This is a genomic window from Jiella pacifica, from assembly GCF_010500815.1.
In the GTDB taxonomy this organism is placed as follows: Bacteria; Pseudomonadota; Alphaproteobacteria; order Rhizobiales; family Rhizobiaceae; genus Jiella; species Jiella pacifica.
This window is the reverse complement of record NZ_JAAAMG010000020.1, coordinates 55,182-106,410: the sequence shown is the minus strand read 5'-3', so window position 1 is coordinate 106,410 and position 51,229 is coordinate 55,182. Positions and strand designations below refer to the sequence as shown.

52 protein-coding genes and 5 pseudogenes (1 of these 57 running past the window's edge) are annotated in these 51,229 nt (G+C 62.3%); 18 read left to right on the top strand and 39 right to left on the bottom strand.

Annotation, left to right across the window (positions count from 1 at the left end):
- From GTK09_RS20650 to GTK09_RS20640, 3 genes and pseudogenes are all read right to left on the bottom strand, one after another.
- Positions 1-243 (bottom strand): annotated as a pseudogene (locus GTK09_RS20650) (hypothetical protein); the annotation flags it as partial.
- Between the two features lie 79 nt (positions 244-322).
- Positions 323-1,345 (bottom strand): TRAP transporter substrate-binding protein, encoded by a 1,023-nt coding sequence (locus GTK09_RS20645; RefSeq protein ID WP_246218028.1) that lies wholly within the window; start codon positions 1,343-1,345, stop codon positions 323-325.
- A gap of 71 nt (positions 1,346-1,416) precedes the next feature.
- On the bottom strand, positions 1,417-2,229 hold the full coding sequence (locus tag GTK09_RS20640) for a GntR family transcriptional regulator (RefSeq protein ID WP_163465282.1): 813 nt from the start codon (positions 2,227-2,229) through the stop codon (positions 1,417-1,419).
- A gap of 146 nt (positions 2,230-2,375) precedes the next feature.
- On the opposite strand from GTK09_RS20640, the gene GTK09_RS20635 reads away from it, so the two are divergent.
- The 4 genes from GTK09_RS20635 (at position 2,376) to GTK09_RS20620 (ending at position 6,450) form a co-directional block, all read left to right on the top strand.
- Positions 2,376-3,581: a mandelate racemase/muconate lactonizing enzyme family protein gene (locus GTK09_RS20635; protein ID WP_163465281.1), complete on the top strand. Its 1,206-nt coding sequence runs from the start codon at positions 2,376-2,378 to the stop codon at positions 3,579-3,581.
- The gene (locus GTK09_RS20630) at positions 3,581-4,360 is read left to right on the top strand and encodes an SDR family oxidoreductase (RefSeq protein ID WP_163465280.1); all 780 of its coding nucleotides are present in this window, start codon (positions 3,581-3,583) and stop codon (positions 4,358-4,360) included. Before GTK09_RS20635 ends, GTK09_RS20630 begins: the two co-directional genes overlap by 1 nt.
- Positions 4,361-4,421: 61 nt before the next feature.
- A complete protein-coding gene (locus GTK09_RS20625) occupies positions 4,422-5,471 on the top strand; it encodes an L-idonate 5-dehydrogenase (RefSeq protein WP_163465279.1) in 1,050 nt (349 codons plus the stop codon).
- A 4-nt stretch (positions 5,472-5,475) separates the two neighbouring features.
- A complete protein-coding gene (locus tag GTK09_RS20620) occupies positions 5,476-6,450 on the top strand; it encodes a 2-hydroxyacid dehydrogenase (RefSeq protein ID WP_163465278.1) in 975 nt (324 codons plus the stop codon).
- 248 nt (positions 6,451-6,698) lie between these two features.
- On the opposite strand, the gene GTK09_RS20615 is transcribed toward GTK09_RS20620, so the two are convergent.
- The 3 genes from GTK09_RS20615 to GTK09_RS20605 form a co-directional block, all read right to left on the bottom strand.
- Positions 6,699-7,928, bottom strand: coding sequence for a type II toxin-antitoxin system HipA family toxin (locus GTK09_RS20615; RefSeq protein WP_163465277.1), 1,230 nt, complete (start codon positions 7,926-7,928; stop codon positions 6,699-6,701).
- Positions 7,921-8,505 carry a helix-turn-helix domain-containing protein gene (locus GTK09_RS20610; RefSeq protein ID WP_163465276.1) on the bottom strand — a complete coding sequence of 195 codons (585 nt, stop codon included), beginning with the start codon at positions 8,503-8,505 and terminating at the stop codon, positions 7,921-7,923. The genes GTK09_RS20615 and GTK09_RS20610 overlap by 8 nt, the downstream gene beginning before the upstream one ends.
- Before the next feature lie 575 nt (positions 8,506-9,080).
- On the bottom strand, positions 9,081-9,986 hold the full coding sequence (locus GTK09_RS20605) for an ArdC family protein (protein WP_163465275.1): 906 nt from the start codon (positions 9,984-9,986) through the stop codon (positions 9,081-9,083).
- Between the two features lie 787 nt (positions 9,987-10,773).
- On the opposite strand from GTK09_RS20605, the gene GTK09_RS20600 reads away from it, so the two are divergent.
- Positions 10,774-11,109: a hypothetical protein gene (locus GTK09_RS20600; RefSeq protein WP_163465274.1), complete on the top strand. Its 336-nt coding sequence runs from the start codon at positions 10,774-10,776 to the stop codon at positions 11,107-11,109.
- Positions 11,110-11,215: 106 nt separating this feature from the next.
- Here GTK09_RS20600 and GTK09_RS20595 read toward each other — a convergent pair whose 3' ends face one another.
- The 4 genes and pseudogenes from GTK09_RS20595 to GTK09_RS20580 all read right to left on the bottom strand — a co-directional run bounded on the left by GTK09_RS20595 (position 11,216) and on the right by GTK09_RS20580 (position 12,920).
- Positions 11,216-11,551 (bottom strand): addiction module antidote protein, encoded by a 336-nt coding sequence (locus GTK09_RS20595; RefSeq protein WP_163465273.1) that lies wholly within the window; start codon positions 11,549-11,551, stop codon positions 11,216-11,218.
- Positions 11,548-11,850: pseudogene (locus GTK09_RS20590) on the bottom strand (type II toxin-antitoxin system RelE/ParE family toxin). The gene GTK09_RS20595 and the pseudogene GTK09_RS20590 overlap by 4 nt, the downstream one beginning before the upstream one ends.
- Before the next feature lie 195 nt (positions 11,851-12,045).
- Entirely contained in the window at positions 12,046-12,351 is a 306-nt protein-coding gene (locus tag GTK09_RS20585; RefSeq protein ID WP_083591620.1) for a hypothetical protein, read from the bottom strand.
- Positions 12,351-12,920, bottom strand: a complete 570-nt coding sequence (locus tag GTK09_RS20580; protein ID WP_083591621.1) for a hypothetical protein — start codon at positions 12,918-12,920, stop codon at positions 12,351-12,353. Before GTK09_RS20580 ends, GTK09_RS20585 begins: the two co-directional genes overlap by 1 nt.
- 763 nt (positions 12,921-13,683) lie before the next feature.
- Here GTK09_RS20580 and GTK09_RS20575 point away from each other — a divergent pair.
- Complete coding sequence (locus tag GTK09_RS20575; RefSeq protein WP_163465272.1) at positions 13,684-14,238, top strand: hypothetical protein; 555 nt, start codon at positions 13,684-13,686, stop codon at positions 14,236-14,238.
- 156 nt (positions 14,239-14,394) lie between these two features.
- Here GTK09_RS20575 and GTK09_RS20570 read toward each other — a convergent pair whose 3' ends face one another.
- Positions 14,395-15,324, bottom strand: a complete 930-nt coding sequence (locus GTK09_RS20570) for a helix-turn-helix domain-containing protein (protein ID WP_246218027.1) — start codon at positions 15,322-15,324, stop codon at positions 14,395-14,397.
- A 181-nt stretch (positions 15,325-15,505) separates the two neighbouring features.
- Positions 15,506-16,033 carry a ribbon-helix-helix domain-containing protein gene (locus tag GTK09_RS27240; protein WP_203561138.1) on the bottom strand — a complete coding sequence of 176 codons (528 nt, stop codon included), beginning with the start codon at positions 16,031-16,033 and terminating at the stop codon, positions 15,506-15,508.
- A gap of 490 nt (positions 16,034-16,523) precedes the next feature.
- On the opposite strand from GTK09_RS27240, the gene repA reads away from it, so the two are divergent.
- From repA to GTK09_RS20550, 3 genes and pseudogenes are all read left to right on the top strand, one after another.
- Positions 16,524-17,735 carry a plasmid partitioning protein RepA gene (gene repA, locus GTK09_RS20560; protein ID WP_083591624.1) on the top strand — a complete coding sequence of 404 codons (1,212 nt, stop codon included), beginning with the start codon at positions 16,524-16,526 and terminating at the stop codon, positions 17,733-17,735.
- Complete coding sequence (gene repB, locus GTK09_RS20555) at positions 17,732-18,739, top strand: plasmid partitioning protein RepB (RefSeq protein ID WP_163465271.1); 1,008 nt, start codon at positions 17,732-17,734, stop codon at positions 18,737-18,739. Before repA ends, repB begins: the two co-directional genes overlap by 4 nt.
- A 123-nt stretch (positions 18,740-18,862) precedes the next feature.
- Positions 18,863-19,690, top strand: a pseudogene (locus GTK09_RS20550) (IS630 family transposase); the annotation flags it as partial.
- 230 nt (positions 19,691-19,920) lie between these two features.
- Here GTK09_RS20550 and GTK09_RS20545 read toward each other — a convergent pair.
- The 7 genes and pseudogenes from GTK09_RS20545 to GTK09_RS27595 form a co-directional block, all read right to left on the bottom strand.
- Entirely contained in the window at positions 19,921-23,097 is a 3,177-nt protein-coding gene (locus GTK09_RS20545) for an efflux RND transporter permease subunit (protein ID WP_163465270.1), read from the bottom strand.
- Positions 23,094-24,584, bottom strand: a complete 1,491-nt coding sequence (locus GTK09_RS20540) for an efflux RND transporter periplasmic adaptor subunit (RefSeq protein WP_176222952.1) — start codon at positions 24,582-24,584, stop codon at positions 23,094-23,096. The genes GTK09_RS20545 and GTK09_RS20540 overlap by 4 nt, the downstream gene beginning before the upstream one ends.
- A complete protein-coding gene (locus GTK09_RS20535; RefSeq protein ID WP_083591628.1) occupies positions 24,584-24,988 on the bottom strand; it encodes a FixH family protein in 405 nt (134 codons plus the stop codon). The genes GTK09_RS20540 and GTK09_RS20535 overlap by 1 nt, the downstream gene beginning before the upstream one ends.
- Before the next feature lie 125 nt (positions 24,989-25,113).
- Positions 25,114-25,464 (bottom strand): hypothetical protein, encoded by a 351-nt coding sequence (locus tag GTK09_RS20530; protein WP_083591629.1) that lies wholly within the window; start codon positions 25,462-25,464, stop codon positions 25,114-25,116.
- A gap of 134 nt (positions 25,465-25,598) precedes the next feature.
- Entirely contained in the window at positions 25,599-26,912 is a 1,314-nt protein-coding gene (locus GTK09_RS20525; protein WP_083591630.1) for a type II toxin-antitoxin system HipA family toxin, read from the bottom strand.
- On the bottom strand, positions 26,912-27,298 hold the full coding sequence (locus tag GTK09_RS20520) for a helix-turn-helix domain-containing protein (RefSeq protein ID WP_083591631.1): 387 nt from the start codon (positions 27,296-27,298) through the stop codon (positions 26,912-26,914). The genes GTK09_RS20525 and GTK09_RS20520 overlap by 1 nt, the downstream gene beginning before the upstream one ends.
- Positions 27,299-27,470: 172 nt before the next feature.
- Positions 27,471-27,777 (bottom strand): annotated as a pseudogene (locus GTK09_RS27595) (IS21 family transposase); the annotation flags it as partial.
- A 254-nt stretch (positions 27,778-28,031) separates the two neighbouring features.
- On the opposite strand from GTK09_RS27595, the gene GTK09_RS20515 reads away from it, so the two are divergent.
- The 3 genes from GTK09_RS20515 to GTK09_RS20505 all read left to right on the top strand — a co-directional run bounded on the left by GTK09_RS20515 (position 28,032) and on the right by GTK09_RS20505 (position 30,938).
- A complete protein-coding gene (locus tag GTK09_RS20515) occupies positions 28,032-29,468 on the top strand; it encodes a DUF7125 family protein (RefSeq protein WP_083591651.1) in 1,437 nt (478 codons plus the stop codon).
- Between the two features lie 71 nt (positions 29,469-29,539).
- Positions 29,540-30,514, top strand: a complete 975-nt coding sequence (locus tag GTK09_RS20510) for a sensor histidine kinase (RefSeq protein ID WP_163465291.1) — start codon at positions 29,540-29,542, stop codon at positions 30,512-30,514.
- Between the two features lie 22 nt (positions 30,515-30,536).
- Positions 30,537-30,938 carry a response regulator gene (locus GTK09_RS20505; protein ID WP_163465269.1) on the top strand — a complete coding sequence of 134 codons (402 nt, stop codon included), beginning with the start codon at positions 30,537-30,539 and terminating at the stop codon, positions 30,936-30,938.
- A 43-nt stretch (positions 30,939-30,981) separates the two neighbouring features.
- Here the strand turns inward: GTK09_RS20505 and GTK09_RS20500 are convergent, their stop codons facing one another.
- From GTK09_RS20500 to GTK09_RS20455, 10 genes and pseudogenes are all read right to left on the bottom strand, one after another.
- Positions 30,982-31,251 (bottom strand): WGR domain-containing protein, encoded by a 270-nt coding sequence (locus GTK09_RS20500; protein WP_163465268.1) that lies wholly within the window; start codon positions 31,249-31,251, stop codon positions 30,982-30,984.
- Entirely contained in the window at positions 31,248-31,817 is a 570-nt protein-coding gene (locus GTK09_RS20495; protein WP_163465267.1) for a recombinase family protein, read from the bottom strand. Before GTK09_RS20495 ends, GTK09_RS20500 begins: the two co-directional genes overlap by 4 nt.
- A 71-nt stretch (positions 31,818-31,888) precedes the next feature.
- Positions 31,889-32,199 (bottom strand): annotated as a pseudogene (locus tag GTK09_RS27590) (YnfA family protein); the annotation flags it as partial.
- Between the two features lie 71 nt (positions 32,200-32,270).
- A complete protein-coding gene (locus GTK09_RS20485; protein WP_163465266.1) occupies positions 32,271-32,924 on the bottom strand; it encodes a DsbA family protein in 654 nt (217 codons plus the stop codon).
- Positions 32,921-33,409: a disulfide bond formation protein B gene (locus tag GTK09_RS20480; RefSeq protein ID WP_163465265.1), complete on the bottom strand. Its 489-nt coding sequence runs from the start codon at positions 33,407-33,409 to the stop codon at positions 32,921-32,923. Before GTK09_RS20480 ends, GTK09_RS20485 begins: the two co-directional genes overlap by 4 nt.
- 108 nt (positions 33,410-33,517) lie before the next feature.
- The gene (locus GTK09_RS20475) at positions 33,518-34,237 is read right to left on the bottom strand and encodes a ZIP family metal transporter (protein WP_083591516.1); all 720 of its coding nucleotides are present in this window, start codon (positions 34,235-34,237) and stop codon (positions 33,518-33,520) included.
- Between the two features lie 78 nt (positions 34,238-34,315).
- A complete protein-coding gene (locus GTK09_RS20470; RefSeq protein WP_163465264.1) occupies positions 34,316-35,341 on the bottom strand; it encodes a cation diffusion facilitator family transporter in 1,026 nt (341 codons plus the stop codon).
- Positions 35,268-36,248 carry a cytochrome c oxidase assembly protein gene (locus tag GTK09_RS20465; RefSeq protein WP_163465263.1) on the bottom strand — a complete coding sequence of 327 codons (981 nt, stop codon included), beginning with the start codon at positions 36,246-36,248 and terminating at the stop codon, positions 35,268-35,270. Before GTK09_RS20465 ends, GTK09_RS20470 begins: the two co-directional genes overlap by 74 nt.
- A gap of 113 nt (positions 36,249-36,361) precedes the next feature.
- On the bottom strand, positions 36,362-36,907 hold the full coding sequence (locus GTK09_RS20460; RefSeq protein WP_312869932.1) for a DsbA family protein: 546 nt from the start codon (positions 36,905-36,907) through the stop codon (positions 36,362-36,364).
- Between the two features lie 264 nt (positions 36,908-37,171).
- A complete protein-coding gene (locus tag GTK09_RS20455; protein WP_163465262.1) occupies positions 37,172-37,966 on the bottom strand; it encodes a heparan-alpha-glucosaminide N-acetyltransferase in 795 nt (264 codons plus the stop codon).
- A gap of 190 nt (positions 37,967-38,156) precedes the next feature.
- On the opposite strand from GTK09_RS20455, the gene GTK09_RS20450 reads away from it, so the two are divergent.
- Positions 38,157-38,591 carry a MerR family transcriptional regulator gene (locus tag GTK09_RS20450; protein ID WP_083591520.1) on the top strand — a complete coding sequence of 145 codons (435 nt, stop codon included), beginning with the start codon at positions 38,157-38,159 and terminating at the stop codon, positions 38,589-38,591.
- A 90-nt stretch (positions 38,592-38,681) separates the two neighbouring features.
- Positions 38,682-38,933, top strand: a complete 252-nt coding sequence (locus tag GTK09_RS20445) for a hypothetical protein (protein WP_163465261.1) — start codon at positions 38,682-38,684, stop codon at positions 38,931-38,933.
- Positions 38,934-39,012: 79 nt separating this feature from the next.
- On the opposite strand, the gene GTK09_RS20440 is transcribed toward GTK09_RS20445, so the two are convergent.
- The 8 genes from GTK09_RS20440 to GTK09_RS20405 form a co-directional block, all read right to left on the bottom strand.
- Entirely contained in the window at positions 39,013-39,789 is a 777-nt protein-coding gene (locus tag GTK09_RS20440; protein ID WP_245308685.1) for a L,D-transpeptidase, read from the bottom strand.
- A gap of 668 nt (positions 39,790-40,457) precedes the next feature.
- The gene (locus GTK09_RS20435) at positions 40,458-40,973 is read right to left on the bottom strand and encodes a copper chaperone PCu(A)C domain-containing protein (RefSeq protein ID WP_083591522.1); all 516 of its coding nucleotides are present in this window, start codon (positions 40,971-40,973) and stop codon (positions 40,458-40,460) included.
- Positions 40,974-41,040: 67 nt separating this feature from the next.
- Positions 41,041-41,652, bottom strand: coding sequence for a hypothetical protein (locus GTK09_RS20430; protein WP_245308686.1), 612 nt, complete (start codon positions 41,650-41,652; stop codon positions 41,041-41,043).
- 143 nt (positions 41,653-41,795) lie between these two features.
- Positions 41,796-42,416 (bottom strand): SCO family protein, encoded by a 621-nt coding sequence (locus GTK09_RS20425; RefSeq protein WP_083591524.1) that lies wholly within the window; start codon positions 42,414-42,416, stop codon positions 41,796-41,798.
- On the bottom strand, positions 42,413-42,898 hold the full coding sequence (locus GTK09_RS20420) for a copper chaperone PCu(A)C (RefSeq protein WP_083591525.1): 486 nt from the start codon (positions 42,896-42,898) through the stop codon (positions 42,413-42,415). Before GTK09_RS20420 ends, GTK09_RS20425 begins: the two co-directional genes overlap by 4 nt.
- Positions 42,895-43,365: a DUF411 domain-containing protein gene (locus GTK09_RS20415; protein WP_163465260.1), complete on the bottom strand. Its 471-nt coding sequence runs from the start codon at positions 43,363-43,365 to the stop codon at positions 42,895-42,897. The genes GTK09_RS20420 and GTK09_RS20415 overlap by 4 nt, the downstream gene beginning before the upstream one ends.
- Before the next feature lie 32 nt (positions 43,366-43,397).
- Positions 43,398-43,988 carry a methyltransferase family protein gene (locus tag GTK09_RS20410; RefSeq protein ID WP_163465259.1) on the bottom strand — a complete coding sequence of 197 codons (591 nt, stop codon included), beginning with the start codon at positions 43,986-43,988 and terminating at the stop codon, positions 43,398-43,400.
- The gene (locus GTK09_RS20405; RefSeq protein ID WP_163465290.1) at positions 43,985-46,207 is read right to left on the bottom strand and encodes a heavy metal translocating P-type ATPase; all 2,223 of its coding nucleotides are present in this window, start codon (positions 46,205-46,207) and stop codon (positions 43,985-43,987) included. The genes GTK09_RS20410 and GTK09_RS20405 overlap by 4 nt, the downstream gene beginning before the upstream one ends.
- Positions 46,208-46,426: 219 nt before the next feature.
- On the opposite strand from GTK09_RS20405, the gene GTK09_RS20400 reads away from it, so the two are divergent.
- Positions 46,427-47,239, top strand: coding sequence for an EipB family protein (locus tag GTK09_RS20400; protein WP_163465258.1), 813 nt, complete (start codon positions 46,427-46,429; stop codon positions 47,237-47,239).
- Positions 47,240-47,401: 162 nt separating this feature from the next.
- On the opposite strand, the gene GTK09_RS20395 is transcribed toward GTK09_RS20400, so the two are convergent.
- Positions 47,402-48,412 (bottom strand): L,D-transpeptidase family protein, encoded by a 1,011-nt coding sequence (locus GTK09_RS20395; RefSeq protein ID WP_245308687.1) that lies wholly within the window; start codon positions 48,410-48,412, stop codon positions 47,402-47,404.
- 353 nt (positions 48,413-48,765) lie between these two features.
- Between GTK09_RS20395 and GTK09_RS20390 the strand changes: the two genes are divergently transcribed.
- The 3 genes from GTK09_RS20390 (at position 48,766) to GTK09_RS20380 (ending at position 50,980) form a co-directional block, all read left to right on the top strand.
- Entirely contained in the window at positions 48,766-49,923 is a 1,158-nt protein-coding gene (locus tag GTK09_RS20390) for a cell wall hydrolase (protein WP_246218025.1), read from the top strand.
- A gap of 109 nt (positions 49,924-50,032) precedes the next feature.
- Positions 50,033-50,380 carry a SurA N-terminal domain-containing protein gene (locus GTK09_RS20385; protein ID WP_163465257.1) on the top strand — a complete coding sequence of 116 codons (348 nt, stop codon included), beginning with the start codon at positions 50,033-50,035 and terminating at the stop codon, positions 50,378-50,380.
- A gap of 51 nt (positions 50,381-50,431) precedes the next feature.
- Positions 50,432-50,980, top strand: a complete 549-nt coding sequence (locus GTK09_RS20380; RefSeq protein WP_163465256.1) for a peptidylprolyl isomerase — start codon at positions 50,432-50,434, stop codon at positions 50,978-50,980.
- Between the two features lie 146 nt (positions 50,981-51,126).
- On the opposite strand, the gene GTK09_RS20375 is transcribed toward GTK09_RS20380, so the two are convergent.
- On the bottom strand, positions 51,127-51,229 hold the final stretch of the coding sequence (locus GTK09_RS20375; RefSeq protein WP_083591532.1) for a L,D-transpeptidase. The gene runs 452 nt beyond the window's last position; the window shows 103 of its 555 coding nt (coding positions 453-555); the start codon falls outside the window, past its right edge; it ends in the stop codon at positions 51,127-51,129.

Below are 51,229 nucleotides of genomic sequence, written 5' to 3'. Positions count from 1 at the left end.
GAAGGCGAGGCCGCACAGGAAGACGCTCGTCTCATGCACCCAAATCGTCGGGCTGTTGAAGAAATAGCGCATGAAGACTTCGTAGAGCAGGATGGCGGCCGCGAGCACGATACCTGCGGCAAAGAGATAGCCACTGCGATCCACGAGCTGGCCCATCAGCCCGGCTTCCGGCGCGGTGCGGCCGCTGCCTTCGCTGGACGCGGCCAGATCGATCTCGTCTTCGGTGCGGGATGGATCGCTCATGGTGATCGTGCCCAAATGGGTGAGAATAACGACGAACAAAAACGGCCGCGCTTCTCATAGGCGCGGCCGTTGAACCTCTTTACTGGAGGAGGTTCTTTTCCTTCAGATAGGCGGTCAGCGTGTCGTAGACCTTCTGAGCCTGCGGCGACTGCTTGGCGATCGTCTCCCACTCCGCCTGGCCGAGCTGGCGGAACTTGGCGCGCTCTTCCTCGGACCAGTCGTGAATGGTGATCTTGCCACCCGCCTTGGCCTCCTCGACGGCCTTCAGATCGGCGGCCTTGTTGCCTTCGACCTGGGTCTTCTGGAACTCCTTCACCGTCTCTTCCAACATCGTCTTGATGTCGTCGGGCAGCGCGTCCCACTTGCCCTGGTTCATCGACACCTCAACCAGCGGAAGCGAGTGAAACCCTGGATAGACGGGATTGGGGGCGATGTCGTTGAGGCCCTGCTGCTGATTGACGGAGAAGACCGAATAGTCGGCCGCGTCGACAACGCCCTTGTCGAGCGAGGTAAAGACTTCCGCCGAAGGCAGATTCACCGGCGAAGCGCCTGCGGCCGCGAAGACGTTGGCGATCGGGCCCTCCGGCGAGCGCATCTTCAAGCCCTTGAGGTCGTCGACCCCGTCGAGCGGAACGCGCGAGACGAAGGCTTCGAGCCCCGGCGTCGACACGCCGATGAAGTGCAGGCCGTAGGAACCGAGAAGTTCCTGCATGATCTCCTTGCCGCCGCCGTTCTCGACGAAGTCGATCATCTGCGCGGGATCCGACCACGCACCAACCGGATTGGCGATGAGGCCAAAGGCAGGGTCCTTGCCGGCCCAGTAGGAGCTGTCGCAGATCTGGCCGTCGAGAATGCCTGCGGCGACCGCGTCGAGCGTTTCATTGTACTCGACCACGGAGCCGACCGGCAGCAGCTCGATCTGAACCTTGCCGTCCGAGCGCTCCTTGACGAGATCCGTCCAGCCCTTCTGGTATTCGAAATTCGGGTTGCCCGCAGGGTCCGATGACTGGAAGCGGAATGAATATTCTTGCGCGTTGGCGAAGCCGGCCATCGCGAGAAGTGCAGCGGCGCTCAGCGTCGTCGTGAAGATTGATCGTTTCAAAAAGGATCCTCCCTGGATTGCAGTCGTCTTGAAGATCGAGCGCGGCCCGTAAGGGTCGCCACCCGGGTTGTTCAGCCGCCGTCTTCAGCGGCCGGTCTCTTGGAAGCGAAGCCTGCCTCCTCGATCATCGGCGCAAAGCTCGCATCGAGCCATTGCGGATCGACGACGCCCTCCAGCTCGTCGATCAGGGCCGTGCCATAGGCGACGAGCGCATCGCACGCCTCCCGCGCCGTTTTCTCGTCGCCAGCAAGGACCGCGTCCATGATCGCGATATGACTCTCGACCGTTTTGGCGAGCCCAACCTCGCCGCTGATCCGGGTCAGGTTGAGATAACCGGTTCGACGCGCGATCGCATGCAGCGGCCGCAGCGCCCGTTCCAGAAAGCGCTCGCCGGAAGCTTGGATGAGCAGGACGTCGAAGCTCTTGTCGATCGCGTTGAAACGGTCGACCGTCATCGGTCCCGCCTCGCTTGCAAGTTGGCGCCGGAGATAGTGCACCCGCGCGCGGTCGTTCAGCGTCATGTTCCGCATCGCCGCCTCGGTCACGAACCTGATCAGGTCACGTCGCAGCACTGCGAGGCGGCGCTCACGCGCAAGATCGATCGGGGCGATCCTCAGTCCGTTGCGTGGCGAGATTTCCAGCAGGGTTTCGGCAGCCAGCCGCCGGACGGCCTGGTGCACGGGCGTCCTCCCAAGGCCGACCCTTGCCTGAATATCCTGCGTCCGGATGAAGGCTCCGGGCGCAAGCTGCATCGAAACGAAGAGCTCCTCGATGCGCTCGTAGGCCGTGGCCGTCAGGTCTCCCGTACGCCCGGCGACCAGATCGCCCGAGCTCGGCCCGCCAGCCTTGTCCCGCCTGTCAGTCGGAATATTCCAGTCTTCCATTGGAGAGGAAACTTGCAAATGCGGCCTCAAACCCGTATGCGTTCGCCAGTGATATTTCACGGTATTTTGTGGAATGTCAACAGACTCTTATGAGGCGCGAAGGCTTCAGCGAAAGCGCGAACCCTCAAGACGATGGAGAATGAGCGTTGAAGATCACCGCGATCGAGACACTGCGCACGCAGGAGTTTTCAAACGTCCTTTGGGTGCGTGTTCACACCGATGAGGGGACGATCGGGCTGGGCGAGACCTTCTACGGCGCGGGCGCCGTCGAGGCTCATCTCCACGACACTCTCGCCGATCGGCTCCTGGGCAAGGATCCGCTGCGCATCGAGGCCCTTTCGCGTGAACTCGTGAACTTGCCGATGGCTCAGTCGTCGACTGGGGCGGAATACCGTGCGGCCTCCGCCATCGACCTGGCCCTCTGGGACATTTTCGGCAAAGTCTGCGACCAGCCTGTGCACCAGATGCTCGGCGGCCTGTGTCACGACAAGGTGCCTGTCTACAACACCTGCGCCGGCTACGGCTACGTCCGCTCTCACAAGATCAAGCCGGTCGACACCTGGAATTTCGGGGCATCGCAGGATGGTCCTTACGAAGATCTCCAGGGCTTCATGACCGATGCCGGCGCGATCGCCGAAAGCCTGCTTGAGCAGGGCATCACCGGCATGAAGATCTGGCCGTTCGATCCTCCCGCCATCGCGAACGACGGACGCTTCATCTCCACCGCAGAGATGCGAAAGGCCCTTGAGCCCTTCGAGAAGATCCGCAAGCGCGTCGGCGATAAGATGCAGATCATGGTGGAGTTCCACTGCTTGTGGAATCTGCCGACGATCAAGCGCATCGCCAGCGAACTCGAAGCTTTCGATCCGACCTGGTACGAAGACCCCATCCGCATGAATTCTGTCTCGGCGCTGAAGGAACTCGCGGGCTCCACAAGTGTGCCGATCTGCGCCTCCGAGACGCTGGGAAGCCGCTTTCCCTACAAGGACATGCTGGAGGCCGGCGCCATCGGCGTCGTCATGACCGACCTCGTCTGGACGGGCGGCCTCACCGAGGGGCGCAAGATCGCGGCGTTGGCCGACACCTACCATCGGCCTTACGCCCCGCACGACTGCACCGGGCCGGTTGCCTATGTGGCGGCCGTCCATTCCTCGCTTTCGCAGCCCAACACGCTGATCCAGGAATCGGTGCGGGCCTTCTATACCGGCTGGTACAAGGAACTCGTCACCGAACTGCCGAAGATCGAGAACGGCCATGTCCTGCCCATGCAGGGGCCGGGCCTCGGTACCGAACTTCTGCCGTCGGTCTTCGAACGGTCCGACCTTACCACCCGCAAATCGGAGCTTTCCTGATGCCTGACGCCAAACCCAATCCACTGTTCGATATTTCCGGCAAGACCGCCCTCGTCACCGGCTCCTCGCGCGGGCTCGGCCGGGCGATCGCGGAAGGGCTCGGGGATGCAGGGGCGCGGCTCGTCATCAACGGGCGCAAGGCGGAAACCGTGAAGCGGGCCGCGGACGAGATGCGCGCCAAGGGCTACGAGGTCCTCGAAGCCGTGTTCGACGTCGCGGTCGAGGAAGAGGTCGAAGGGGCCTTCGCCCGGTTCGATGCCGAAGGCATCGAGATCGACATCCTCGTCAACAATGCCGGCATCCAGCATCGCCAGCTCATGGTCGAGCTGAAGCTCGCCGACTGGCAGCGCGTCATCGACACCAATCTGACGGCGGCCTTTCTTCTCGGACGCGAGGCGGCCAAACGCATGATCCCGCGGGGGAGCGGCAAGGTCATCAATATCGGCTCGCTGACCTCCGACCTCGCGCGCCGCACGGTGACGCCCTATACGGTCGCCAAAGGCGGCATCAAGATGCTGACCAAGGGCATGGCCGCAGAATGGGCCGAGCACGGCATCCAGGCGAATGCGATCGGCCCCGGCTACATGGTGACCGAGATGAACGAGGCGCTGCTGTCGGACCCGGAGTTCGATGCCTGGGTCAAGGGGCGTACGCCCGCCAAGCGGTGGGGGCAGCCGGACGAACTCGTCGGCGCGGCCGTCTTCCTCGCGTCGCCCGCCTCCACTTACGTCAACGGCCAGCTCATCTTCGTCGACGGCGGCATGATCTCGGTGCTCTGACGGCGACGGCGGGCCAAGCCCGAGCTGCCACGAACCATCCATCAAGGAAGGAAACCATCCGATGCGCGCAATCGTCGCCCACGCCCCCCATGATCTGCGTTTGGACGAGCGCGAGGCGGCGGGAGATCCAGGTCCGGGCGAGGTGCGCCTGCGTCTCGCCGTCGGAGGCATCTGTGGTTCGGATCTCCATTATTATCACAATGGCGGCTTCGGCACGGTGCGGTTGAGAGAGCCGATGATCCTCGGACACGAGGTTTCCGGAACGGTCGAGGCCCTGGGCAAGGGCGTTTCGAAGCTCGCCATCGGCGATATCGGCGCGCTCAACCCCTCGCGTGCCTGCGGTCACTGCGAGGAATGCCGCCGGGGGCTGCCGAACCAGTGCCTCGACATGGTTTTCAACGGCTCGGCGATGCGCTTCCCGCATGTCCAGGGCCTTTTCCGCGAGACGCTCACCGTACCGGAGGCCCAGCTCATCAAGGCGGAGGGCGTCGCGGACGCCTCGCTCCTGGCGCTCGCCGAGCCCTTTGCCGTCTGCCTTCATGCGGCGCGCCGTGCGGGCGATCTATTCGGGCGGACGGTCGTCGTCTTCGGCTGCGGACCGATCGGGTGCCTCGCCGTCGCGGCAGCGAAGCTCGCGGGCGCGGCGAAGATCGTCGCCTGCGACGTCCACGACGCGCCCTTGAAGATCGCCGAGGCGCTTGGCGCCGACCGGCTCGTCAACACCGCGGCGAACCCCGGCGACCTCGATGATCTGAAGGCTGGAAAGGGCCGGACGGACTGCGTCTTCGAATGCTCCGGACATCCGGGCGCTCTCGCCGCCGCGCTCGAGATCTTGAGACCCCGCGGACGCCTCGTGACCGTCGGGCTCGGCGGCGCCATTGAAGTGCCGATGTCGCTCGTCGTGACGAAGGAGATCGAGGCGGTCGGCAGTTTCCGCTTCGACGAGGAGTTTGCCGTCGCCGTGAACCTCATCGCATCGGGCCGGGCGGATCTCAGCCCCCTCGTCACCCACCGAATGCCGGCGGCGCGAGCGATCGAGGCCTTCGATCTTGCTTCGGACCGCTCGCAGGCCATGAAGATCCATCTCGATCTGCAGGACTGGGACGGTTGACGCCATGCTGATCGTCTTCCACGGCGCAAATGCCGAAACCTTCTCCATCGGCATTGAGGACCGGCTCGGGGCCGGTCACGAGGTGGTCCGCGTGTCCGATGCCCTCGATGGCGACGGCGAGCGCGAGGCCTTCGAAAAGGCCGAAATCATCGTCGGCATCGCGCTCAAGGAGCACCATCCGACCCCGCGCGCTTTGAAGCTTTACCAGTCGCCTGCAGCGGGCGTCGACCAGATCGACGTCGGCTGCCTGCCGGAGGGCTCCACCCTCTGCAACGCCTTTGGCCACGAGACTGCGATCGCCGAATATGTGATGGCAGCGCTGCTCGCGCGCCACGTGCCGCTCGTTCGCGTCGACGCCCAGCTCAGGCAAGGCAACTGGGAACATTGGGCCGGGCGGCCGACCGGCCTGCGCAGCGAGCTTCGCAGCCAGACGCTCGGCATCGTCGGCTTCGGCCATATCGGCAAGGCGATTGCGAAAGCCGCGAAAGCTTTCGGCATGCGCGTCCTCGTCGCCAATCGCTCGGTGGTCGAGCCGACGGACGTCGTTGACGAGAGCTTTGGTCTTGAGAGGCTCGGCGAGATGGCACCGATGGTCGACGTGCTCCTTGCGACGCTGCCGCTGACGGAAGAGACGCGCGGACTGATCGGTGCCGACGTTCTGTCCGCCCTTCCCAATGGCGCCGTCATAATGAATGTCGGGCGCGGAGCGGTGATCGAGGAACACGCCCTTTACGACGCGTTCGCGTCGGGCCGTATCTCGGGCATCATCGACACTTGGTACCGCTATCCCTCGGTCGAAAATCCCGAACCGCATCCCTCGGAGCTGCCGTTCCACGAATTGCCGAACCTATTGATGACGCCGCACATGTCGGCCTGGACCACCGGGACGATCGCACGGCGCCAGGAGGTGATCGTGGACAATGTCCGGCGGATCTCGCGAGGCGAGCTTCCTGTCAATCGCGTTTATCCGCATGGCTGAACTGCGAGGCGGTCGATGACCTTGCCGGCATCTGCCGGCGCCGCTCGGTTCGCATGACGATCCGGGATGGTCCGGAAGTTGTCTGCGTCCGCTCCGTCGTTCACATTGCGCGCTCCCCCGCGGATATTTCCGACGTCAGGATTCAGAATTGTCTGAATGGCTCGGGCCGGATCGTCGAGGGGCGACATGCTCTGCTTCTCGATCGATCAGAAGACAGTCAGTGCCGCGAATTCGTGACCGGGTTCTTGTCATGCCAGTTCGCTGTAGAGCGGCACGGTCGGGGCATGGGCGTCGATTGCCGCTACGACGTTAGCGGCGAGAGGAAGATGCCCCTTCTCGGTCTCCCACACCTGCCGGAACCGTTGGACGGTTTCGGCGGCAGTGTCGACGACAAGCTTTTCCGGCAGAAGGGCTTTGGCCGCCAGATGCCGAAGCTCATCTGCATCGAAGTCGGCCATCTTCTTCGTCCGGGAGAAATTCAGGGCGGCCGTGTCCTCGCCCTCGATGTAGGCGATGGTCGAAACGAGATCGTAGGCTGGCGAGAGCATGGCCGATCGCTTATCCGGATAGATCAGCGACCAGTTTTTGAGATGCATGTCGCCATTGCCTATCAGCGCACTGAATACGAGGCGGCGAATGAACTCGGCAGCGCCGGCGTCTCCTGCCTCAGTCCCGATAACGCGCGCGATGTTGGCGTAGCTGGCACGCTTGTATTTGTCGTCCGGAAAGACCCCGAAAACCTGCGCGAAATCCTCGGTGTGGACCGGACCGTCGCCGGTTCGGTCGAAGCGGCTGACAGCAAGCGCTCGTCCCTTCAGCTGGCCGACGCCTTCTGGAATACCGGCGATCGCATCGAGAGCCACCAGGTTGATGACAGGCACCTCCATGCCGATCATCCCAGCGATCGTCATCATTGAGAACTCGTTCTCCGGAACCCCGGTGAATTGCTGGGACGGAAGCTTCACGATCCAGGAACCACCAACGCCTTCGGCGGGAATGGTCAGGCCTCCGCCCTTCCCTGTGTTCTCGAACGCGGAGAATTTCAGCTGCACACCCGCGAGCGAAAAGCGCAGCGCATTGGGTTTGGCGTTCTCCGGCAAATCCTCGTCGGCACCAGGTGGAAGGGTGTTACCGGCCGCCGGATGGATCGAGAGTGCTCCGGGCAGGTCGAGCCCCAGCACCCAGAGCAGGAAGAATTCTCGCTGCTGATTGACCCCGGCCCGCTCGGCGAGATAGCGGCGTAGGCCACCCTCCGGCAAAAGGTTCGAGAAGAATGGCGGTACAACCCGCTGTGTCGGGCGGATCCTGGTGATGAGGCCGCCCAGATCATCCTTGAACGATAGGCTGAGGGTCGGTCGATCCGGGTTCCCGACATAGTCTTCGTTGAAGGCAAAGATCGTCCGATCACCCTGCAAATGGGCCAGCGTGCCGATAGGCTCGTCGTAGAGCCGCACGTCGAGAACCAAGACGTCAGGCATCTCCATCGTCCAGCGAATAGGCGGGGCGCGGCTCCGACGGACCGGCATGGGCGATGGAGTTGCGCAGTCGCTGCAGGCTTTGCGCAATGTCACGCACGACAGGGGCCGCCTGCGCACTCGCCTGATAGCGCTCGAGGCGGGCGATCAGCTCACGCACCAGCTGCATTTCCTGATCGCTGATATTCACCCCTCGCAGAAACCGAAGCGTTTCTTCGATGCGATCGAGATCGGCGGAGCTGCCGTCAAGCTGCTTCATTTTCTTGACCAGCCGCTCGGCACGGGCAAAGCGCTTGTTGTCGGGCTGACCGGTACGGATATGCATGTCCGGTGTTGCCTGCGCCTTGATCAGGCCTCGCACCGCGGGCACGAGTTTCTTCGGCACGAGCATGAGCTCGAGATCGAGCGCGCGTGTCATATCGATGAAGCTCGACAGCCCGGGCTCCATCTTTCCGCTCTCAATTTGGGAAATATGGCTCTGCGTCAGCCCGGCCCGTTCGCTGAGCGCGCGCTGACTCGTACCCGATGCCTCGCGCACCTCACGGGCATGCGCAATCAGGCTTTCGCTCTGATAGGCCATGATACAGATTCCTAATCAAATTCAAAGCTGCGATCAGGATATTATATCTAACCAACGGCCTAGCCGACGTCAAGAAATTTGATATAGGATAATGATAAATGCTGAATCCTAATCCAGAAAAATATATCGTATTTTTGGCTGAAAGCCGAATGCGAAAGGTCGCTGGGTTCCCGAGAAAGCCAAGCAATTCGAGACCGCTGCCGAGGCGTCACGCCGGTCGAGCGATTTCACCGCTTTTTGAGAGGACGGTGGGTAAAAGCATACGGGCGGAGATCGCCGCTCGCGCCCAAGGTGAGGGATACGAAGCTCGCATCGTCAGCTCCATCGACGTCCTTGCGGGACGGAGGATCGATCGACTTGACCTCTATGGCGTCCGCAATCTCCAGGCCGCGCAGCGGCCTTCGGCGCGAAGCGCCGGGGCGGGCCGGGGGGTGGGCTCAGCTCGCCCCCGGCCCGGGCATTTTCTGGGTTCCTCCTCGATCGCTGCCAGGGGATGCGGCTGCCGCTGACGGCACCCCGGAAATTCCGCCGCACCATGACGGCGCGGCGGCTTCTCCCCGACCACCAGTGGCAGCTCAGGCGGCGATTGCACCGGTCTCCTTGGCCTTCGTTGCATCGTCGCGATCGACGCTTTGCATGATGAAGTCAGCGGCCTTCTGGGCTTCGCTTGCCGCTCGGAAGATCGCGCGCTTGTCCTCCTTCAACGCCTTCAGCCACCCCTCGACATAGGCGGCCGACTGGTCGAATGTCGGCTGTACGCCAAGGCGAACGCTCAACATGCACGCGCCGATTTCGGCCACCAGTTCCTCGAAGGCATAGGCTTTGCGGTCATTGAACCGCTTGAACCGCTCAAGGCGTTTGTCTCCGCCCGTCCAGTGGGTCAGCTCGTGGGCGAGCGTCCCATAGTAGCCTTGCGCAGCGTGAAAGGTCGCAATCGGAGGCATATGGATCACGTCGCGGCGCCGGTCGTAGAAGGCGCGTGGTTCGCGGGTGCTCTCAATCATCGCGCCCGTGCGGGCAAAGAAAGCATCAAGCGTGGGATCGGCTTCGGTACCAAGGTCGCGCGCCGGGTCGGGGCGAGTGTAAAACTCCTCCGGCAAACCGTCGATTTGATCGGCATTGAACACGCGGTAGGCACGGCAATAGGGAACGCGCCTTTCCTCGCCGTTGTCGTCCTCGCGCTCGACGGTGCCAAACTTGACGACGCAGGCGGATTTTTCACCTTTGCGCACCTGCCCGCCAAGCTCGCCAGCCTGGCGATAAGTCATCCATCGCGCCGACGAATAGCCCTGCGTCGCCGCCGTCGCCCACAACATCAAAACGTTGATCCCGCGGTACTCGTCGCCATTGAAGCGGCGAGGAAGACAAGCGCCGGCAGCGCCGCCGGTCCACGGCTTGCGCCACGGCGGAGTGCCCGCCTCGATCTGCGCGATGATTTCGTTGGTAACGTGGTCGTAAACGTCGAATTTCGCCTTGGCCATCTGTGGCCTCCTGTGTGGTGAGGCGGTGGGATCTGGCTGCCCCGTTCCGCGATGGGCTGCGCCTTCGCCGGTCTGATCCGCCCGAAAACGCATGTTTTCGGCGGAACAGAGTGGAGGAGGGCGTAGCCCGACCCACGGTCCTGGCTCGGTCTGTCATGGGATCGGAGCCGGGGGGGTGGTGCGGACCGCAGCAACGCGAGGACACGGCCCCCCGGCGGAGACGACGCGCAGCGGCGCTTGTCCATTGACAGGGCGAGGCGGGACTGTTGGGCGGACCTCGAAGAGAAAGGTGTCGGGGCGGGGGTGAGCGCGGGCTTGCCCGCGTCGATCCAGCGCACCGTCTTTGTTTCAGAGCGATCGCCGCGCATGCGCGGTGATCTCCAAACTCTCTTGCCAAGCACACATCACGCGAAGGGACGAAATCCATAGCCTGGGCGTTGCGCCCGCATCAGACCGGAGCTCGTCAGACCGTACCCGGCGCGTCAGGTGGCAGGACGTGCGGGGCGCGAAGGCTGAGAAGCCCGCTTACAGGCCTGGTCGGATGCCGGCACAGTGCAAGGGATATGAAGCAGCCCCGTCTCTCACTCTTGAATTCAATACAGTTACGAGAAATTCTCGCTATAAAACAATGACTTCGTATGATGATTGCGTAAACCGGCATCGAAATGGGCATATTGATGTTGATATCTGGAATTACTCTAAAATTATAATTCGGACATATTTTTGATATTATCGATACGTACGCCTCCTGATGGGATTTATCATGTAAATAGTGAAATCGAGTCCGATGATACTCACTTATAAGAACACGGCGCGCGAAGATGAATTCATCCAACTTGTCAAATATGGTTATCGCGTTGAAGTAATTTGTGCGAAGTCGGCTCGCAAACAGCATGCCAATTGGTACGGACGTTGGTTCGTTCGCGCGGTGAATGAAAAGAGCGGCAAGGAAACCGTGCTCGTCACTGCGAGAAAGTCCGATGACGGCGCGCGGAAAATGCAGCCTCGTTTCTTTCGAACCCTGCCAGGCCTGTTCAGCTTTCTCTATGAGAACGATTTATCCTCGATCATCGCAGTGCCAGCGCAGAGCGGCATGAGGTCGGTCCAGCCCGACACCGACTGATGCCGGGCGGGCTGGGTGCCACATGCTCCGGGTCCGGTAGATCTGCCGCGAACACGGCTCCGCACGCATGGCCCGCATGGCCGAGTCGGACATACGGGTTTTTTCTTTATGAAGTGGTCAAGTCGCGTTCGTCTCGAAGCGGGACCGGATTGACGGGATGAAAAGCCAGTCGCAGACCAAGCGCCTTGGACACTTTCATGATGGTTTCGAGCGTTGGGTTGCCTTCCCCGGATAGCGCTTTGTTGAGACCTTCACGGCTGATCCCGGTATCTCGGGCAAGCTGGCTCATATTTCTGGCGCGGGCGACGACACCAAGAGCGTGAGCGATAGACGGAGGATCATCGCCAGCTTCTTCAATCGCCGCTTCCAGGTATTCCGCGATGCTCGCATCGTCCGTCAGATAGTCGGCGGAGTCGTAGCGGGTCAGCTTCTCGACGGTCATATCTGATCTTTCCATTTTTCGGCCAAAGCCTTCGCGGTTTGAATGTCCGTCGTCTGGCTGCTTTTGTCCCCGCCGCAGAGCAACAGGATCATAACCGCCCCGCGCTGCATGAATTAGACGCGGTAGCCGGGTCCGTAGGCGATGCGGAGCTCTGAAACACCTTCGCCAACGGGCTTCACGTCGCCGGGATTGCCGGCTGCCATCCGATCCAACCGAACGGCGATCCGGGCAACGGCGCGGCGATCTTTCAGGCAGGACAGCCAGTCATCAAAGACGGGGGTGCGGAACAGCTCGGCCATATGGCAATTATAGTTATCAGTTGGCCTCAGTGTCAACTATAGTTATCAGAAAGAAGTCGGTCTCGGCGCAACCTTACCCCCACCCAATCGGGTCGATATCGATCCTTCACGACAACAGACGTGAACCAGCTTATGGCGTTTCCACCAACCTGATCGGCGACAGGGATTGCGCGAAGTGGCCGCTGGTTGGCCGACCTATTCGGCGCTGTCGTAACGGATCACGGCGTCTTTTCCGAAGTATTGGATCCAGCGCTTGAAGACGGTATCCGCCTGGGAAAAGGCTCGACGCGACTCGTTTTGTAGGCATCGCATATAATCCTCGATGCTCTCCATGTAGTCGGCATATTCTTGATTGATGTATTCTCGCAGCTCCGGGTCGTTATCAGGCGGAGCGTAGGGGTAAGGCTCAACGGGCGGAACGCAGGCTTGGCCATGGGCCATACCCACTATGGCCATGCTCGCCACTGTTGTGAAGAAGAGATGGCTGACGGCCGCCTTCATCAGTCGGTGATGACACGGACAAATCCGCCATAGGTGCCACCGGTTCTCCACCGCTGCCAGCCGGGCGAATAGGCGGCGTCAGTTCCGGGCTCGACCGTGATGTGGGTGCGCAGATCATAGTATTCGGGCGCAGACTTGCCGACATAGACGGTCGTTCTGCCGTCGCCAAAGCCGTAGGTGGTCGAACTTTTATAACAGAACGCGCGCACCCCGGTCTGCCGATCGTCGATGCCAACCTCATGGTAGAGCGTCTTGCCCTCCGGGCAGGAGAAGGCTTCGCGCGAGGTCACGGGCAACCAACCATATTCCGCATCGTAGTCGTCGTATGGCGTGCCGTCGTTCATGAGGCACGTCCCGATCGGCGACTTTGGCGGGGTGGACGTGATGCGGTCGATCATATGATTGAAGGCATCGGTGCAACCGACCGGAAAGCCCCCCGCGAGACACAGGATGAGCTTGCAGTCGATGTCATAGGGTTCCGCGGCCCTGGCCAACGGAACCCGTGAGCTGGCCGCACCGAAGACCAGCGCAGCGACTGCGACGGTGGATAGGACGGGGTTCTGCTTCATCAGGCACTCTTGCTTGGCCGGGGTCCCGAGGCTCCATCTCGTATCCTATCGCGATATTGAATTTTCAATCAATTCTTAAATATGACGAAGTTGTGATTTTGTGCACAATGGTCGCCTTGGGCGCCCAGCCGCGGCTGCTTTTTCTCTTCGCGAAGAGGCTGCAGCTCACTGCGCTCCCGCCGAAGCGCATCATCCACTTTGGCAAGCGTCTCAGGCAAGAGATCTCCGAGTGGCTCGGCATCAGCTGCTTGGATCGCGGCGATCTTGACCGGCCAAATGCGCGATGGCGGCACCCCGTGCTGGACTCTCTGTTATGCACAGCAACCGGCGGCGAGGTAACATCGGTGAGCCCAACACCCGCGCAGCACCGCGACGTTTCAGCCCTTCGGGCGGCGATCACGAGGGGGGACATCATCGTCGGCGAATGGCAGAGGTGTCGCAATCCGAACCTTCTCGAAGATCAGCGATAATCGCCAGCGTCACCGTCGGCCGCGCGCTGCGCTACGCCGAAGGCTCCGCACGCGGCCTCCTATACCACCACCGGGGACACAGCCGGGCGCCGGCAACCCGACCGCCACGGCTGCGGGGCCGGGGCCGGGGCCGGGGCCGGAATTGAGCAGCTTTTCTGGTGGGTAATGCCAAGGCACCTCTGGATCGGGCAACGCCGCAACCCCATAGTCATTCTGACGGACTGCATGAAAAGCTAAGGTATATCCGGCTATGTTCGCTTGCGGCCTTCTCCATTTTATAGCGACGAGATTTCATGAAACGGCAGACCAGACCCTTCACCGTGGAAGTCAAACGCGCCAAGCGGTCCGGCAAGCCGGCCTCGATCTGGAGCGAGACTCCGTCGGTCGGTGCCATGCAGGAGGAAGCGGCGGCTGCGCCATCCAAGTCGCACGTGCGACACCGTCGCGACGGGCTCGACATGGCTGGATCGACGATGAGCGTGGCTTCGTCACCGGACATCGCCCCCCGCATCCTGCAGGACAAGACGCCAGGCTGGGCGCCGCAGGCGGCCGAGATCGTTAGGCCAAAGCGCGGTCGTCCGCCGAAACTGCGTCCGGAGCAGCTGGCGGACGACGAGCAGCCAGCGCGGGCTGCACCAGCAAAGGAGGCGACGCCTCCTGTCGCCGCGGCGATTGCCGAGGTTCGCGAGAGCGAGGCTGTGATCCGATCGGTCACTGAGGTCGATCGTTCGATTGACGTCAGTGACGATGTTCCGACCATGCAAACGCAGCAGCGCCGATCCCGCCGAGGGACAACAGGACATATCGGCGAACGCTGGAAACGCCATTTGCCGCGCTGGAAACGATAGGCAGCAGCAGCACGCGGTGATCGTAGCAGGATAGCTGCACGCACGAAGAGACGCGTTGAACGCCGCCCCGTCCTATGAACACGGGAAAATCGCCAGCAGGGAGGGTTCCGGCTGTCCGTAAGTGTGTGAGAGCTGCCAAGAGCCAATCGAAGGCGGCTAATCGCTTTGGCTCGATGCCGCCCGCTTGTTTTTTCGAGAGCTATTTGAATTTCGATAAGAGGAATCTTTTCGGGTTTGGTTTTTGAGTGACAGAAGTGTCATCCCTTGTTTTCCAGACGATTGATCGTCGGGCGCATCCAAACCAGGCCTCGATGCCATCTTCCCGCCCGCCGTTTTCGTTGAAAATGGCATGAACGGAACGAGAGCCTTCAGCCCCGCAGTCTCGCCGAGCCAACGCGCGAGTCTCTTCGTTTCCGTGAAGAACGGCAGCACCTTTTCGCTCAGCGTCAGGACGAGGCCGAGATGCAGGCCGCGGCCGCTCGCCCGGATCTTCGTCACGATATAGCCGCAGCGCTCGAGGTCGCGGAGATAGCGAGTGATCGAGCGGGTCGAGCGGCTGAGGATCGCCGCCAGTGTGCCCTTGGTCACCGCCGTCTGGCGCCCCTTCCCTGCCCTTGCACGGATCACCTGCAAGAGCGCTTTTGCCTGCGGCGTCAGCCGGTCGTCTCGCGCGGCGGTCGTCGCCATCGGATTGGCATATTGCCGGCTGTCATTGGGCTCCGGGCGATCCTGGCGGGGACGGGCCACCGGCGGCCGCGGTTTGCCGGGCGCGCTGTACATGCGCCGGGCCTCGGTCTCGCGGGGGTCCGTCGCGACGCCGATCTTCGCCGAACGACGCTGCGCCTCGGCCATTGAGATCCGGCCCTCGCGAAAGTCCCGCCAGATCTCCGCCTTGGCGGCAAAGCTTGGATGCGGCGTCAGGTTGCCCTGCCCTGCCTCCCCTCTGATGCTGTCGGAAGATCCATCGTCGATGACGGCCGCTTCCGGACGGTCGAAAAGATCACGGGTCTGCGGTCCCGGACGTGCCATCCGGGCAGCCAGGTTCGTTCGCCGGGCAAGGCCCGCACGGGAGTATTCGGTGGCCATGGTGCTTCCTTGCGCAAGGCAAAAAAATCCCGTGGCGGCAAACCGCTTTTCAGTTGACGATGTCGGTGAAAAAGCCTAGTTCAGAAACTGACCAAAGTTTGCTGAATAAGGCTCCGCGGCTCCCGCCTCGGGGCCTTTTCTTTTGCCTATGACGTCTCCGTTTCGAGGGGAATGATCGGCATCAGTTGGCGCGATCTCTAATCGCGGCAGCGTCAGCCGGGGTGATGGTGTTCGGATCCGTTCGAGCGATCAGGATGCTGATGACGTCCGACCGGCTGGCAAGTCCGAAGCGTTCCTTGATCTCGTCGAGGGCTGCGATTTCTCGCTCATGCAAGATTGTCTCCGTCGACCGGATGCCGAGGGCTCTGCGACGAGCGCGGGTTTTTGCAAGACGGGAGATATTGTTCGACACGGCAAGAATCACGGAATGGTTGCAACTAGGGGCAATACTACGCGACTTGTCCGATTCGCACCATGCCGATTTTGAAATTTGAACCAAGTGTCGGACTTGCGTCCGAATCGACATGATGCTCATGCGGCCATTTTCGACAGCCCTCCCCCATCCGGCCTCGGAACACGGCACATCGTCAGCCAGCGCGATACCGGTTGCACGCGATGTCGATACAGATGCCCGGAACCGCTCGAAGGCGGTCAGCTCCCGACGCTCCGAGGTGTATTCGCAGGTCGCTTGAACTTTTAGGGTGGGCATGGTGCGTTCCTTGCGCGAGACAAAAAAATTCCTTGGCGGCAAACCGCGTTTTTTGTGACGGTGTCAGCAAAGGAAGCTAATTCTGAGGGTAGCAACACCTTCTCAGAACAAGGTCTCTGCGGCTCCCGCTTGGGGCCATTTCTTTTGCCGTGCACGTCTCCTTCGTTCGTCTCAGCGAGGTGACTTCGTGATCCAACGGCGATGGACACCGGAGGCTTTCCTGTTCATGCGCAAGGGGTCAATCGTCCCACCCTGCTCGCTGCCAAGCGATCCGCCTGAAAGCGAAGTCCCGCCGCCTCGGCTTGCTCAAACCCTCACCGGCCCGAAGGCCGAAGATTTCGTTTCAGCTCGCCTAGGCATAGTCACGCCCATTGAAGCCGATCCTGCCCGAAGCTGGACACGACTCGCCTCAGTCCGTGCTAAAACCTAGCGGTATCGCGAAGCTGACGCTATAGACGTCTTTAACGAAGTTTTTCCGTCAGGAGACGTCTTGACCGCAAGTGCCGAAAATTCTGCGGAAGCCCAAGACGCCGCAAGCGTCATCGCCCGCCATTCCGACATTCTGTCGCGGCAGCTCCATGCCATGCGCCAGAGCCTGTTTCCGCCTGAAGCGCGTAAATCATTGCGCAATTTCACCAGCCGGGAAGTCGCCGATCTTCTGAACATCGGGGAATCGACGGTTCGGCAATTGGCGATTGATGGTGAAGCGGTGACGCCGACCCAGCTCGACAATGGGCGCAAGCTATACACCCTGCAGCAGATAAACGAGTTGCGACGCCACCTTGCCGACAAGCGGCCGAACCAGGCCCACAAATTCCTGCCGGGCCGACGCAAGGGTGACCATCTTCAGGTTTTGGCGGTCGCGAATTTCAAGGGCGGATCGGCAAAAACCACGACCTCGATCCATCTCGCCCATTATCTCGCCTTCCAAGGGCTTCGCGTCCTTGTCGTCGATCTCGATCCCCAGGCCTCGCTGACGTCCATGTTCGGCATTCAACCAGAATTCGACGTCCCGGCTGACAAGACGCTCTATCCGGTGATCCGCTATGAGGACACGGTAGATCTGCGCGAGGTGATCACCGAGACCTATTTTCCCGGCCTCGATCTCGTGCCCGGCAATCTGGAACTGATGGAGTTTGAGCACGACACGCCCCGCGCCATCGTCGAGGGACGCTCACGCGGCGACCAGATGTTCTTCCGCCGGCTGAAGGCGGCGTTGCGATCGGTCGACGATCGCTATGACATGGTGCTGATCGACGCCCCGCCCCAGCTCGGCTATCTAACGCTCTCAGCGCTCTACGCCTCGACCAGCATCATTGTGACCATTCATCCCGCCATGCTGGACGTGGCCTCCATGAACCAGTTCCTGGCCATGACCAGCGATCTCCTCGCGGTCATCGAGGGCGCGGGCGGCACAATCCGGCAAGATTTCTTCCGCTATCTCCTCACACGGCACAATCCGCATGATCTGCCGCAGGTCAATGTGGCCACGCTGCTGAGAACCTTGTTTAGCGAGCATGTCTGTGTGACACCGGTTCTGGAAACCACCGCGATCGCCAATGCCGGGCTCGAAAAGAAATCGCTTTACGAGATCGAACGCGGCACGATGAATCGCGATACCCTGCGACGCGCACTGGATGCGGTCGACGCGGCGAATGGCGAGATTTTCGGTCTCATCAAACAGGCATGGGGGCGATCATGAGCAAGGCGAGCGAACGTGCCCAACGAATGAAGGCGATGTTCAGCGAAGCGCCTTCGAACTCCACGGAAGCGGCGCAACCACCGGCCCGCAGTGCTCCGGCGGGCGCCGTACGCTCGCTTGAGTCCTCTCTGTCGCGTATCGAAGAGGAAAATGAGGCGCTGCGCAAGCGGATCGTCGACGAGCAGCATGTGATCGACCTCGATCCGCAAATGATCGAGGCTTCCTTCGTGCAGGATCGTCTTGTGGCGATCGAGTCGGACACCGGGTTCCGCGAACTGATGGAGAGCATTCGCGATCACGGCCAGCAGGTGCCGATCCTTGTCAGGGCTCACCCGAAAAAGGGCGGGCGTTACCAGATTGCCTATGGGCATCGGCGCTGGACGGCTTGTGCCCATCTCGGCCGCCCGGTCCGGGCCATCGTCACCGAGCTGAGCGATGAGCAGATGGTGGTCGCGCTCGGCAAGGAAAATACCGAGCGCAAGGATCTCTCCTTCATCGAACAGGCCCTGTTCGCTCAGGAACTCAAGCGGCGTAGCTACAAGCGCGAGACGATCGCGGCGGCGCTCTCGCTTCCTCCCACCAATGTTTCGAAACTCACCACACTGGCCGAGGCCGTCCCGCGTGAAATCATCGAGGCGATCGGCCCGGCGCCAAAGGTCGGACGGCCGCGCTGGGAAGTTTTGGCGCGGGTGATCGAGCAGTCTGGAGCGCCATCGGCCTTTGCAAGCATGACCGCTCTGATCGAAGCACCGGACTGGGCCAATCTTGACAGCAATAGCCGCTTTGCGCGCTTCTTCAAGAATTATGCGGCGACGCCTCGCGTTCCCGGGGCGTGCGTTTTCAAGGGGCAGGGAATCACTGTCCTACAAAGCGGCTCGGCTTCTTCCGCGACGTTTCAGATCAGCGATAGCGACACGACCGGCCTCGTGGATCATCTGCGCGATACACTTCCTAGCCTCATCGAGGCCTATCTTCGGCAAATCCGAGAGAAGAGAGGGAGCTGAGCGAGAAAAGAGTTAGCGTTCTTTGTGGGTCCGTTCGGAAGCATGGCGCTCTTTGGACACGTCGGCCGCTAGTTCGTGAAAAGGTGGCAGCTGCCACTTTTTAGCTGGTGGCAGCTGCCACCCGGCAAGTCGAAGACGACGGTCTGGCGCTGGCAGGAGCGTTTTATGGGCGAAGGCGTCGAGGGGCTGTTGCGCGACAAGACCCGTCCGTCCGGCACGCCGCCGGTTCCCGATGAAACGGTGAAGGAAGTCGTTCGCCTGACCCACGAGGCCCCGCCGCACGAAGCGACGCATTGGACGGCGCAAGCGATGGCCAAGACGGTCGGGTTGGCGGTCTCGACCATTCAGACAATCTGGAAGGCGCACGGCCTTGCGCCGCACAGATGGCGGACCTTCAAGCTCTCCAACGATCCGGCCTTCGTCGAGAAGCTTCGCGACGTCGTCGGGCTCTATGTCGACCCGCCGGCACACGCCGTGGTTCTCAGCGTCGACGAGAAGAGCCAGATCCAGGCGCTCGACCGTACCCAGCCTGGATTACCCATGAAGACCGGCCGCGGCGCGACGATGACGCATGACTACAAGCGGCATGGAACGACGACGCTGTTTGCCGCCCTCAATATTCTCGACGGGACCGTCATCGGTCGGAACATGCAGCGCCATCGCCATCAGGAGTTCATTCGCTTCCTGAAGGAACTCGAGCGCCAGGTCCCGGCGGGAAAGACCGTCCACGCTATCGTCGACAATTATGCCGCCCACAAGCACCCGAAGGTTCGCGAGTGGTTGGCCCGACATCCGCGCTGGACCTTCCACTTCACGCCTACCTCGTCCTCATGGCTCAACGCGGTCGAGGGCTTCTTCGCCAAGCTGAGCCGGAGACGACTGAGACGCGGCGTCTTTCGCTCGCTCGCCGAGCTTCAGAACGCCATCAACCGCTTCCTTGCCGAATACAACGCCAACAATCCCAAGGCAGAAGAATTCCGCGAGGTTGGCGCGTTCGCTCCGGCTGGAGACGGCCGAACGGACGAGCCTGCGGATGTCGAGGACCAGTGTCACCTAAATGGCGGACACCGCGGCGAAGGCAAGGAGCCTGACGATCGCCGTCCGGAACTCCTCGGACGTCTCGTTTGCGGACCTCTCGGCAGCCGTAGTGCCTGGGAAATTATCCACGTGATCGATCGCGCTCATGCGTGCACCTCTTCGGATCCCTGTCTGACCGACGCGACGTCCCGGCTGACCGCACCGCCCGCCTTCGGCAAGCGCCATCCCTTCACCAGCGCGAACACGGCCGGGATGACGACGAGCGTCAGGACGGTCGAAGAAGCCATGCCGCCGATCATCGGCACCGCGATCCTCTGCATCACCTCCGAGCCTGAACCATGGCTCCACAGGATCGGCAGGAGCCCCGCGGTAATGGCCACCACGGTCATCATCTTCGGCCTGACTCGCTCAACGGCGCCGATCATGATGGCGTCCCGCAAGGATTCACGGTCGAAGGCCCTGCCCTCGGCCTCGCACCGTGCGCGGACCTCCGCGACGGCGTGCTGGAGGTAGATCAGCATGATCACGCCTGTCTCGGCCGCGACGCCCGAAAGGGCAATGAAACCCACTGCCACGGCGACCGACATGTTGAAGCCGAGCCACCACATCAACCAGACGCCGCCGACCACCGCGAACGGCAGGGACAGCATGACGATCAGCGTCTCCGTCATGGACCGGAAGTTCAGGTAGAGCAGGAGGAAGATCAGGAGCAGCGTGACGGGAACGACGACCTTCAGCCTAGCCTCCGCTCGCTGGAGGTACTCGAATTGCCCGCTCCAGGCGACATAGGTGCCGCGCGGAAACGTCACTCCCTTGGCCACCGCCTCCTGCGCCTCCGCGACGTAGCCGCCGAGGTCCCGCCCGGCGATGTCGACGAAGACGTAGATCGCGAGCTGGCCGTTCTCGGTCCTGATCGAGGTCGCCCCACGCGTCAGCTCGACCTTGGCGACCTCGCCGAGCGGAACCGCGCCTCCGCCGGGCAGCGCGATCTGCACGTCCCTCGCGACGGCGTCGGGGTCGGAGCGCAGGTCCCGCGGATAGCGGATCACGACGCCGTACCGCTCGCGTCCCTCCACGGTCGTCGTCACCGTCTCAGCGCCGAGCGCCATCCCGATCGTCTCCTGCACCGCACCGACGGACAGCCCGTAGCGACCGAGCGCCTGCCGGTCGGGAACGATGTCCAGGAAATAACCTCCGACCACCCGCTCGGCGTAGGCGCTGGACGTTCCCGGCACGTCCTTCAGCACGCGCTCGATGTCCCTCGCCGCCGCTTCCATTTCGGTGAGATCCGTGCCGAACACCTTCACGCCGACGGGAGTCCGGATGCCCGTCGAGAGCATGTCGATGCGGGCGCGGATCGGCATCGTCCAGGCGTTCGAAACGCCGGGGAACTGGAGGGCCTTGTCCATCTCGGCCTTGAGGCTGTCGACTGTGACGCCCGGCCGCCATTCCTCCTCCGGCTTCAGGTTGATCAGCGTCTCGAACATCTCCGTCGGGGCGGGATCGGTGGCGGTCTGCGCCCTGCCGGCCTTGCCGTAGACCGAGGCGACCTCGGGAAACGACTTGATGATGCGGTCCTGCGTCTGGAGAAGCTCGGCGGCCTTGGTCACCGACAGCCCCGGGAGCGTCGTCGGCATGTACATCAGCGTCCCCTCGTTGAGGTTCGGCATGAACTCGGACCCGATCTGCCGGGCCGGCCAGACCGTCACGCCGAGCGCGACCACGGCAAGGAGGATGGTCAGGGTCTTCGCCCGCAGGACGCCGCGTATGACTGGGCGATAGACCCAGATCAAGAAGCGGTTCACGGGATTGCGGTGCTCGGGCACGATGCGCCCGCGCACGAAGAGGACCATCAGCGCCGGAACCAGGGTCACCGACAGGATCGCCGCCGCCGCCATGGCGAAGGTCTTGGTGAAGGCCAGCGGCCCGAACAGGCGCCCCTCCTGCGACTCCAGCGTGAAGATCGGCAGGAAAGAGACCGTGATCACGAGGAGGCTGAAGAACAGCGCGGGCCCAACCTCGCTCGCAGCATCAACCAGGACCTCCACCCGCGGCTTGCCGGGCGACGCCCGCTCCAGATGCTTGTGGGCGTTCTCGATCATGACGATGGCGGCGTCGATCATCGCGCCGACGGCGATGGCGATGCCGCCGAGACTCATGATGTTGGAGCCGAGCCCCATCAGCTTCATTGCGCCGAAGGCCATCAGGATCCCGACGGGCAGCATGAGGATGGCGACGAGCGCGCTCCTGAGGTGGAGGAGGAACACCACGCAAACGAGCGCGACGATGAGGCTCTCCTCGAGGAGCGTGCCCTTCAGAGTCTCGATGGCCCGCTCGATGAGCTGCGAGCGGTCGTAGACGGGCAGGATCTCGGTTCCAGCCGGAAGGCTCGGCAGGATGGCCGCGAGCTTCGCCTTCACGTCGCCGATCACGTCGAGGGCGTTGGCCCCGTAGCGTTGCATGACGATGCCGCTCGCGACCTCGCCGTCCCCGTTCAGCTCCGTGATGCCCCGGCGCTCGTCGGGCGTGGTCTCGACCCGGGCGACGTCGCCGAGCCGCAGCGGCACGCCGCCGGAACTCATGAGGACGACGTCCTCGAGGTCCTTCACGCCTTTGAGGTAGCCTCGGCCGCGGATCATGAACTCTGTCTCGGCCATCTCTATCGTCCGGCCGCCGACGTTCATGTTGCTGGCCGCGACGGCCTGCCGGATCATATCCAGGCTGACGCCCTGCGCCCGCATGCGGTTGGGATCGACCACGATCGCGTACTGCTTCACGAAGCCGCCGACGCTCGCGACCTCGGCGACGCCGTCCGCGTCCGAGGCGGCGAAGCGCACGACCCAGTCCTGCATGGACCGAAGCTCGGCGAGCGTCTTGTCCTTGGCGACCAGGGCATACTGGTAGACCCAGCCGACGCCCGTCGCATCCGGCCCGAGGGTCGGGGTCACGCCGGCAGGAAGGCGACGCCCCGCCGCGTTCAGGAACTCGAGGACGCGGCTTCGGGCGAAGTAGGGATCGGTGCCGTCCTCGAACACGACGTAGACGAAGGACACGCCGAAGAAGGAGAAGCCGCGCACGACCTTGGACCTGGGCACCGTCAGCATCGCGGTCGTCAGCGGATAAGTGACCTGGTCCTCGACGACCTGCGGCGCTTGGCCGGGAAACTCGGTGTAGACGATCACCTGGATGTCGGAGAGGTCGGGGATCGCATCGAGCGGCAGCGTCTTCAGGGCGTAGAGGCCGCCCGCGACGGCAAAGAGCGTGCCGACGAGGACTAGGACTAGATTCCTCGTCGACCATGCGATCATGCGGGCGATCACGGCCGTGCCTCGGCCATCGGAGCCTGCTCGGGCATCTTGTGATCGAGGGCGGACAGGGCCGCCTTGATGTTGCTCTCGGCGTCGATCAAAAAGTTCGCGCCGACGACGACGCGGTCGCCCTCCTCCACGCCCTTCGCGATCGCGGTCATGTCCGTCCCCCGGACACCCACCTCCACGGGCCGCGGCTCGAAGCGGCCTCCGCCGCGATCGAGAATGACGACCTGCCGCGACCCCGTGTCGAGGACGGCGTCGTTCGGGACCGCGACTACGGCCTCGCCCGTCCCGGTGTCGATGCCGACGTCGGCATACATGTCCGGCAGCAGGAGTCCGTCGGGGTTGGTGACCTCGATGCGCATCTTCACCGTCCGTGTCTCGGGCGAGACCTGCGGGTAAACGAGGTCGACGCGGCCGTCGAACGTCCGGCCGGGCAACCCCCGAAACGCCGCTGTCACGGTGCTGCCGAGCCGGACCGAACCGACCTCGCGTTCCGGCACGTCCGCGACGACCCAGACCCGCGAGACGTCGGCGAGGCGGAATAGGACATCTCCCGCCTCCGTCATCATGCCGTCGACGGCGGCACGCTCCAGGACGAGCCCGTCACGCGGCGCCGTCCAGGTCATGGACTGCGGCACCTTGCCCGTCCGCTCCATCTCGGTGATGGCTTCCTCGGGAACGCCGAGGTTGCGGAGCTTCAGGCCGGCTCCGCCCGATCTCGCCGCGCCGCCGCTCTTCAGCTCAATGACGTACTGCGCGCCGGCGGCCGCCATTTCGGGGGAATAGAGCCGAACAAGCGGCTGCCCCTTGCTGACGGCCGATCCCGTGGTGACGTCGGCGACCTCCTCGACGAAGGCGTCGGCACGCGTCGCGACGACGGACACCATGCGCTCGTCGAGCTTCACCACGCCGGGCACCCGCAACGGGCGGCCGACGACCTGCCGGGACACCTGCTCCGAACGGAAACCCGTCCTCTGTAGCCGCCCCGGGGAGATCGTGACGACGCCCTCCTCCTCTTCCGGCCCCTCGTAGACCGGGATGTAGTCCATCCCCATCGAGTCCCTCTTCGGCACCGGCGAGGTGTCGGGCAGGCCCATCGGGTTCCGGTAGTAGCGGACCTTCCTGTCCCCGGTCGCGCCGTCCACCATGGCAGGCGTCGGTGCCGCCGCGACCGCCGCCGACGCCGGACCCGCCCCGTCCTCGTGGACGGGAACGAACTCCCGCCCGTCGTCGGTTGTCTTCGGCTTAGCGGAATAGCTCGGTGTCCCGTCGGGGTCGCGCCAGTAGAGGATGGGCAAGGAGGTGGGGGCGGCCTTCGGGCCTACCGGCATCTCCCCTACGATCGCCCGCTCGAGACGAACGGGCGCGGCGCCGGGCGATCCGAGCATCTCCTCGAGCCGGGCAACCGTCACTCCGGCCTGCCCCGCCCAATAGCCTCCCGCCCCCGCCGCCACGACGGCGACGAGGGTGAGGCCGCCAAGGACCGTCCGCATCACTCGGTCGCCTGGAGGACGACCTCGTTCTTCAATGTGCCTTCCTCGCCCTGGATCTTGGCCCCGAGCGAGATCCGCCAGCCGCCTTCCATAACTAGGGCGACCTTGAAGCGGTAGACGCCGGGTTCGTCCGAAGGAACCGCCTCGATGGGCGTCGTCATCGTCTCCATGCCGTCGGGCGCCATGTCGGCACGCGTCTCGAAGACGACGGCGTCGGGGACGGTTTTGCCCGTGCGCTTGTCAACGAGCCGGACGGCGACGACGGCGTCCTTCCCGGACTTCACCTTGGTCTCGACGAGCTGGAACTCGTAGTCCGTCATCGCCGCGAGCGCGGACGCCCCGAGCCCGAACGACACGAGGGTTGCGATCGCCGCCGCGGCGACGCGCATGTTTATCTTCTTCATGGTCTTCGATCCTGATCGACCCGTCCGCGGCTTCGCCTGCGGGAGGTGGGTCATGTGTCAAACGTCAGCATCGGCGCGGAAGGCTCCGCACCGTTCAAACGACGCCACGGCGTCGGCTGGGTCGATCAGGTCTTGGGAGGTCGCGGAGGCGGTTCGTGCCCGAGCGAGGCGAGGAGGTCGTCGAGGTCCGGCATTCCCTCATCCTGGCGGATGAGGTCCGAGATGACGCGGAGTTCAGCCGCTGCCGATGCGGGAACGCACTGCTGCATGCAGGTAGCCATCGTCGGGCACGCCGACTTGTCGCACGTGCTGGACAGGTCCGGCTTTTCCGGTGGACAACAGTCCATGTCGCCGCTGGAGGAGTCCGTGGACGTTCCGGTCATGGACATGCCGGCCATCTGCCCGGCATCCGGAACGCTGCCGCCCATGGCCATCGTCCCGCCGAACGGCACGGCGAGCAGTGCCAGCAGGATCATGGCGACGAGGCATCGCAGGACGGGCGGACGGTTCATCTCCCCAGACTGCCACATGACGCGGCGCGGGAACAGTGCGCACGAGCGGCAACTCGCCCGTTGGCGTCCTGCCGGGTTCATGTGCCGCAGGCTCCGGCTCACGGCGTGAGCGCTCCCGCCGGCGGCGGGACGTTCCTCGGCACCTGCGTCGACTTGAGGGAAACGGCCTTGTCCATCTCTTCGTGCTCGAACGCCGCCCGATACGTTCGGATGTCCTCGCGGTCCATGCCGAACTCGCGGGCCAGGCCTTCCCAACTTTGGGATACGGTCTCCGCCATCGACCCGAGGACCGCCGCCGCATCGTCTTCGGAAAGGTCGAAGAACGCGGCATGCCAGACAAGCGCCTCGATGCTGGCGTCGGGACCGGAGATCTCCGAGATGGCGGTCTTCAGCTCGCGATGGCGCTCGGGAGCGGGATTGACGTCGAACATGTGGGACAGGCGCCAGCGGCCCCTGCCGTCGTACAGGAAGCCGTGGTTCTTCAGGTGGTCGTCGACGTTCGAGACGAGGATCGTGAACCCGATCCGGCCGAAGAGTTCGGCGAGGTCCCGCGCGGGATCGTCGGAATGCTGGCGGATCGCCTCCGCGAGCTGCGTGTAGGTGCCGGATGTGGCGTCAGGCGCGTCCAGCATCGTCTGCGCCGAGATGTACGGAACGCGGCCCGCTCCCTGTCGATCGAACCGCCGGATGAGCGCGACGGGGAGGTCGCCGCTCGTGTCGAGGCGCGCGGGCGGCGCGTTCAGCCCGGTCAGTCGCGCGAGGTTGAGCGTCAGGACCTCGGCCTTCTCGACCGGATACGTGTCGTGGACCGACGTGAACTTGGCGATCAGCAGAGACCCGTCCGCGTCTATGACGGAGCATTTGGGTCGCGCACCGCCGAGGGCGCTGCCGATCTGGCGAAGGCGTTTCAATCCCGCGGCGGTCTGGGGATCCTGCTTCTCGAGGCTCTCGATGGACTGGCCGAGCTGGCCGAGTTCGAGGAGCGGCGGGATTTCGTGCCGCCCCGACGGGTGGGACGCCAAAAAATTTGACCCGTCCGCTTCCTCGCGGAACCGCAGGGCTCCCATCCGGCTGAAGTCGTCGACCGCAAGGAGGTAGTCGAACTCGTGGAGGGGACGCGTGTCCTCACGGTTCTCCCGGGCGTCGCGCCGGATGATGTTGCGTCCCCAGGAGTCGGGCGTCGTGTCCACCAGGGCGAGCGGAAGCGGGGAAACGTGGTTTCCCTCCTTTCGGAAGAAGCGCCTGTTGCGGTCGAGCGGCATCGACGGGACGATGGCGAACCCGCGCGGGCTCTCGATCCATTCGTCGTCGTACTGGAAGCTGCTGAACTCCCGGTTTCCCTGCGCGTCGAAGCTCAGGGTGCCGACCGTCAGCCCGCGGTCTCCGATGCAGACCTTGAGTGTCCTCGCCATCAGAATGCCTCGCCGATGGCATCGTCGTCCGACGGAGACACGGATCCGCTCGAAGACCCGCTGGACGCGACCTTCTTGCGCGGGGACCTCACACGCTTCGGCAGGCCCTGCTGCTCGAGCATCAGCCCCACGTCGTCAGCGCTCGCGTCGAGGAGCTGCGCCAGGCGCCGTCCCTCGCCGAGGACCACGAGGACCATTGCCAAGGTCGCAAGGGAAACGCCGGGATCGCCACTCTCGAGGCGCCTGATCGTCGGAAGCGACACCCCGGCACCCTCGGCGAGACGCCTCTGCGTGAACTGCCGACGTTTCCGGGCGGCGCTCACGTCCTCGCCGAGCTTCTTCAAGCCGTTCGCAGCCAATAGCGATGGGAGAGTAGGCTTGTTCATAACGCAACGCATCTATCACCCATGCGCTCCTTAAGCAATATCAACGTTTCTTTAGGAAGCCTCTAACCTTTGACCGGACGCCCGGTAAAGCTGCCCGGTGCCCGGTTCCGCGATCGATCAGGCCGCGATCTTCGCAGATGACCACGGATCTCGTTCTCGATTTTGACCCGAATGCGAACCCGGCTACCCGGTTGTAGGAACCGGTGAATCCGAGAGTGACGAGATCGGCATGTAAGTGCGTCAAAGGCCGGCGCTGCTTACGTGACTTTGACACCTCGGCCTTCAGCCAGCCCGCAAGCTTGTCGGCGAACCGGGTCGAGCTTACTGGCACGCATTGGCACCGAGAACTTTGGCTCGATCGTGCCAGCCTTTAGATACTTCTTGATGGTGTTCCGAGAGAGCCCGGTCAGCATGGCGATCTCATTCTCACGCGCTCGGGTAGCGCATTGCGTCAGACCCCTTATTCCACGCCGATTCACAATGGGCGACAGGAATCACCGACTTGCAATGGCAGGTGATCGGCTTCCGCTTGGCAGAACCTGGATCTCCTTCTCGGTGGCAACTGCCTGCGTTAGCCTCTAGTCGCTTGTGTTGATGCGTCTTGGAATTCCGCTTCGACGATGCCGACGAGATGGCGCCGTAGCGCAAGAGCTTGGCCTTGCAATCTTGAACGCAGTCAACGATGAGGAACAATCGTTCAGGCGTTCGTCTGGACTTGGTCGCCGGAGGTAGAATGACCAAGAGCTCGATCCAGCCGCCGATCTCCTCCGGTATCTCAGGCCTCGACGAAATCCTGCGCGGGGGGTTGCCGCCGTCCAACCTCTATATGCTCCAGGGCGCTCCTGGTGCCGGTAAGACGACCGCCGCCCTGCAGTTTTTGCGGGCCGGCGTCGCGGCAGGTGAGAAATGCATCTATGTCAGTCTGTCGCAGACGAAGACGGAACTGGAATCCATCGCCTTCTCGCACGGGTGGACGATGGACGGTATCAGGGTTGAGGAGCTATCGGCCTCCGACAGTGTCAACGGCACCTCGGACCAGACGATTTTCCAGACCGCTGAACTGCGGCTCGACGAAACGCGCCAGGCGATCGAGCGTGCCATTGATGAGCACAAACCGAGCCGTCTCGTTTATGATTCGCTTCTTGAGATCCGCCTCATCACCGGCGATACGCCACGCTTTCGACGCGAATTGATTGGCTTCAAGGCCTTTCTGGCGAAGCGCAACGTCGTTGCCATTTTGCTCGACACGCAGAATGGCGAGACGATGAACGGCGAGGAGGTGGAGGGCATTGCCCATGGCGTCATCCGCTTCCACAAGTCGCTAGAGGACTACGGCGGGGTGCGCCGGCGGATCGAAGTCAGCAAAATGCGAGGCGTGCCGATCGCCGACGGATTCCATGACATGGCGATCCGAGAAGGCCAGGGCGTCGTGGTCTTTCCGCGCATTATTCCCGGCGCGGTCGCCGAACAGACCAAGCCCGAGCTCATAAAGTCCGGCGTTGCGATGCTGGACAATATGTTTGGGGGCGGCCAGGAGGCCGGCACCATCACGCTCGTCATTGGACAGGCCGGAACGGGCAAATCAACGATGGCGTCGCTTTACGCCACTGCCGCGCTCGACCGGGGAGAAAGCGTGGCTCTGTTCCTCTTCGAGGAGCGGCTCGAGACGTTTTTTCGCAGGTCAGAGGGACTTGGGATGAACCTGCGCCCTTTCTACGAAAGCGGCAAGCTGATCATCCGTGATTTCAATCCGAACGACATCTCTCCTGGAGAATTTGCCCAGGTAGTGCAGGGTATTGTGTCGTCAGAGAAGTCGCGTGTTGTCGTCATCGATAGCTTTACGGGATACCTCAACTCCTTGCCGAATCGCGACAAGGCGGTGCGGGACATCCAATCGCTGCTGAAGTACCTGGCCCGGGCCGGGGTGCTGACAATGCTAATTGTCGCCCAGCACGGCCTGCTCGGGCAGAACGTTGCGATCGACGTCGATGTCAGCTTCCTTGGCGATACCGTTCTGCTCCTGCGCATTTCGGAGCACGATGGGCGGCTGCGGCGCAATATTACCGTCGTCAAGAAGCGGCATGGCCCGCACGACCTGGACGTCCATGAACTTTTTATCCAGAGTTCGGGCATCACTGTCGTGCCCTATAATCCGCTTCCGGAAGCGTGAGCGATCCAGAATTAGACGACGTTTCGGCGCTGGACCATGTACTGGTCCTAGCGCCCTATCGCAGCGACGCGATGTTTTTGAGCAAAATGCTCCGTGAGTATGACCTTCGAGTCGTCGTTACATCCGGAATTAGCGACTTAGTCGCCTGCCTTTCCGCAGCACCAGGTGTCCTTCTCCTGACGCACGAAGCGCTGACGCCGGCGGTACTGGACGCCATCGCAGCCCATCTTGCTGCCCAACAGGCTTGGTCCGAGATGCCGATCGTCGTCCTGCTCGATCGCGGCTCACCCGACGGCCGGATCAAGGCCGCGCTCAGCCATGCATGGCCGCGGTCGCGCCAGTTGTTCTACAAGCGACCAATCACGGCCGTCGAATTGGTCAGCGGTGTCCAATCGGCGCTCCTAGCCCGACTAAGGCAGCGCGACGTTCGTGATCACATCTTCCGCGAGATCGAATTGAGGCGCGAACTGAACCACCGCGTAAAGAACATCCTTGCCAGCGTGACATCGATTTTTGAAATGACCCGGCGCGGCGCTACGTCGATGGACGGGCTCGCAGAGGATTTTCGTGGCCGACTGGGTGCGCTGGACAAGGTGCACTCAGCTGTTTTTCGCGCCGACGGCGAGGTCGTGTCGATTGGGGAGATCGTCAGCCTCACCTTCGATCCCTATCGTCAAGTCGGTTTTGAGCGCATCGCAGCGGGCGGGCCTACGGTCACATTGAGCCGCGAGGCTGGAACGACTCTCGCCTTGTGCCTGCATGAGCTGTCGACGAATGCGATCAAGTACGGGGCTTTATCGCGACCCGAAGGGCAGGTGGCGTTTGAATGGTCAGTGACGGAAAGCGAGCCTAGGGAGTTGTCTATGACATGGCTCGAGAGTGGGGGGCCGCCTGTGGAGGAACCCTCGCGCGCCGGTTACGGGACGCGCTACCTGCGATCGGCGCTGAAGGGAATGCTGGGACGGGCCCCGAATATTACGTTCGACCGTGGCGGATTGCGGTGTGAGGCAGGGGGGCTCCTTTCACGAGTGGTAGGCAACCCGTGAAAGCGCAGTGCGTTGCCATCATATGAAACACGCCGTATCTGCAAGCTCTGGGCCTCTGCACATCCTCTACATCGAGGACAACCCATTGATCGTGTTCCATGTTGAGCAGATGATCGAGGATTTGGGGCATGTGTTCGTGGGTTCGCTTGCGAGCTTCGAAGCTCTCAAAGCCGAATATGACGGCATGACATTCGATGGCGCCCTGATAGATATCGATCTGACGGACGGGCGAACCGGCCCCTTGGCAGCGGAATGGCTGCACCATCGCGGCATTCCGTCGATGTTTCTGACCGGTCAGGCAGATGTCGCGTCTGGATATGGGCATGTTTCGCTCGGGACCCTAAGCAAACCTGTCGACATGGATAAACTTGCAGAGGCGTTGGAGCTGTTTCGCCGGAAGCCGGGCCCTGATCCTCATGGCTAGACGGAGCGTCTCCGAAATCGGAAACTTGCGCCAACCGTCCGCATCAGACATAGCCGCGGCACGTCTTCACCCGCCGCAGGCGCCGGTACTCTTCCAAGGCCTCATCGACCGTTGCGAAGAATTGCCGCATGACCCGGCCACCACTGCCGATCCGACCATATTCGCGCACCAAGCAATAGCCGCCGAACAGGGTCGGCTCGATCGCTAGGACGTAGAAGCGCGACATGCGCTGCTTCGGATCGACCCGGCAGAGGTAGAGCCGCGGCGGCAGGGAGGCGACCAATCTGTCCAGGAGGTTGAGCTGCGCCGTCATGGCTGCAGCCTCGCAATGGTCTGGTGACTGACGTTGAACGAGCGCGCGATCGACGTATGCGCTTCGCCGTTAGCCCGGCGTTCAAGGGCTTCGGCCTTTTGTGCTGCAGTCAGTTTTGGTCTTCGTCCCATCTTCACCCCGCGCGCCTTGGCGCGAGCGCGGCCCTCGGCCGTGCGCGTCTTGATCAGATCCCGCTCGACGTCGGCGAGACCGCCGAGCACGGCGAGCATGAGACGGCCGGTGCTGTCGTCGGTGTCGGCCCAAGGCTGAGCGAGTGACCGAAACCGCGCGCCGGCATCGACAATGCGCTTGACGATGGCGAACATGTCGAAGGTCGAACGGGCCAGGCGGTCGATGCGCGTCACCACCAGCTCGTCGCCAGGACCAAGGGTGGCGAGGAGCTTCATCAGCTCCTTGCGGTCGGCCTTCGCGCCGGAGACTTTTTCCCGGAAGACGGTGGTGCAGCCAGCGGCGTGCAGCTCCTCGAGCTGCGCCTCAAGGGTCTGCCCTACGGTCGAGACACGGGCATAGCCGAACGAGCGGGAAGGGGCGGTACTTTTGTCCATGATTTATGGACAGTGTAACCCATTGAGCGAGCTACGCAACCAAAACTGTCCATAATTCTTGAATTATGTACGGGGGCGAGCAAGATAAGCCCTGCGCCCATGATGCAGACGGTCGCGCCCGTAACGTCCCACCAGTCCGGAGGGTGCCCCTCGGCTAGCCATAGCCAGAGATGGAAGCGACGATGTAAACGCCGCCGTAGGCCGCATAGGTCCGCCCCGCCACCTCACTCTCAACGAGAGTCAACAGGTAGGCAAACAGCGTAAGCGACAATATTCCCGGCACTAGCCACACAGGCGACTTGTCGAGGCGAAGCCATGCCCAAAAGGCGAAGCATCCAGCAATTTCAGCGAGGGCAGGGCCCGCATAGGCAAAAAAGGTCAACATAGCTGACTTTTTCCCATGCGGCCTTATGTATGGCAATTCCTACACTCCGAAAGCACACAAATGCGAATTTACGACCCGTCGTTGTTTGTTGGGATTTCGCTCACGATAAGATCGTAGAGCTGTTGAGGACCAAACTCTGTCAGCGGCTTTCCGTTGACGAAAAAGGTTGGTGTTCTTTGGATTTTGGCAGCTTCCATATCCTTAACATCCTGCCGGAGTACTTCCGCGATCTCCGGCGACGCCGCATCTCTCTTGGCGCGGTCGATATCGAGGCCGGCGGCTCCGGCGATGTTCCACGCCTTGTCAAGATCGGGAGCACCGTGGACCGCCCATTCGGCCTGACGAGCTAGTAGGGCCTCCAGAACGGTTTCAAACATGTTTTGACGCCGGGCAGCTTCAACGATGCGGACCACCTCGTCCGAGCCCTCGTGAAGTGGGGTATAGCGCAAGACCAACTTAACATCGTCCGGGTGGGCGGCCAGGATCTGCTTCATGATCGGATAAAAGGCTCGGCACGCCTCGCAAGAGGGATCAAAGAACTCCACCACGGTTACCGGCGCGTCCGCCGTGCCGATAACGGGCGAATGAGAGCGGATGAGTTGGCTTCCCCCAGCCGCCGCGAGAGCTTCAGCGCTGCGCTGGCGCCCATACAGGACAGCAGACCCGGCGAACGCGGCAACCGCCAGAAGGGCGGTCGTGGATACGAGAGTTCGGCGGTTCATGGGCGATAAGGCCTGCGCGAAAGTAGGAGAAACGTAGCGATGAGCGCGAATGCCGCGAACGAGAGAAGCGGAAGCGGTAAACCGCTGAGGACTGTCATATCGGCGCTCGCACAAGAAGGCCCCTGTCTGCAAGGTTCGATCGCCTCCGGCATAACGCCGAGATAGATCAGGCCGTGGAAGCCGGCAATCAGACCTCCGATCACCGCGATAGGGAAGGCGTAGCGCCATATGCTTGTGTCGCCACGGAACGCCGCAATGGCCAGGATAACCGCCAGCGGGAACATGAAGGCTCGCTGGTGCCAACAAAGGTTGCAAGGCACTTGCCCCATCACCTCACCGACGAACAATGCCCCGAGTGTCGAGCCGAGCGCGATCAGCCATGCCGCGAACAACGCTAGCCATGAACCACTTGTCGTCGCTTCGGCCGGAACTTCCGCGCCGTCCGGTTTCTCCCCGGCTGCCGTCGACCCCACGCTTCCGGTCATCGCCGACGCTCTCGACGCATCGTCTCGATCATATTCAACAGCTGATTTTCCTTCCCTAGACTGATTGTGATGCTCGGTCTCTAGCGCGAGCCAGAATTCATTCCATGATCATCCAAGTGAGGTGGAGACTAAGGTAAACAGGGCGAAGCCGCCGAGAAAGGCCATAATCGAGATCTTGCTATCCTCTGCGCTCTCATGGGCTTCCGTAATCATGTCCTCCACGGCCGCCAGCACGAGCGGTGCAGCCGTGAAGACGATGGCGGCCATCTGCAGGGATTCGCTGCGGCCGCGCAGCAGGACATAGGCCAGCGTAGCAGCCAGAAGGACCGGCACCGCGAAGGACACGGAAAGTAAGAGGCGCCTGGTCCGCGGGACATTCTTCCCCTTGAAATTGACCATCGCGGCGAACCCTTCGGGGACGTCGGCCAGAAGCTGGCCGAGCGCCAAGACCAAGGCCAGGCTCGATGATGCAGCGGAGCCCGCCCCGATCAGCAGCCCGTCGCTGAAAAGGTCCATGCAGACGGCGAAATAGATCATCCACATGCCCGAGCCGCCGGCGCCCTGGACGCGGCCGACGACCCAGTCCACGGCCATGTAGAAGGCCCCGCCGAGCAGGAACGACACCGTGAGGCCCCAGCCCGGGACCTTGGAAATCGCCTCCGGCATGATCTCGACCGCGACGACCGCAATGACGATGCCGGCGGCCGCGTGCAGCGCCCAGCTCAGGGCACGCGGTGAGGTTCGGATGAACTCGGCCAGGAGGCCGCCTCCGAAATTGCCGAGCGCCGGCAGGAGCGCAAAGCCGAGAACTGCGAGCAAGCCGCTCATGCGCTTCTCCTCAGTAACACTTCTGATCGCCTGGGCGGCGGAAGAATGGTCAGTGCCTGTCGCTCTCCTCGCATCTTCTCACTCCTGCCGAATAACCGCGCGGTCGTGATCGATAGCATCAGCGAATTCGACCTCGAGCGTCGCATGGTCGATCTTGAAACGCTCTTGCAGCAAGCGCTTGATCCGATGCCTCAGCTCGTCGACTTTGGCGAGATCTCGCTCTTTGGTCGCGATATGGGCTTCCAAGGCGAGGCGCTCCTCATCGGGACGCCAAACATGGACGTGATGAATGTCCTCTACGCCGTCCACGCTCTTCACATCCCGGATCATCCCGTCGAAGTCGAAGTCCTTCGGGGCGCTTTCCATGAGTACACTGATGGTCTTGCGGATCTCGTGATAGCCGTGAATGAAGATGTAGACGGCGATCAGGGCGGTGATCAGCGGGTCAACCCACTTGATGTCGAAGAGAAGGATGAGAACGCCGCCGATGATCACGCCGACCGTCGCCATGGTGTCAGCGATCATGTGCAGGAAGGCGCTCTTCATGTTGAGGCTGCCCTGGTCCTTCGAGAGCACCCACACGGACAGGCCGTCCTCGACGGCGGCGATCGCGCCGACGATGATCATGACCCAGCCACCGACCTCCTGAGGGTTGAAGAACCGGTTGATGGCCTCGTAGAGCAGGTACAGCGCGATCACGAAGAGCGTCGTGAGGTTGATCAACGCCCCGACCGTCTCGGCACGCTTATAGCCGAAGGTGCGCCTCTCATCGGCCTTGCGTCTCGACAGACGCCAGGCGCCATAGGAGATCCCGAGGGTTGCGGCATCGCTGGCGTTGTGGGCCGCGTCTGCGAGCACGGAGAGGCTACCGGAGATCAGGCCGCCGACGATCTGCGCCACGGTGATGCCGACATTGAGCGCAACCGCGATTAGCAGGCGCTTGCCTCGGCCTTCGGCATTGTTTTCGGAGTGGTCGTGCATGGGCCTCATTCCGCTCGTGATCCGGGATGACAAATGGAAGGGACCTTGTTCAGCCCGGTTCCGATTTTGGGTAGGGGCGGACGTCCGAGCGGGCCAGGCGCAGGGCCGGACGTGCGGACTCATACTCGCTTAGAAATGACGGAGCTGAGACGTTTTGCCGCTCGATCTGGCCTAGCCAAGCGGCGAGAAGGAGAACCCCAGCCACGATATAGATCGTGCCGCAGATCACCCACATGATGATACCGGCAATTTGCTGATCCTCGAGCGGCGTCAGGCCCCATGCCAGGGGGCTGTCGCCATAGGCCAAATAGAGCGGTCTCGGCGTGAAGGTGAGGAGTGCACCGAGAAGGCCGGTGTGCATCATGGTCAAGAACGACAGCGCGGCCGTCTCGGCATATCCGGTCCCCCGCCTCCGGCCCGCATGGGCCAGCGCGTGCCAGAACAACAAGCCGCCCACCAGGAAGCTGAGGTGCATGGCGGCATGGACCGCCTCGTTTTCAAGAGCCGCCGCAATGGCGCCCGGAGCATGCCAGCCCCACAAGATAGCTCCTTCCAGGAGGAAGGCTGGAAGCGGCAGGGTCATCCAGGTCCAGAGCGTGCGAACCGGCCGGATCCGGAGCCACGCACCGACATGGCTGCGAAGCTGCCTCGGAACGCTCCAAAGCAGGATCACGGGCCGCCCGAGCCAGAGGAGGGGCGGAACGACAGCGGTCAGGACGATGTGCTGGGCCATATGCGCCGAGAACAGGATCTCGCCGAGCGCGTCGAGAGGCCAGACCATCGCGACAGAAAAGGCCGCCATGCCCGCCGTGAAGCTTGCAACCCCCGACGGGGCGATCCCGCGACCGGCCCCGGCCCGGCGCCACAGCTTTCCGACCCCAAGCGCATATCCGGCGACGATTGCTACAAAGCCAACCAAGACGATCGGATCCAACGTCCAGGCCGCCCACAGATCGGCGGGACCCTCCGGCGGATTGGCCGCATGCGCCTCGGCAAATCGTGGCGACAGCACCATGGCACCGAGAGCCACGATGCTGGTCGCAAGACGCTTGCCTAGTTTGGCCAGTGCCTGACCTTCGCCCGCGGGCCGCGTATCATTTAGCTGTGCCAGCGCAAGTCCTCCGCAATTCGCGTTGCCGCTCTCTATGGCTTTTCCTCAATGATCGCGGCCATCTGGTCGGCGGGAAGCGAGCCTGCATATTTGTCGCCGTTGATGAAGAAGGTGGGCGTCGCGTCGACGCCGAATTCCTGCTGCCCGCGCTCCTGCGTCTCGACGATCTGCTGTTGGAGCTCCTTATTGTTCAGGCAGGCGGTGAAGCTCTCCTGGGTGAAGCCAGCGAGCTTGGCGATGTTCAGGAGCGCGGCGGAGGCGTTCTCAGCCCGCGCCCACTGGTCCTGCTGGTCGAAGAGAACGTCGATCATCGCCGTGCGCTTCTCGTCGTCGCCCGTGCAGCGCGCCAGCATGAAGGCGGCAAGGGCGCGTGGATCGAAGGGGAACTCGCGGATGATCAGCTTCGCCTTGCCGGTGTCGATGTAGTCCTTCTTGATCACAGGATAGCTGCTCTCGTGGAAATTGGCGCAGTGGCCGCAGGTCATCGAGGCGTATTCCACGATCGTCACGGGCGCGTTCGGATCCCCGATCACGATATCCGGCAGCGGGCCCTCGGCCATGAGCTCGGCGACGTCCACAGACCCGGCGGGCTCCGGCGCCTCGACGCCTACGGCTGCCGATGACTCGGCCGTCTGTCCAGTTTGTGCTTCGGCTGCCGATTGTGCTGCCGCGCTCGTGGCTCCAATCGCCGAGCATCCGAGCAGGGCGAGAAGAAGAAGGCCTGGGCCGCGCCCTCTCAACTTGCAGGATGCTCGTGAGGGCACGACTATCTGACGACTGTGCTTGATGATCCCGATCACTGCTGATCTCCGTGGTTGAGGATGGGTGTTGGCTTCGGCAAACTAGGTCGCCGCCAGTCGGGTGAAAGCGACGAAACCGCCGAACAGAAGGGGCTGGTGAAGCAGGTAGATCGGCAGCGTTCGTTTCCCGATCCACACCAGTGCCCTGGTGAGGGCGCCTTCCGCAGGCTTCTGCGATGTATGTCCTGCCGTCTGCCTGGACAGGAAGAGGCGAGTGCAGCCCATCCCGGCGAGCGTGACGCCGAACCACGGGAACACGGGAACGAAGTCGTTCGCCATTGGCGGATTTGCGGCAAAGCCGATCCAGGCGAGGATTCGGGTGTCGAAGGTGGATGTCTCAAAGAAGAAGGGCGCCGCGAGCATCACCAGGGCGGCAAGCAAGATCAGCCCTGTCGGAAGCGGCAGGAAGGCAAGTCCGAGCACCGAGGCCAGCGCGATCGCATGGAGGATCCCGAAATAGATGAACCCTTCGGGGAACAGGACATAGGTGATGATCGAGATCGCGGCGGCGGCCGCGACGAGCTTGGCAAGACGTACAAGAAACTTGCGCCAGCGAACGTTGCTCTCGTGGGCCAGGACCAGGCTGACGCCGGCGAGAAACATGAAGGAGCCGGCAAGGGCGCGGGCGAAGATCGTGACCGGCCCGCTGAACATCACTGCGGGCGAGATGAAGCCGAAGAAGTTCAGGTCCCAGCCGAAATGGTAGAGGACGACGCCGATGATGGCCAAGCCGCGCCACACGTCGACGAAGACGTACCGTGCCGGAGAGGCGGGCTGGGTTTGCGCGACGCTTGTGCCCCTCGTAGCCGCCTTCGCGTCATCGAGGGTCGCCGACATCAGGTTTCCTCGCCCTTGGCCGGCGAAGAAAACGCCGCGCAGCTTGCGACCCAGCAGGCCTTTTTCTCGGCGGGATGGGCAGAGCGCACCGCGACTGAACGTCCCAAATTGAAGAGAGTCATCCCTGAGCTCCTTGCACAATATCTCGCGCGCCGATAGTTCCTCCAGCGACTAGAGGAGCAAGCAAAAAATGGCTAAACGTGGATATTCCATCGGCGAAGCCTCACAGCGCAGCGGCGTGAAGGTCACGACCATCAGGTTCTATGAGGGCATCGGACTGATCTCACCTCCGATCCGAACGGAGGGAAACCGTCGCCAGTACCGGGAAGAGGAGATCGAGCGTATCACCTTCATCCGGCATGCGCGCGAGCTCGGCTTCGAGATCGAGGACATCCGGGGCCTCTTGAGCATGGCCAAAAGGCCCAACGCCTCCTGCCAGGAGGCCGATCGGATCGCCCGTCATCACATGAAGGGCGTGGATCGCCGGATCAACCAGTTGAACCTGCTCCGCAAGGAGCTCCAGCGAATGATCGATGAATGCGGACACGGCCGGGTCTGTAACTGCCGCGTCATCCAGACGCTGGCCGACCACTCCCAGTGTCAGCACCACCTGACCGACGCTTGAGTCCGGCGCAGCCCCGGAATATCGCTTGCTCCTACAGCGGCTGGAGGAACTATCGGCCTCCTTCATGGATCTTCTCGATGGAAGGCGCTGATGAGACGAGCCCTGCACAATCTGGTGATTGGCATATATGCCTTCGTCTACGCCGTTCTTGGCCTCCTCCTCGGCGTCACGACCGGTTTCCTCACGCTGAAGCTTGTGGAGACCATCTTCGGCCTCGGCAACGCCTCTCCGGCCCTTCTTCAATTGGCCGTCGCGGGCTGGGCGATATTCCTCGCGGTGCTCGCGCCCGTCGCCTATCTCCGGTCGTCGGCAGGCGATCGTCTGTCCCAAAGCGGGACCTGATCCCGGAACAGGAAGTCTGAAGGGGCCGGCGCCGGTGAGCCGGCCTAAGCGGATCCCGCTAGGCCGGGCTTGCTGCAAGCTATGTCGAAATCGCCGTCGATTGATCGGGAATGACCACGATCGGTGTGCCGTCCGGGACACGGCCGTAAAGGTCGATGACGTCCTGGTTCAAAAGCCGGATACAGCCCGAGGACACGGCCCGTCCGATCGACCATGCCTGATTGGTCCCGTGAACGCGGTAGAGGGTGTCCCGCCCGTCCTGGAAGATGTAGAGCGCCCGAGCGCCCAGGGGATTGTCGAGGCTCGGCGGCATGCCCCCATTGGCGGCACTGTAAGGCGCCAGCTCGGGCTGCCGCTCGATCATCTCGGCAGGCGGAGTCCAGGTCGGCCATTTGCGCTTGTAGGCGATGACCGCACGTCCCGACCAGGAGAAGCCGTCGCGGCCGACGCCAATCCCGTAACGCATGGCTTTTCCGCCTTCCCTTACCAGATAGAGATATTTGGCGGGTGTGTCGACGACCAGCGTTCCGACGCGCTCCTGCGTCGGGTAGTCGACGACCTGCCGCCAGAGATGCGGCTCGAGCTTCCTGACGTTGACGGCCGGGATCGGAAAGCGTTCATTCGGCAGAGCCTGGTACATCGCAGGACGAATTGGCTCCGGTTCCGGTTCGGGAACGATGATGGGCGCCGGTGTCGGCGTGCCGACGCAGCCCGAGAGGGCGACGGTGGCCGCTCCGATCAGAAAGGCGCGGCGATGGACCTTGCTGCCGACGTGAGCGAGGCTGCCTTGGTGAGGTGAAGAAGCCGGCAACGGACGCATGTCGGTCCCGCTCCGCCGCTTTTTGAGATTGATCATGCTATTTCCTCGAAATGTAAGTCAGTGTGGAGCACGAGCGTGCTCGCCGGACCCGAAGCGCGCGTTTGCGGGCTCTGCGACAGGGCGCACCAGAAAGCGGTGGCTGCGGATGGGATGCTCTTTCGGCGAGGGCTCAGGCGCTCGGCTTTGTCGCCTTCAATCCTGAAGGCACAACGAGAGCCTCGCGTCAGACCGTCGCCCACCGCAGCAGAGGATTAGGCGGCCGATCGATACGGGCCGACGCTTGTCCCGATCCGTGGCTTTTCGGGGTAGGACGAGGAGACGAAACCGATCGGTGACAGCCGACGACGACGGGCGGGGAAGCCTGAACGGCGGCAAATTTGCAATGCAAGCTGTCGGATGGGAAGGCGTCGCTCGGTCCGGACGGTGACGGTATTCGGTCATCGGCTGCGTCGCCCGTCATGGCGAGGAGCGCCACGGCGCTTGGCTCCAGCATGAGCAGATCGTTGCAAGAGCCGGGGACGGGCTGGGCGAGGCTCACCGATCCGAGCAGGAGATTGGCCAGCAGCATGAGCCGAATGAAGCACTTCATCATCGAGGTCTTAGCAGCAGGGCCGTTGCCTTGCGCTTAAGACACGGACGAGATTGATTCATCTGGCTCGGAAAATGGGCGATGGCGCCGCCATCAAAGGTCCGCAGGCGCAGCGTCAAGGGCGCCCCGTCTGCGGCATGCCGTGATGGTGATCTTCGAGCGCTGCCCCGTCAGGCTTGATCATTGCCGCGACTTCAGCCGACGTACCGTTCGCGTAGAGGATTTCCAGACTGACCTGTTCACCCACGCGGAGCGCCAGTTTCCCAGGATCGATGGATAGAAAGACCCCTCCAGGCCGCATCAACAGTTCAGAATGGGCAGGGATCGAGAGGGTCTCTTGCACAACCACCCGCGCCTCGCCCTTTGTCTTGACCGTCTGGACGAACGTGATCTCCTCGAAGGCACTGCTGCGCATGTCAGTGATGCTGGTGCTTTGGTCTGTCCCATTCCAAATGACCAGGTAGCCCTCCAGCGACGGATCATCGGAGTTTGAAGAGATGATCAGATCCGCGTGCTCAACGACGACTTCGGCAGAACGTTGCGGTTCCTGCGTACCAGCGCTCAATCCGATGCTGCTCTGAGCGAGAAGAGTGGCAGTGGTTGCCAACAACGGGGCTATGCGGCCAAACATGTGCGGCTCCCTTACGCTGAGTTCAGGGGCGGTTCACGGTAACGGTCCGCGTCCGCTGCGGCGGTGCCTATGTGTTCAATTCCTGCAGCGTGTTGATGTAGGCCTCCGGGAAGAGGAGCGAACTTGGTGTGCGCAGGCCCATATATTGGGCGATGTCCCCCACGAAGGCACTGCAGTTGTAGAGCACTGCGTGCCAGACCGGCGAGCTCGCTTGGAGCTCGCGAATATAGTCGACCACGTCGTCATATTCGGCCTTCGACAGGTCGAGGCGGTAGCGCGCCGTCATGTACTGATCTTCAAGATCGCCGTCGCTCGGGCCAGTCTCAGAGGGAACGGGAATGATGTGCCCGAGCACGTAGGGAACGTCGCTTGTCGAAGCGGGGTGAAGGCCTGCAACCTCCCGTGTGAGAATGTCTCCCTTTGCGTTCCTTCTGCCGAACATCGCAAAGGTGTGACCATAGCTCTCGGCCGAGCGGGCACGAAATTCCAGATAATAGAGTTCCTGGACTGCTTCGCCCGAAGGGGTATCTGCCGTGGGGATAGGATTCGCTGCAGCTCTGTCGGTCTCGAGCGCCCCAGTCGATACGGTGGATACGGGCGGCGTATCGGTTGAACTGCCGGTAGACGCGCACCCCGCCGCAAAGGCGACCGCCACGCCTAGTAATGCGATCCTGATCAAATTTGTTATTCCTGTTTTCATTCTGTCTCTTGCATCCATGCAAGGGTTGCTGCCCCGGACCGCTAATTGATTGGACGCCACGTTTCTAACGTCCTTCCGGCGTCGTTAGGGCCGGTGGACGAAATTATTGCCGCCAACGTGCCCTAAATGGCCAAAAGACGCTCGATTTTCTGCCGCTGAACGTCCTTTGATTCGTGGCTGTCCAGGATTCCGAAGAAATCGCCTTTGCGGTCGAACAGGTAGACGCCGGCGGGATGATCGACGGTGTAGTTCCCGCTATCCAGTGGCACGATCGCCCGATAGGCCTTGAACACCTTGAAGGCTCGGTCGACCTCCTCCTCAGCACCCGTCAAGCCAACGATGCGCGGATCGAAGGATTGCAGATACTCGTTCAAACGCTCCGGCGTGTCACGCTTCGGATCGCCGGAGAGCAGCACCACTTGGAGGTCATCACCTTGCGGGCCTAAATCGTCGAGAAGCACTGACAACTCTCCTAGGGTCGTGGGACAAACGTCGGGGCAGTTGGTGAAGCCGAAGAACAGCGCCACTGGAGTGCCACGAAAGTCAGACCAAGTTCGACGCTGGCCTTCATCATCGACAAGCGTGAACTCGCCGCCGATGTCTGCCACGCCGGTTGAGCTAACGGGCGTGATCGGCCGCTGACTTGCGCTTTGTAGGAACATCAACCCCACAACCGAGCCAAGCCCTGTGAAGAGCACGACCACAGCACTCCAAAGGATCCAGCGAAAGACGGTAAAGCTCATGGTTGGTGCCCTCCATGAGCATCCGCTGCCGCTTCGGGGCGCACGCCGAAGCCCTCGACCATAAACTCGATCGGAACCTCTCCTGCCCGTTCGAAAACCAACGTGCCGGCAAAGGGCTTGCCCTTCTGGATCGGCTCCTTAATGCCTGTCAGCATCGCGTGTGTGCCGCCCGGCTCCAGGGTTACCGTCGCGCCGGCTGGGATGGTAAGGCCGTTCGTGAGTGGACGCATCTTCGCGACGCTGTCGACGATTACCGAGGTATGGAGTTCGAAGCCTTCCGATATCTCGGCCGAACCGCCAACTAGCCTGTCCGTCTCGGTTCCATTGTTGGTCACCGTCACGTAACCGGCGCCGGTACGCGCGCCGGATGGCGTCGTCCGGGACCAGGGATGATCAATGACGAGATCTCCCGTCTTGAATTCATGCGCAGCGGTGACGCCGGTGAGGGCGACGGATATGGCGAAGGCGATCGGCAATCTCATTCTGCAGTCGATCCTTTCGGTTGGGGGTAGCTGGCAAAGATTTCGGTTGAGCCATCCTTCAGGACAAGCAGAACATCATAGGGCTCGTCACTCTCGCCCATGCCGGGCGACCCCGCCGGCATACCCGGTACCGTCAAGCCGATCGCGTCGGGCCGCTCGGTGAGGAGGCGTGTGACGTCCCTGGCTGGAACGTGGCCTTCAAGGACGTAACCCTCAGCGAACCCGGTATGGCAGGAGGTCAGCTCTGGCGTCAGACCGGCCCCGGTCTTCTTCGCCCAGAGATCCGCCATGGCAAGGTTCTCGTTCGTGACTTCGAACCCGGCTTCTTCCAGATGCCGCACCCAGCCCAGGCAGCAGCCGCAGCCGGAGGTCGAGAACACCTCGACCTTCTCGCCCGCAGCCGCGAGTGCAGAGGTCGACAGCAGGCTTAGCGCGCCTGCCACAAGTAATTTTCGGTACACATCCATGGTATCTTCCTTCCTGTTGATTTCCTTTAGATTCAGCGTCGAACCGATCGCCAGTAGGCCGCGTAATCGGCCCCGAAGGCGTTTTCGAGAAACATCTCCTCGTCCCACACCTGGATCTCGCAAGCGAGCCAGAACGCCACCGTGCAAGCGACTATTACAGCGGACGGCAGAGCCAAGGCCAATCCCAGCGCCAGCATCAGCATGCCGAGAAACACGGGGTTCTGGGACATGCCGAACAGGCCGGTCGTGACCAGCGCATCCGGAGCCCTCTCCGGAACACCCACTCGCCACCGCCGCTCCATGTTCGACTGCGCGATCGCCGTCAGGAGCGATCCCAGGAGCGCTATCGCCAGCCCGGTGAGGCGAAGCGAAGCGGGGATATCGATCATCGGGCGCAGCACGGCCCATCCGAGACCGATCGCATAGCCGCCGGCGCCGAAGATCGCTCCGACGATGCTCAAGCGGAACAGTCGCTGGGCGGCTCGCTGGCGGGTGGAGCCGCCGAACCCATAAGCCTTGTGCCCGACCGCCGAGGAGGTTCGCCCGGTGGCGAGCATCAGCCAGAGGCAGGTGACCGCCAGGAGAACGAGAGGTCCGGAGCGAAGAAGGGCGGCGTCGGTCAACGGGCTCTCCAGCCCAGGAGCCGCATGGCGTTTGCCGTGACGAGGACGGTCGCGCCGGTGTCGGCGAGAATGGCGGGCCAGAGGCCGGTGATGCCGAGAAGCGTCGTGACCAGGAACACCGCCTTCAGCCCCAGTGCGATGGTGATGTTCTGACGGATGTTGCCCATCGTCGATCGCGACAGCGCGATCATATCCGGGATGTCTCGGACCCGAGCGTGCAGGACGGCCGCATCGGCGGTCTCCAGCGCCACGTCCGTTCCACCGCCCATGGCGATGCCGATGTCGGCGGCCGCGAGCGCTGGGGCGTCGTTGATGCCGTCGCCCACCTTTGCGACGAGATAGCCGCTCATCTGAAGATCGCGGACAATTTTTTGTTTGTCCTGCGGCAGGAGCTCTGCCCGCGCTTCGATCCCGAGGCCGGCTGCCACAGCTTCAGCGGTCCTGCGATTGTCGCCCGTCAGCATGAGCGTGCGGATCCCCGCCGCCTTCAACGCGGCGAGGCCCTCCCTTGCGTCGGGCCGCGGCTCGTCGCGCATGGCGATCAGCCCCGCGACCGCATTGCCGACCAGCAACACGGAAACCGTCTTGCCTTCGTGGTTGAGGGTGCCGATCGTGAGGTCCCGGTCTTGCAACGGAACACGCTTCGCGGCGGCCTGCGGAGAGCCAAGGAACACCCGCTCTCCGCCAACGGAGCCGGTGACGCCTTCTCCTGGGATAGCCTGTGCATCGAAGGCGGGCGGAACTGGGACCGAAGAGGTTTTGGCGAGATCGAGAATGGCCGAGGCCAGCGGATGGCTGGATCCTTGCTCCATGGCGGCCGCCAGCGAGATGACGTCGCGTGCAGACCGGCTGACCGGGATGACGTCGACCACCTTCGGCTTGCCCTCGGTGATCGTGCCCGTCTTGTCGAGCGCGACGGCGGTGACCTTGCCGAGGTTCTCCAGTACCGCGCCGCCCTTCATCAGGAGGCCGCGACGGGCGCCGGCGGACAGGCCGGCAGCGATGGCGGCAGGCGTCGAGATGACCAGGGCGCAGGGGCAGCCGATCAGCAGGATCGCCAAGGCCTTATAAACCCACTCGTTCCACGGCTCGCCAAACAGAAGCGGCGGAAGGACCGCCGTCAGCGCTGCAATGCCGATGACGCCGGGCGTGTAGAACCTCGAGAAGCGATCGATGAAGCGCTCGGTCGGGGCCTTCTTCTCCTGCGCCTCCTCGACCAGCCGCACCACGCGGGCGATGGTGTTGTCGGCCGCGGCCGCGGTAACCCTGACGCGCAGCACGCCGTCGGTGTTGATCGTGCCGGCGAAGACGGTGTCCCCGTTACCCTTGCGCTTGGGAACGCTCTCGCCCGTGACCGGCGCCTCGTCGATCTCGCTCGAGCCCTCGACAATGACACCATCGGCCGCGATCCGGTCGCCCGGGCGAGTCATGATGATGGAGCCGACGGCGAGCCCTTCAGCAGGAACCGACACCGTCCCGCCATCCTGTTCGAGCAGCGCCGTCTTGGGCACGAGGTCCGTCAGGCCCTGGATACTCTTACGCGCCCGGCCCGTGGCCACGCCCTCCAGCATCTCACCGACGAGAAAGAGGAGCACGACGGCCGCCGCCTCTTCCACGGCGCCGATAATCACGGCGCCAATGGCAGCGATCGTCATCAGCATCTCGATCGAGAACGGTGTCCCGAAACGCGCCGCGACAATTGCGCGCCGGGCGATCGGGATCAGTCCGACGGCGAGCGCCAGGAGAAAGGCCCAGCGCTCGATGGCAGGAAAGGCCAACCCAGCGAGATAGGCAACGGCCAGAGCCGCCCCACAAGCGAATGTCAGCAGCGCCTTCTGCATGCGCCACCAAGGCTTATCATCGGCATCATCATGGCTATGCGAGTGAAGACCATGGCCGTGACCATGCTCATGGCCGTGTTGGTGTTCGCCAGAGCAGTGATCATGCTTATGGTCGTGAGCGCTGTCTGTTATCGCAGACCGTTCACCTGAACCGGTGCCTGCGGCGGATGCGCCGTAGCCAAGATTTTTTACCTGCCGGACAAGCGCTTCGCCCGACATCGCCTCGCCATGGGTCACCGTCATCGTACCGGCTGCGACCGAGACCGCGACGTCCTCCACACCGGGCAGGCGTCGAACGGCCGTGTCGATTTTGGCCGCGCAGGAGGCGCAGTCCATGCCGCTGACGCGGTAGCGTGTTTGATGAAGCGCTGTTGTCATCGAAGGGGATCCCACATTCATGCCGGCATGCTACTTTCTCCAGCGACTGGAGGAGCAAGAGAAAATTCGCGCAAAAATGTCTGACAGTTGAAGCGTCGAAAGCGAGCGCGACTGGCGCTCAAGAACTGCAGCGGAGAGAGTTGCTCTTCAGTGCTAGCTCGGCGATAGAAGCTGGCTGGCAGGAACATCTGGAGTGATGTTGAAGAGAGGGCAGCAGAAATGTCGCATGTGATGGGCCTCTTACTGACAATCCCTGCCGTATTGGCGGCAACTGGATCGATCGCCGCGAGCCTTGCGCCGCATCGAGCGGTTTATGATCTTGTCCTGACGTCGAAATCGATGGATCTGCTGGACGGATCGGGCAGGATCGCGATCGAGCTTCGTCAGGGGACCTGCGGAACGTTCGATCTCGACTATCGCTTCGTTGCCCGGTTTGAGCGCGAAGACGCCACCGTTGTGACCGACCAGCAGACGGTGTCCACCGAGAATACCGTCGCGAACACCTTCACCTTCACCACCAAGACCTTTGTGGATGGCGCTCCGGCGTGGGTGATCCGGGGTCAGGCGACCAATTCAGGGTCCTCGACAAGGGTTGATCTGCAGGAGCCCGAGGTCCGCAGCATCCAGCTTCCGCTGTCGGTCTTTCCGTCTGCCCACACGCGGGAGCTGGTCGAGAAGGCGAAGGCGGGTGAGAGCATCGTTGAGACCAGGCTGTTTGACGGCGACAACGAGGCCGATAAGCTCCTGTCCACCACCGCCCTCATCACTCCGATCGAAGAAGATTCGCCTTCAGCGGAGCGCGTCGCTCGCGAGTTGCCTGAAGAGCTGAGAGGACTACAAGGCTGGAGAGTCAATGAGGCCTATTACAACAGCGACAGCGATCCCGAGGGGCTGCCGCTCTTCCAAACCACCTACACCCTCTTCGAGAACGGCATCTCCGGAGAAATCGCCTTCGACACGGGTGACTACGGCTTCGCAGGGACGCTGACCCAGCTCGATTTGCTTGCGGCACCGGACTGCCCGCGTCAATAGGCGACGATCGGTGGCGGTTGGGACGACCCTCAAACAAATACAAAGTTCAGCAGCAGCTTCACGTTCAAGGTCGCGATCACGACCGCGATGAATCCCGCTAGGCCGATGAGCCAAACCGGCGCAACATAAGGAAAGCGAGCAAGGTCATCCCGATCATCGGTCTCATTCCTGTTCCTGGGGCGAATGCGGATCAGCGAGCGCCGCATCCGGACGGCTGATCGGGACCGACGTCAGCGATGTCCTCCTGGCAAGCGCTTTCTTCCCAACCCGCTCGAGCAGCTTCCTGAAGGTGGGATGCATGCCGCCGTCGGCGTAGGCATGGGCCGAGAATGCAGCGCCATTCGCCAACAGTTGCTCCGCGGCTGCGAGATCAGTCTCGGTTCTGCCTGCGACAACTGGCTCTGCCGAATTGGCAGAAGGAGGGCATGCCGCCAGAGGGTCGCGCGGCTCTCCTCCCTGAAACTCGGTGTCAAAGACATAGCGGCCGCTGCAGTACGAGACTTTGGGTTGCTGTCGGCTCACCTCGAAGACGTCGTTTCCACGCTTCAGATCGGTCCAGAAGGCGAAATTCGGATCGTTACGGTTCTTCGCCAGGTTCTGCGGCGTCATTCGGAACGGAAACGCCTGAACCTGGAAGGCGATCTGGCCGCCCTGGAGCGCTTCGCGGGCAATCGCGTAGATCTCTGCAACGCCCTCGTCGGTCAGCGCGTAGCATCCCGATGACGAGCAGGCTCCGTGGACCATGAGCGCATCGCCCGTGTAGCCGAGAGCCGCCTCAAGCCGGTTTGGGTAACCGAAGTTGAACGACAGGTAGTATTGGGAATTTGGGTTCAGCATGCCGGCGTTAACATGATAGAAGCCCTCCGGCGCTTGGCGATCGCCGTCCTGTTTCTTCGGACCCAACTTCCCGGACCATCGGCACATCGGATAGACCTTCAAAAGCGCAAACTGGCCACTGCGGTCGCGTTTCCAGATCTCCAACTCGCTTTCCTGCTTGAAGATCCTGATCAGGATAGGCGCCGAGGGAGACATGGATTTCCGCGACATCTCGGCCATGAGCGCTGTGGGAATAGGCTGTGTCGCCTTGCTGTCTACCTCAAGAACGCTGGAGACGCATGCGCTCAGCACGAGGGCCAGCGCCCCGATCCCCGCCATCCTGATCGCTTGCAGCATTCTCTAAACCCGTGTCTGGTTCGCGCATCCCATTATTGCGCGATAAGGCTGTTCCGCCCAGCTTCGACATAGTGTGGTTAAGGAGACGTTGTCGCCAAACTGTGTCGAACAGCTTGCAAATCTGGATCAGCGCTCGGTCTCAACCGCTCGTCGGTGCGCTCCTGAGCAATCGGCGGTCGTGTGCCGTGCCATACAATCGCCTCCGAGCGCCCGTTAACCGCCGATTAGGGTTAACAGATAATGATGACCCGCATTCGGTGAGGGGGATCGGGGGACGTCATGGGAAACCACCGGAACAACAGACAGTTCGCGGCTTGAAGTTGCCAGTCCGCTCAATTGTTAAACGCGCTGTCTTGTTCGGCTTGATTTCGTGCGCTTCAGTTCTCATTCCGAGCGAGCAAGCGACGTTCCAGGAAAGAGCAGCGTCCGGACGCGGCGCGGCCGCTCTAGAGCAGCATTTAGAGAGGGTCGCCGCTTCCAAAGAAGCTGCAGGGGTTAGCCAGTCGCTCGACGGTTTAGGATCGGCAGGTAAAGAACGTTTAGAGGCTATTGACCGACATAAGATTAGCCCGGAAGCCGCATCTCTAACCATAACGGCAAGCGTTGCAGAAAGACCGCAGCGCCTGCCTCGAGTTTCGATGGTTGAAGCCAGTAGAACCTCCTCCGGGAAGGGAGGCCGTGTTCTCGTCGCCGCGGATCATAGCCGCTCAAGTTCTCTCAACTTAATACGGCGTCAAGGCATTCTGCGGCCGGCACTCGGGACCGGGGACGAGCAAGTACGCACGACGCTCGCCGGGCCAGAGTCGATCGAGGGTCGCGTCCGGACCGCCACGGTTTTTCGTTCAAGGTACTCCAATCTCCGATCACCCGAGGCTGGAGACGGAGAAATCAATGCGCAGTTGCCTTCCAGCTCTAGTGAACGTGCAGCAGATGCCGCCGGTAAGAAGGACGAGCTCCTGACGCTTGCCTATGCGCCCGCAGTCAGACCGGAGCTTTCGCCTTTCAATCATGTTCTCGGTGAGCCGAAGAGGAGCTTCGTGCCGCCGCTCGGGCCGGAAGACCACTCCTGGGCCGCAACGCCACTGCCGGCCTCCGCCTTCGCAAAAGATGAGCAGACGTGCCTTGCCAATGGCCTCTACTTCGAGGCGCGCGGCGAAGAAGAAAGGGGTCAGGCCGCGGTCGCGCAGGTCATCCTCAACCGTGTCCGCAATCCAGCCTACCCCGATACCATCTGCGGTGTCGTCTATCAGAATCAGAGTTGGAAGAACCGTTGCCAGTTCTCTTTCGCGTGTGATGACATCGCGGATCGCATCACTGATCGCCGCGCCTATGAGACAGCCGAGCTTATCGGCCATAAGGTCACCAACGGAGAGATCTGGCTTCCGAGCGTCGGTTCCGCCACCAATTACCATGCAACCTATGTCAGCCCGCGGTGGGCCCAGGCTATGAAGCGCGTCGACAAGATCGGACGCCATATTTTTTATCGGACGTTCGGCGGTGGCTGGGATTGAATGGCGGCGCTTCGTTCAGTTTTGTTATTCCACGGCCGCTCGCGAGACTCACCTTTCAGGATAGCGAGGCAAATCTAGGCTGGCTCAACTCTCAGAAGGGTAGCATCATATGACATCTCTTGGCCTTCGTGGTTTCGCAGCCGCGGCGGTGATGGCAGGAATGATTGCGCCGGTGATGGCGCAAGTGCCGGCACCCGCCCCGTCCTCATCGCCCTCCGAACAGCATGCGCCGGAGAGCGACGATGCCGTGGTGGCGACGGTCAATGGTCAGCCGATCATGAGATCCGAGGTCTTGGAAGTGATCAGCGGCTTGCCGCCACAGTACCAGCAGGTGCCGATCGAGGTGCTGATACCCGAGATGGCCCAACAGATCGCTGCCGTCCGGCTCGTTGCAGAGAAGGCTTATGAGGCCGGACTTCAGAGCGACCCAGAGGTGCAGGCGCGCATAAAAGAGTAGGAGCGCCGTGTTGTCGGGGACGTCTGGTTACAGCGCGAACTGGATCGTCGCATGAGCGACCAGGCATTCCAGGAGGCCTTCGAGGACTATCTCGCAAACAATCCACCACAGGAGCAGGTGAAGGCACGCCACATACTGGTGGAGAGCGAGGACAAGGCCAGAGAGCTTATCGAGCAGCTCACGAATGGAGCTGAGTTCGAGGATCTGGCCAACGCAAATACGACAGATCCGTCTGGAAAGCAGGTGGGCGGTGATCTCGGATGGTTTGCACAAGGGCAGATGGTGCCCGCCTTTGATGAGGCTGCGTTCGAATTAGACGCCGGGGAATTTACGATAGAGCCGGTCAAGACGCCGTTCGGATGGCATGTAATCTTGGTTGAGGAGAGGCGAATCCCTCCGCAGCCGACTTTGCAGGAGATAAAGTCGCAGCTTCATGAACAACTTGTTCAAACCCTTGTGCCGCAGATTATGGCCGAGGTGAAGCAAGGGGCGGACATTCAGATGATGGATGTGAAAGGCGAGATGCCGAGTTCTCGCGAGGCAGCACCGGCAGACCTGATTTTCGGCACCGTGGTCGATAAACCGGAATCGCAGCAATGATAGGCAGAGAAGGCGCAACCTCGCGCCGGGGTGCAGCCACGTCGTAGGACCGATCAGTTACCCCAGGAGACACTGGAAATTGAGGCGAAGGCTATGCTCATCGAAAATGGCGTCGTCTGTCGTGGGCTGATGCGGGATCCACGCGTTCACCGCACTACCACCACCTCGGCTCCGACGCTGACGCGGTCATAAAGGTCGATGACGTGGTCGTTGATCATGCGGATGCAGCCGTTCGAGACCGCCTTGCCG

Bases quoted from the DNA above. Each gene is read 5' to 3' on its own strand.
- GTK09_RS20640 (WP_163465282.1), bottom strand. From the start codon at position 2,229: ATGGAAGACTGGAATATTCCGACTGACAGGCGGGACAAGGCTGGCGGG.
- GTK09_RS20630 (WP_163465280.1), top strand. From the start codon at position 3,581: ATGCCTGACGCCAAACCCAATCCACTGTTCGATATTTCCGGCAAGACC.
- GTK09_RS20625 (WP_163465279.1), top strand. From the start codon at position 4,422: ATGCGCGCAATCGTCGCCCACGCCCCCCATGATCTGCGTTTGGACGAG.
- GTK09_RS20620 (WP_163465278.1), top strand. From the start codon at position 5,476: ATGCTGATCGTCTTCCACGGCGCAAATGCCGAAACCTTCTCCATCGGC.
- GTK09_RS20615 (WP_163465277.1), bottom strand. From the start codon at position 7,928: ATGCCTGACGTCTTGGTTCTCGACGTGCGGCTCTACGACGAGCCTATC.
- GTK09_RS20610 (WP_163465276.1), bottom strand. From the start codon at position 8,505: ATGGCCTATCAGAGCGAAAGCCTGATTGCGCATGCCCGTGAGGTGCGC.
- GTK09_RS20605 (WP_163465275.1), bottom strand. From the start codon at position 9,986: ATGGCCAAGGCGAAATTCGACGTTTACGACCACGTTACCAACGAAATC.
- GTK09_RS20600 (WP_163465274.1), top strand. From the start codon at position 10,774: ATGATACTCACTTATAAGAACACGGCGCGCGAAGATGAATTCATCCAA.
- GTK09_RS20595 (WP_163465273.1), bottom strand. From the start codon at position 11,551: ATGACCGTCGAGAAGCTGACCCGCTACGACTCCGCCGACTATCTGACG.
- GTK09_RS20585 (WP_083591620.1), bottom strand. From the start codon at position 12,351: ATGAAGGCGGCCGTCAGCCATCTCTTCTTCACAACAGTGGCGAGCATG.
- GTK09_RS20580 (WP_083591621.1), bottom strand. From the start codon at position 12,920: ATGAAGCAGAACCCCGTCCTATCCACCGTCGCAGTCGCTGCGCTGGTC.
- GTK09_RS20575 (WP_163465272.1), top strand. From the start codon at position 13,684: ATGAAACGGCAGACCAGACCCTTCACCGTGGAAGTCAAACGCGCCAAG.
- GTK09_RS20570 (WP_246218027.1), bottom strand. From the start codon at position 15,324: ATGGCCACCGAATACTCCCGTGCGGGCCTTGCCCGGCGAACGAACCTG.
- GTK09_RS27240 (WP_203561138.1), bottom strand. From the start codon at position 16,033: ATGCCCACCCTAAAAGTTCAAGCGACCTGCGAATACACCTCGGAGCGT.
- repB (WP_163465271.1), top strand. From the start codon at position 17,732: ATGAGCAAGGCGAGCGAACGTGCCCAACGAATGAAGGCGATGTTCAGC.
- GTK09_RS20540 (WP_176222952.1), bottom strand. From the start codon at position 24,584: ATGCGGACGGTCCTTGGCGGCCTCACCCTCGTCGCCGTCGTGGCGGCG.
- GTK09_RS20535 (WP_083591628.1), bottom strand. From the start codon at position 24,988: ATGAAGAAGATAAACATGCGCGTCGCCGCGGCGGCGATCGCAACCCTC.
- GTK09_RS20530 (WP_083591629.1), bottom strand. From the start codon at position 25,464: ATGATCCTGCTGGCACTGCTCGCCGTGCCGTTCGGCGGGACGATGGCC.
- GTK09_RS20525 (WP_083591630.1), bottom strand. From the start codon at position 26,912: ATGGCGAGGACACTCAAGGTCTGCATCGGAGACCGCGGGCTGACGGTC.
- GTK09_RS20520 (WP_083591631.1), bottom strand. From the start codon at position 27,298: ATGAACAAGCCTACTCTCCCATCGCTATTGGCTGCGAACGGCTTGAAG.
- GTK09_RS20515 (WP_083591651.1), top strand. From the start codon at position 28,032: ATGACCAAGAGCTCGATCCAGCCGCCGATCTCCTCCGGTATCTCAGGC.
- GTK09_RS20510 (WP_163465291.1), top strand. From the start codon at position 29,540: ATGTTTTTGAGCAAAATGCTCCGTGAGTATGACCTTCGAGTCGTCGTT.
- GTK09_RS20505 (WP_163465269.1), top strand. From the start codon at position 30,537: ATGAAACACGCCGTATCTGCAAGCTCTGGGCCTCTGCACATCCTCTAC.
- GTK09_RS20500 (WP_163465268.1), bottom strand. From the start codon at position 31,251: ATGACGGCGCAGCTCAACCTCCTGGACAGATTGGTCGCCTCCCTGCCG.
- GTK09_RS20495 (WP_163465267.1), bottom strand. From the start codon at position 31,817: ATGGACAAAAGTACCGCCCCTTCCCGCTCGTTCGGCTATGCCCGTGTC.
- GTK09_RS20485 (WP_163465266.1), bottom strand. From the start codon at position 32,924: ATGAACCGCCGAACTCTCGTATCCACGACCGCCCTTCTGGCGGTTGCC.
- GTK09_RS20480 (WP_163465265.1), bottom strand. From the start codon at position 33,409: ATGACCGGAAGCGTGGGGTCGACGGCAGCCGGGGAGAAACCGGACGGC.
- GTK09_RS20475 (WP_083591516.1), bottom strand. From the start codon at position 34,237: ATGAGCGGCTTGCTCGCAGTTCTCGGCTTTGCGCTCCTGCCGGCGCTC.
- GTK09_RS20470 (WP_163465264.1), bottom strand. From the start codon at position 35,341: ATGAGTCCGCACGTCCGGCCCTGCGCCTGGCCCGCTCGGACGTCCGCC.
- GTK09_RS20455 (WP_163465262.1), bottom strand. From the start codon at position 37,966: ATGTCGGCGACCCTCGATGACGCGAAGGCGGCTACGAGGGGCACAAGC.
- GTK09_RS20450 (WP_083591520.1), top strand. From the start codon at position 38,157: ATGGCTAAACGTGGATATTCCATCGGCGAAGCCTCACAGCGCAGCGGC.
- GTK09_RS20445 (WP_163465261.1), top strand. From the start codon at position 38,682: ATGAGACGAGCCCTGCACAATCTGGTGATTGGCATATATGCCTTCGTC.
- GTK09_RS20440 (WP_245308685.1), bottom strand. From the start codon at position 39,789: ATGATCAATCTCAAAAAGCGGCGGAGCGGGACCGACATGCGTCCGTTG.
- GTK09_RS20435 (WP_083591522.1), bottom strand. From the start codon at position 40,973: ATGTTTGGCCGCATAGCCCCGTTGTTGGCAACCACTGCCACTCTTCTC.
- GTK09_RS20425 (WP_083591524.1), bottom strand. From the start codon at position 42,416: ATGAGCTTTACCGTCTTTCGCTGGATCCTTTGGAGTGCTGTGGTCGTG.
- GTK09_RS20420 (WP_083591525.1), bottom strand. From the start codon at position 42,898: ATGAGATTGCCGATCGCCTTCGCCATATCCGTCGCCCTCACCGGCGTC.
- GTK09_RS20415 (WP_163465260.1), bottom strand. From the start codon at position 43,365: ATGGATGTGTACCGAAAATTACTTGTGGCAGGCGCGCTAAGCCTGCTG.
- GTK09_RS20405 (WP_163465290.1), bottom strand. From the start codon at position 46,207: ATGACAACAGCGCTTCATCAAACACGCTACCGCGTCAGCGGCATGGAC.
- GTK09_RS20400 (WP_163465258.1), top strand. From the start codon at position 46,427: ATGTCGCATGTGATGGGCCTCTTACTGACAATCCCTGCCGTATTGGCG.
- GTK09_RS20395 (WP_245308687.1), bottom strand. From the start codon at position 48,412: ATGCTGCAAGCGATCAGGATGGCGGGGATCGGGGCGCTGGCCCTCGTG.
- GTK09_RS20385 (WP_163465257.1), top strand. From the start codon at position 50,033: ATGACATCTCTTGGCCTTCGTGGTTTCGCAGCCGCGGCGGTGATGGCA.
- GTK09_RS20380 (WP_163465256.1), top strand. From the start codon at position 50,432: ATGAGCGACCAGGCATTCCAGGAGGCCTTCGAGGACTATCTCGCAAAC.